The 57,671-nt window shown below is 39.2% G+C and carries 57 protein-coding genes (1 of these 57 only partly in view); 34 read left to right on the forward strand and 23 right to left on the reverse strand.

Translation table 11 applies throughout. From position 1 onward, the window contains the following. Positions 1–1,099 carry the 5' portion of a galactokinase gene (gene galK / locus AN944_RS03645; RefSeq protein ID WP_055023236.1) on the reverse strand. It extends 59 nt beyond the left edge of the window, so 1,099 of the gene's 1,158 nt are visible here — the first part of the coding sequence; it begins with the start codon at positions 1,097–1,099; its stop codon lies off the left edge, out of view. Positions 1,100–1,198: 99 nt separating this feature from the next. Next, positions 1,199–2,233 (reverse strand): UDP-glucose--hexose-1-phosphate uridylyltransferase, encoded by a 1,035-nt coding sequence (locus tag AN944_RS03650; RefSeq protein WP_235530844.1) that lies wholly within the window; start codon positions 2,231–2,233, stop codon positions 1,199–1,201. Positions 2,234–2,433: 200 nt separating this feature from the next. Here AN944_RS03650 and AN944_RS03655 point away from each other — a divergent pair, with 200 nt between their 5' ends. The 7 genes from AN944_RS03655 to AN944_RS03685 all read left to right on the forward strand — a co-directional run bounded on the left by AN944_RS03655 (position 2,434) and on the right by AN944_RS03685 (position 8,313). Continuing rightward, on the forward strand, positions 2,434–3,432 hold the full coding sequence (locus AN944_RS03655) for a LacI family DNA-binding transcriptional regulator (RefSeq protein WP_055023238.1): 999 nt from the start codon (positions 2,434–2,436) through the stop codon (positions 3,430–3,432). A 112-nt stretch (positions 3,433–3,544) separates the two neighbouring features. Beyond that, the gene (locus AN944_RS03660) at positions 3,545–4,210 is read left to right on the forward strand and encodes a tRNA (adenine(22)-N(1))-methyltransferase TrmK (RefSeq protein WP_055023239.1); all 666 of its coding nucleotides are present in this window, start codon (positions 3,545–3,547) and stop codon (positions 4,208–4,210) included. Between the two features lie 168 nt (positions 4,211–4,378). Continuing rightward, positions 4,379–4,915: a GNAT family N-acetyltransferase gene (locus AN944_RS03665; protein WP_055023240.1), complete on the forward strand. Its 537-nt coding sequence runs from the start codon at positions 4,379–4,381 to the stop codon at positions 4,913–4,915. A 464-nt stretch (positions 4,916–5,379) separates the two neighbouring features. Continuing rightward, positions 5,380–5,757, forward strand: a complete 378-nt coding sequence (locus tag AN944_RS03670) for a hypothetical protein (RefSeq protein WP_055023241.1) — start codon at positions 5,380–5,382, stop codon at positions 5,755–5,757. 370 nt (positions 5,758–6,127) lie between these two features. After that, on the forward strand, positions 6,128–6,424 hold the full coding sequence (locus AN944_RS03675; RefSeq protein WP_055023242.1) for a hypothetical protein: 297 nt from the start codon (positions 6,128–6,130) through the stop codon (positions 6,422–6,424). A gap of 10 nt (positions 6,425–6,434) precedes the next feature. Next, positions 6,435–8,060 (forward strand): PepSY domain-containing protein, encoded by a 1,626-nt coding sequence (locus AN944_RS03680; RefSeq protein WP_055023243.1) that lies wholly within the window; start codon positions 6,435–6,437, stop codon positions 8,058–8,060. Between the two features lies 1 nt (position 8,061). Continuing rightward, positions 8,062–8,313: a hypothetical protein gene (locus AN944_RS03685; protein ID WP_055023244.1), complete on the forward strand. Its 252-nt coding sequence runs from the start codon at positions 8,062–8,064 to the stop codon at positions 8,311–8,313. Between the two features lie 98 nt (positions 8,314–8,411). On the opposite strand, the gene AN944_RS03690 is transcribed toward AN944_RS03685, so the two are convergent. Continuing rightward, on the reverse strand, positions 8,412–9,107 hold the full coding sequence (locus tag AN944_RS03690) for an aspartate/glutamate racemase family protein (protein ID WP_055023245.1): 696 nt from the start codon (positions 9,105–9,107) through the stop codon (positions 8,412–8,414). Positions 9,108–9,327: 220 nt separating this feature from the next. Between AN944_RS03690 and AN944_RS03695 the strand changes: the two genes are divergently transcribed. Next, positions 9,328–10,254 (forward strand): LysR family transcriptional regulator, encoded by a 927-nt coding sequence (locus tag AN944_RS03695; protein ID WP_055023246.1) that lies wholly within the window; start codon positions 9,328–9,330, stop codon positions 10,252–10,254. A 41-nt stretch (positions 10,255–10,295) separates the two neighbouring features. On the opposite strand, the gene AN944_RS03700 is transcribed toward AN944_RS03695, so the two are convergent. From AN944_RS03700 to ppsA, 4 genes are all read right to left on the reverse strand, one after another. Further along, on the reverse strand, positions 10,296–11,036 hold the full coding sequence (locus tag AN944_RS03700; RefSeq protein WP_055023247.1) for a sulfite exporter TauE/SafE family protein: 741 nt from the start codon (positions 11,034–11,036) through the stop codon (positions 10,296–10,298). Positions 11,037–11,080: 44 nt separating this feature from the next. Then, entirely contained in the window at positions 11,081–11,371 is a 291-nt protein-coding gene (locus AN944_RS03705; RefSeq protein ID WP_055023248.1) for a putative quinol monooxygenase, read from the reverse strand. 169 nt (positions 11,372–11,540) lie between these two features. Further along, positions 11,541–12,356: a regulatory protein RecX gene (locus AN944_RS03710; protein ID WP_055023249.1), complete on the reverse strand. Its 816-nt coding sequence runs from the start codon at positions 12,354–12,356 to the stop codon at positions 11,541–11,543. A gap of 187 nt (positions 12,357–12,543) precedes the next feature. Continuing rightward, positions 12,544–14,913: a phosphoenolpyruvate synthase gene (ppsA, locus tag AN944_RS03715; protein ID WP_055023250.1), complete on the reverse strand. Its 2,370-nt coding sequence runs from the start codon at positions 14,911–14,913 to the stop codon at positions 12,544–12,546. A gap of 124 nt (positions 14,914–15,037) precedes the next feature. Between ppsA and AN944_RS03720 the strand changes: the two genes are divergently transcribed. After that, positions 15,038–15,850, forward strand: a complete 813-nt coding sequence (locus AN944_RS03720) for a pyruvate, water dikinase regulatory protein (RefSeq protein WP_055023251.1) — start codon at positions 15,038–15,040, stop codon at positions 15,848–15,850. Between the two features lie 213 nt (positions 15,851–16,063). Further along, positions 16,064–17,128, forward strand: coding sequence for a 3-deoxy-7-phosphoheptulonate synthase (locus AN944_RS03725; RefSeq protein WP_055023252.1), 1,065 nt, complete (start codon positions 16,064–16,066; stop codon positions 17,126–17,128). Positions 17,129–17,288: 160 nt separating this feature from the next. Here the strand turns inward: AN944_RS03725 and AN944_RS03730 are convergent, their stop codons facing one another. Further along, positions 17,289–18,542, reverse strand: a complete 1,254-nt coding sequence (locus AN944_RS03730; protein ID WP_055023253.1) for an HD-GYP domain-containing protein — start codon at positions 18,540–18,542, stop codon at positions 17,289–17,291. 207 nt (positions 18,543–18,749) lie between these two features. Here AN944_RS03730 and AN944_RS03735 point away from each other — a divergent pair, with 207 nt between their 5' ends. The 11 genes from AN944_RS03735 (at position 18,750) to AN944_RS03785 (ending at position 29,588) form a co-directional block, all read left to right on the forward strand. After that, positions 18,750–19,829 (forward strand): TonB family protein, encoded by a 1,080-nt coding sequence (locus AN944_RS03735; protein ID WP_055023254.1) that lies wholly within the window; start codon positions 18,750–18,752, stop codon positions 19,827–19,829. A 310-nt stretch (positions 19,830–20,139) separates the two neighbouring features. Continuing rightward, positions 20,140–20,856, forward strand: coding sequence for an SIMPL domain-containing protein (locus tag AN944_RS03740; RefSeq protein WP_408005074.1), 717 nt, complete (start codon positions 20,140–20,142; stop codon positions 20,854–20,856). Between the two features lie 25 nt (positions 20,857–20,881). Further along, positions 20,882–21,460 carry a phosphoglycerate mutase family protein gene (locus AN944_RS03745; RefSeq protein ID WP_055023256.1) on the forward strand — a complete coding sequence of 193 codons (579 nt, stop codon included), beginning with the start codon at positions 20,882–20,884 and terminating at the stop codon, positions 21,458–21,460. A 143-nt stretch (positions 21,461–21,603) separates the two neighbouring features. Next, positions 21,604–22,053: an acyl-CoA thioesterase gene (locus AN944_RS03750; RefSeq protein ID WP_055023257.1), complete on the forward strand. Its 450-nt coding sequence runs from the start codon at positions 21,604–21,606 to the stop codon at positions 22,051–22,053. 285 nt (positions 22,054–22,338) lie between these two features. Next, positions 22,339–23,001, forward strand: coding sequence for a response regulator transcription factor (locus tag AN944_RS03755; protein WP_055023258.1), 663 nt, complete (start codon positions 22,339–22,341; stop codon positions 22,999–23,001). Continuing rightward, complete coding sequence (locus AN944_RS03760) at positions 22,998–23,609, forward strand: DUF938 domain-containing protein (protein WP_327271831.1); 612 nt, start codon at positions 22,998–23,000, stop codon at positions 23,607–23,609. The genes AN944_RS03755 and AN944_RS03760 overlap by 4 nt, the downstream gene beginning before the upstream one ends. A 182-nt stretch (positions 23,610–23,791) precedes the next feature. Then, positions 23,792–24,637, forward strand: a complete 846-nt coding sequence (locus AN944_RS03765; RefSeq protein ID WP_055023260.1) for a D-hexose-6-phosphate mutarotase — start codon at positions 23,792–23,794, stop codon at positions 24,635–24,637. Between the two features lie 278 nt (positions 24,638–24,915). Then, positions 24,916–28,008, forward strand: a complete 3,093-nt coding sequence (locus tag AN944_RS03770; protein ID WP_082419879.1) for a YdbH domain-containing protein — start codon at positions 24,916–24,918, stop codon at positions 28,006–28,008. 36 nt (positions 28,009–28,044) lie between these two features. After that, entirely contained in the window at positions 28,045–28,218 is a 174-nt protein-coding gene (locus AN944_RS03775; RefSeq protein WP_235530847.1) for a YnbE family lipoprotein, read from the forward strand. Between the two features lie 18 nt (positions 28,219–28,236). Next, positions 28,237–28,557 carry a YdbL family protein gene (locus tag AN944_RS03780; RefSeq protein WP_055023263.1) on the forward strand — a complete coding sequence of 107 codons (321 nt, stop codon included), beginning with the start codon at positions 28,237–28,239 and terminating at the stop codon, positions 28,555–28,557. A 260-nt stretch (positions 28,558–28,817) separates the two neighbouring features. Next, positions 28,818–29,588: an ABC transporter substrate-binding protein gene (locus AN944_RS03785; protein WP_082419881.1), complete on the forward strand. Its 771-nt coding sequence runs from the start codon at positions 28,818–28,820 to the stop codon at positions 29,586–29,588. 83 nt (positions 29,589–29,671) lie between these two features. On the opposite strand, the gene AN944_RS03790 is transcribed toward AN944_RS03785, so the two are convergent. The 3 genes from AN944_RS03790 to AN944_RS03800 form a co-directional block, all read right to left on the reverse strand. Next, entirely contained in the window at positions 29,672–30,076 is a 405-nt protein-coding gene (locus tag AN944_RS03790; protein WP_055023265.1) for a hypothetical protein, read from the reverse strand. An 85-nt stretch (positions 30,077–30,161) separates the two neighbouring features. Beyond that, positions 30,162–30,800: a GNAT family N-acetyltransferase gene (locus AN944_RS03795; RefSeq protein WP_055023266.1), complete on the reverse strand. Its 639-nt coding sequence runs from the start codon at positions 30,798–30,800 to the stop codon at positions 30,162–30,164. Between the two features lie 256 nt (positions 30,801–31,056). After that, positions 31,057–32,955 carry a choice-of-anchor I family protein gene (locus AN944_RS03800; RefSeq protein WP_055023267.1) on the reverse strand — a complete coding sequence of 633 codons (1,899 nt, stop codon included), beginning with the start codon at positions 32,953–32,955 and terminating at the stop codon, positions 31,057–31,059. 299 nt (positions 32,956–33,254) lie between these two features. Between AN944_RS03800 and AN944_RS03805 the strand changes: the two genes are divergently transcribed. Continuing rightward, positions 33,255–34,415: a Bcr/CflA family efflux MFS transporter gene (locus AN944_RS03805; RefSeq protein ID WP_055023416.1), complete on the forward strand. Its 1,161-nt coding sequence runs from the start codon at positions 33,255–33,257 to the stop codon at positions 34,413–34,415. A gap of 436 nt (positions 34,416–34,851) precedes the next feature. Here the strand turns inward: AN944_RS03805 and AN944_RS21610 are convergent, their stop codons facing one another. Further along, positions 34,852–34,989, reverse strand: coding sequence for a hypothetical protein (locus AN944_RS21610; protein ID WP_156669076.1), 138 nt, complete (start codon positions 34,987–34,989; stop codon positions 34,852–34,854). Positions 34,990–35,014: 25 nt separating this feature from the next. Between AN944_RS21610 and AN944_RS03810 the strand changes: the two genes are divergently transcribed. The 7 genes from AN944_RS03810 (at position 35,015) to AN944_RS03840 (ending at position 43,127) form a co-directional block, all read left to right on the forward strand. After that, a complete protein-coding gene (locus tag AN944_RS03810; protein WP_160319074.1) occupies positions 35,015–35,992 on the forward strand; it encodes a cytochrome-c peroxidase in 978 nt (325 codons plus the stop codon). Further along, positions 35,983–36,633, forward strand: coding sequence for a hypothetical protein (locus tag AN944_RS03815; RefSeq protein ID WP_055023269.1), 651 nt, complete (start codon positions 35,983–35,985; stop codon positions 36,631–36,633). The genes AN944_RS03810 and AN944_RS03815 overlap by 10 nt, the downstream gene beginning before the upstream one ends. A 6-nt stretch (positions 36,634–36,639) precedes the next feature. Further along, entirely contained in the window at positions 36,640–37,239 is a 600-nt protein-coding gene (locus tag AN944_RS03820; RefSeq protein ID WP_082419883.1) for a cytochrome P460 family protein, read from the forward strand. A gap of 3 nt (positions 37,240–37,242) precedes the next feature. Next, positions 37,243–38,880 carry a GGDEF domain-containing protein gene (locus tag AN944_RS03825; RefSeq protein ID WP_055023271.1) on the forward strand — a complete coding sequence of 546 codons (1,638 nt, stop codon included), beginning with the start codon at positions 37,243–37,245 and terminating at the stop codon, positions 38,878–38,880. A 409-nt stretch (positions 38,881–39,289) separates the two neighbouring features. Continuing rightward, positions 39,290–41,008, forward strand: a complete 1,719-nt coding sequence (locus AN944_RS03830; protein WP_055023272.1) for an acetolactate synthase 3 large subunit — start codon at positions 39,290–39,292, stop codon at positions 41,006–41,008. Then, positions 41,008–41,502, forward strand: a complete 495-nt coding sequence (ilvN, locus tag AN944_RS03835; protein WP_055023273.1) for an acetolactate synthase small subunit — start codon at positions 41,008–41,010, stop codon at positions 41,500–41,502. Before AN944_RS03830 ends, ilvN begins: the two co-directional genes overlap by 1 nt. A gap of 185 nt (positions 41,503–41,687) precedes the next feature. Further along, entirely contained in the window at positions 41,688–43,127 is a 1,440-nt protein-coding gene (locus AN944_RS03840) for a DEAD/DEAH box helicase (RefSeq protein WP_055023274.1), read from the forward strand. Positions 43,128–43,217: 90 nt separating this feature from the next. On the opposite strand, the gene AN944_RS03845 is transcribed toward AN944_RS03840, so the two are convergent. The 3 genes from AN944_RS03845 to AN944_RS03855 all read right to left on the reverse strand — a co-directional run bounded on the left by AN944_RS03845 (position 43,218) and on the right by AN944_RS03855 (position 44,305). Next, the gene (locus AN944_RS03845; protein WP_055023275.1) at positions 43,218–43,613 is read right to left on the reverse strand and encodes a VOC family protein; all 396 of its coding nucleotides are present in this window, start codon (positions 43,611–43,613) and stop codon (positions 43,218–43,220) included. A gap of 20 nt (positions 43,614–43,633) precedes the next feature. After that, positions 43,634–44,047, reverse strand: a complete 414-nt coding sequence (locus tag AN944_RS03850; RefSeq protein WP_055023276.1) for a VOC family protein — start codon at positions 44,045–44,047, stop codon at positions 43,634–43,636. A 66-nt stretch (positions 44,048–44,113) separates the two neighbouring features. Beyond that, the gene (locus AN944_RS03855; RefSeq protein WP_055023277.1) at positions 44,114–44,305 is read right to left on the reverse strand and encodes a hypothetical protein; all 192 of its coding nucleotides are present in this window, start codon (positions 44,303–44,305) and stop codon (positions 44,114–44,116) included. A 210-nt stretch (positions 44,306–44,515) separates the two neighbouring features. On the opposite strand from AN944_RS03855, the gene soxR reads away from it, so the two are divergent. Further along, on the forward strand, positions 44,516–44,971 hold the full coding sequence (gene soxR / locus AN944_RS03860; RefSeq protein WP_055023278.1) for a redox-sensitive transcriptional activator SoxR: 456 nt from the start codon (positions 44,516–44,518) through the stop codon (positions 44,969–44,971). A 139-nt stretch (positions 44,972–45,110) separates the two neighbouring features. Here soxR and AN944_RS03865 read toward each other — a convergent pair whose 3' ends face one another. From AN944_RS03865 to ushA (AN944_RS03880), 4 genes are all read right to left on the reverse strand, one after another. Beyond that, on the reverse strand, positions 45,111–45,569 hold the full coding sequence (locus AN944_RS03865; protein WP_055023279.1) for an Hsp20 family protein: 459 nt from the start codon (positions 45,567–45,569) through the stop codon (positions 45,111–45,113). A gap of 325 nt (positions 45,570–45,894) precedes the next feature. Next, positions 45,895–47,571, reverse strand: coding sequence for a bifunctional UDP-sugar hydrolase/5'-nucleotidase UshA (ushA, locus tag AN944_RS03870; RefSeq protein WP_055023417.1), 1,677 nt, complete (start codon positions 47,569–47,571; stop codon positions 45,895–45,897). A gap of 408 nt (positions 47,572–47,979) precedes the next feature. Then, positions 47,980–48,660 (reverse strand): alpha/beta hydrolase, encoded by a 681-nt coding sequence (locus AN944_RS03875; RefSeq protein WP_055023280.1) that lies wholly within the window; start codon positions 48,658–48,660, stop codon positions 47,980–47,982. Between the two features lie 152 nt (positions 48,661–48,812). Beyond that, positions 48,813–50,525 carry a bifunctional UDP-sugar hydrolase/5'-nucleotidase UshA gene (ushA, locus tag AN944_RS03880; RefSeq protein WP_055023281.1) on the reverse strand — a complete coding sequence of 571 codons (1,713 nt, stop codon included), beginning with the start codon at positions 50,523–50,525 and terminating at the stop codon, positions 48,813–48,815. Between the two features lie 477 nt (positions 50,526–51,002). On the opposite strand from ushA (AN944_RS03880), the gene AN944_RS03885 reads away from it, so the two are divergent. Continuing rightward, a complete protein-coding gene (locus AN944_RS03885) occupies positions 51,003–52,031 on the forward strand; it encodes a glutathione S-transferase family protein (protein WP_055023282.1) in 1,029 nt (342 codons plus the stop codon). A 183-nt stretch (positions 52,032–52,214) separates the two neighbouring features. On the opposite strand, the gene AN944_RS03890 is transcribed toward AN944_RS03885, so the two are convergent. From AN944_RS03890 to AN944_RS03900, 3 genes are all read right to left on the reverse strand, one after another. Further along, positions 52,215–52,442, reverse strand: a complete 228-nt coding sequence (locus AN944_RS03890) for a DUF3389 family protein (RefSeq protein WP_055023283.1) — start codon at positions 52,440–52,442, stop codon at positions 52,215–52,217. A gap of 119 nt (positions 52,443–52,561) precedes the next feature. Then, positions 52,562–53,044 carry a peptidylprolyl isomerase gene (locus AN944_RS03895; protein ID WP_055023284.1) on the reverse strand — a complete coding sequence of 161 codons (483 nt, stop codon included), beginning with the start codon at positions 53,042–53,044 and terminating at the stop codon, positions 52,562–52,564. Between the two features lie 207 nt (positions 53,045–53,251). Further along, a complete protein-coding gene (locus AN944_RS03900) occupies positions 53,252–54,469 on the reverse strand; it encodes a lytic murein transglycosylase (RefSeq protein WP_055023285.1) in 1,218 nt (405 codons plus the stop codon). 218 nt (positions 54,470–54,687) lie between these two features. Between AN944_RS03900 and AN944_RS03905 the strand changes: the two genes are divergently transcribed. Together AN944_RS03905 and AN944_RS03910 are read left to right on the forward strand one after the other, a co-directional pair. Then, positions 54,688–55,047 (forward strand): DUF2750 domain-containing protein, encoded by a 360-nt coding sequence (locus AN944_RS03905; protein ID WP_055023286.1) that lies wholly within the window; start codon positions 54,688–54,690, stop codon positions 55,045–55,047. Between the two features lie 105 nt (positions 55,048–55,152). After that, the gene (locus tag AN944_RS03910; RefSeq protein ID WP_235530845.1) at positions 55,153–55,794 is read left to right on the forward strand and encodes a hypothetical protein; all 642 of its coding nucleotides are present in this window, start codon (positions 55,153–55,155) and stop codon (positions 55,792–55,794) included. Positions 55,795–55,926: 132 nt separating this feature from the next. On the opposite strand, the gene AN944_RS03915 is transcribed toward AN944_RS03910, so the two are convergent. Then, on the reverse strand, positions 55,927–56,871 hold the full coding sequence (locus AN944_RS03915; protein WP_055023288.1) for a chemotaxis protein CheV: 945 nt from the start codon (positions 56,869–56,871) through the stop codon (positions 55,927–55,929). 247 nt (positions 56,872–57,118) lie between these two features. On the opposite strand from AN944_RS03915, the gene AN944_RS03920 reads away from it, so the two are divergent. Continuing rightward, positions 57,119–57,655 carry a lipocalin family protein gene (locus AN944_RS03920; RefSeq protein WP_055023289.1) on the forward strand — a complete coding sequence of 179 codons (537 nt, stop codon included), beginning with the start codon at positions 57,119–57,121 and terminating at the stop codon, positions 57,653–57,655. Positions 57,656–57,671 lie beyond the last annotated feature (16 nt).

The following is a 57,671-nucleotide window of genomic DNA, read 5'->3' on the forward strand; positions in this document are numbered from 1 at the left end:
GGCCTGTTTGCTGCTCGTATTGTGCATTAACCGCTTTAATCACTTGCTCAACCATTTCATCAGGTACGAGTGAAACCACACAACCTCCAAAGCCTCCACCGGTCATTCTTACTCCACCAGACTCTCCTATCTCAGCTTTAATGATCTCCACTAAAATATCGATTTCCGACTCCGTTATTTCAAAATCATCTCGCATAGATGCATGCGATTCTGCCATAAGTCGTTGTAATGTTTTGATGTCATTATTTCTCATTGCCTCAGCAGCATCTATAGTACGTTGATTTTCGGTGATAATATGCCTTGCTCGCTTGGCGATAACTGATGAAAGTTCACTTTGTTGATCATTAAATCTTGCGATATCAACATCACGCAGTGCCTGAACATTAAAATAAGCTGCTGCATCTTCACATTGCTGCCTGCGAGTATTGTACTCACTGTCGACTAAACCACGTTTTTTATTGGAGTTTACAATTAATACGCTGAAACCATCAGGCAGTTTTACTGGCTGAGTTTTTAATGAGCGGCAATCAATTAATAACGCATGGCCTTTTTTGGCCTGCGCCGAAATAAGCTGATCCATAATGCCGCAATTACACCCAACAAACTTATTCTCAGCTTCTTGGCCATTTAGGGCGATTTCTTGTTGCGATATAGCTAAGTCATATAAGGTTTTAAAGGTTTGACCTATTACCACTTCTAATGCCGCAGATGAGCTTAACCCCGCGCCTTGTGGGACATTTCCACTAATAACGATATCGGCGCCATTAAAATGATAACCACGTAATAATAAGTGCTTTACCACACCACGAATGTAATTAGCCCAATCATGCTCTGCATGAGTTATTTCTTCACTTACACTAAACTCATCAACAGCTAAGCCATAATCTAAAGAAATAACTCGTACGACATTGTCATCACGACGACTTGCAGCGACTGCTGCGTTGTAATTAATGGCACATGGCAACACAAAACCATCATTATAATCAGTGTGCTCGCCAATTAAGTTGACTCTGCCTGGCGCCGTAACGACATGACTGGAGGCATAACCAAATTGCGCTTCGAAAGCGTGTTTTACATTCTTTATCAATTGCTCACTCATTATTCAATCCGTTATCTGTGTTATCTCTTTAAATAAAGCGCTTCGATGAGCCAGCTACTGGCTATATTTCGTAGTCCTTATACTTGCCCAAATGGCCGCTTACTCTGATTTATAATGCACATCACTTTGCTGACGAAGCATTGTGGCTGCTTGTTCTGGGGTGAGATCCCGTTGAGATTCGGCCATCATTTCATATCCCACCATAAACTTTCGTACACTGGCAGAACGTAAAAGTGGCGGTAAAAAGCTGGCATGTAATGTCCATTCAGAGTGTTTTTTGCCATCAAATGGCGCACCATGCCACCCCATTGAATACGGGAAAGAACAATTAAAAAGGTTGTCGTATTTAATGGTAATTTTTTTAATAATATCGGCGAGTGTCGACTGTTGTGCACAGCTGAGTTCTGTCATGCGAGTTACACTAAAACGCGGTAAGACTAATGTTTCAAATGGCCAAGCCGCCCAATAAGGCACTACAACGACCCAATCTTCATTAGCCACTACAATGCGTTCTGCATTGTCCAGTTCTCTGCCAACGTAGTCATTTAAAAGGCTTGATTGATGGGCCTCATAATACGAAGACAATGCCAGTTGTTTTTTTTGCACTAACGTTGGTAAATGATTTTGCGCCCAAACTTGGCCATGTGGATGAGGATTTGAGCAGCCCATAACCGCCCCTTTATTCTCAAATACTTGTACCCACTGATATTGCTCGCTTAATTCTCGAGTTTGCTCTTGCCAACAGGCCACGACTTTTGTGATGGCAGCAACAGATAGCTGCGGCAAGCTTTTACTGTGATCAGGCGAAAAACAAATGACACGACTTTCACCTTGCTCTGTTTCTATTTTAAATAAAGGATCGTTTTCACTGTGTTTAGGGGTGTCTGGTTTTAATGCAGCAAAATCATTTTGAAATACAAAAGTATCTTGATACTCAGGATTCACTTCTCCATTAATTCGCGTATTACCCGAGCACAAAAAGCAAGACTCGTCATAACTAGGCTTTACGTCATTATCAATGCTTTCAACTTGGCCTTGCCAAGGCCGCTTTGCTCGATGTGGTGAAACAAGTATCCACTCATTTATCAATGGATTAAATCGGCGATGAGGATGCTCAGTAGGATCAAACGTCATGATGCTTTCCATTTCAATTTTATAAACAATAATGCTAATAACTCGGTGTCACACGTGCTGTTTAAAAACAATACAATGACAAAAGGGTAAACGTTTACCCTCTTTTGTGCAATAGCTATTTTTAATTGGACTATTTGTTTGCTAAACCCGAGTTAGAAAGGTAATTTACTGCTACTAATAACTTTCATTCAGGATATGTTGTGTCAAAAGCAACCATTAAAGATATCGCCAGAGCCGCCAATGTATCTGTGGCTACTGTATCGCGTGTCGTTAATAATGGACCCAAAGTGGGCGCTAAAACCCGAGAACGTATTCAACACCTAATTAGCACTATGGGGTATCAGCCCAATATTAATGCCCGTTCATTGGTCATGAAAAAAGCAGCTACCATTGGTGTGGTTATTCCTGATGTTGCTGACCCATTTTTTGCAGCACTCGCCAATGGAATCGACCAAATTGCGCGAGAAAATAAAGTGCAGCTACTTATCAGTACAGGCCAAGTGAGTGCTGAATCAGAAATGAAAGCGATAACGTCTTTGATGCAACAGCGCTGTGAATCAATCGTGATTCATAGCAAAAAAATACCAGATGAAACATTAATCGCTTTGTTTAACGATAACCCAAAGTTTGTATTAATTGATCGCTATATTGAAGCAATCAGTCACCGCTGTATTTGGCTTGATAACCACATTGGTGGTCAAAAAGCGGCTGACTATTTCTCCGAGTTAAATCATTGCAATATTGCGTGTGTAAACAGTAATCTGGATATTGATGATCCAAAAGAACGTTTGGCGGGATTTCAACGTGGTTTAGCAAGTCATGGCTTAACACTCAATGATAAATTAATCACCTATGCATCACCTAGCCTGCAAGGTGGAGAAAAAGCGGCTCAAGATTTACTTAAACAAAATACTCCCTTCAGTGCCATATTTGTATATAACGACGCTATGGCCATTGGTGTTATTTCTACCCTTGAAGATAAAGGCTTGTCAGTACCTAATGATGTTTCCGTCATCGGCTTTGATGACGTGTTATTATCACGTTATTCAAGACCTAAGCTAACAACCTTACGTTACCCTATTAATTCTATGGCTAAAAATGCGGCCTTATTAGCCCTGTCAGCTAATATTAATCCAACAGCACAATCATCATCTTATTCACCAGAGTTAGTGATAAGAGAGTCTACTCAAGCCTTATAAATTATCGACCATTTTCATTGTAAAAAATTGAAGTACGTTCTGTAAATATTGCAGCAAAAAGCATTAAAACCGACTAAAATAGCGCCTTTTTAGGATCTGGCTAGATAAACTAATGAAACTCAGTAAACGCTTATTACAAATATGTCATATGGTAGAACCAGGGTTTGATCATATTTGGGATTGTTGCTGCGATCATGGTTACCTCGGCGCTGCACTATTAAAACAACAATCTGCTAAGGTCCATTTTGTTGATATTGTGCCAGAATTGATGTCAAATTTAAGCCACAAATTGAACCATTTCTTTGCTGATACCAACACTTGGCAAACCCACTGTATCGATGTTTCCTTATTACCGTTAACTCAATACCAAGGCCATCACTTGGTAATCATTGCAGGCATTGGCGGCGACTTAATGAGTGATTTAGTCACTAACATACTTCATGCTCATCCTGATCAAGTAATAGATATACTCCTGTGTCCAGTTCATCACCAATTTGAACTGCGCCAAAATCTTTCAAATCTACATTTATCGTTAAAAGCGGAAGTATTGATTGAAGAAAATGGCCGCTACTATGAAGTCATTCATGTCACCAATAACGCTGACAAGATGAAACCAATTAGTTTAACTGGTGAGCTTTTTTGGCAAACAGATTGCGAAGAGCAAAAATTGATAAATCAGCAATACCTGCATAAAACGTTAGCGCATTATCAGCGAATTCAAAAAGGACAACCCTTGCTGGTCAAAAACGTCATTAACGCTTATGAACAGTTACTATAAGCTTATGATCGTAAGTACATAAAAGCACAAATTATTGGCATAATTATCTTTGTACGTTCAATTTTATTCAGCCCCTATTAAGCAAATTTGGCTACACTGTTAATCGACATGTAATCAGTTTAATTCTAACGATGTTATTACGTTCTCATTTAAGTAAAAAAGGCACCCATGAAAATCGCACAGTACCAAGCAAGTCAAGCAGAAACCGTTATAGAGCTTTTTGCTAATGTATTTTCCGACTCAGAGGGAGCTGATGAAGGGCAAGTTATTGCAAGGCTTGTCGATGATTTAATCACAACAACTGACTCAAAGGATCTTATTGGTTTTGTTGCCACTGAAAACGAGTTTGTTATTGGTTGCATCTTCTTCAGTCGACTTGTTACTGCGAATAACGCAAACGCATTTATCTTGTCTCCTGTTGCGATTAATACCGAGAACCAAGGTCAGGGAATCGGGCAGAAACTGATTCTTGAAGGTTTGTCTTATCTTAAAGCAACTGGTGTTGAACGTGTGTTTAGTTATGGCGACCCTAACTACTATAATAAGGTTGGTTTTAAGCAGATTAACGATGCCATTATTACTGCCCCCTTCACATTAACGTATCCAGAAGGCTGGATTGCACAAACGCTTAATGAGGTAGAGATTAGCAAACAAGACAGCGTTATAAGCTGTGTTGATGCGCTGAACAAACAAAAATATTGGTAATTTATTGTAAATAATTTCAATTACCCGTTCTTTGAATAAACGCTGATATATGAAATTTAATAAGGATTTAATTGTCCGATTAAGTCTGCTTGCAAGAACTTATGACTTAATTACATAACCTACCCCTGCAAGCTGGCACGACTTCCCTCATGTTTTCATTTCTATTGTAACTATTCTGCGAATTGTTATAAGTACACAACCACATAATTGCTCAATGTTAACTGAAATCAATTCTGGTTAGACAGAAAATATACTTATGCTAATATTAATTCATCAATGTTAATTTAGTTTTAGCTTGTATTATTACCAAGTAATAATACAAGTTACTGAATTATTTATTGATTTAACCAAGGAAAGGATGCAATAGCTCAAGGAAGGAGTGCAATACTACCCCTTTATGCTTCTGAGCAAATGTTTGATTGTATTACCTTTATCTAGACATTAACTATTTTGGGATGTTAAACATGAAAACATATAAATCGATATTAACGACTTTAGGAATCCTATTGAGTTTTAGCGCAGTTGCAAGTGATGACATATCAGCTCCAAACCATAAAGACTACGTTGCAAACGAATTATTAAAAGACCTTTCTGACTGCTATGTAAAATATGATTTTATTGGTAAAGATACTAGTGCTATTGAAAGTGTGCTCAGTCTTTATGATCAAGAACAAGTTCGTGTATCAATTAATAAATACAACAGCCGATTTTACCAAGCCATGGCTTTAGGGGTTAATAGTGTTGAGCGAACACAACTAGCTCGTGGATGTGGAAGAATTAATCAAAGAGCAATCTCAATTAACGAGTATGTTGACAATAAAGTGAGTAAAACTGCTGAATAATTTGTTTATCAGTATATTATAAGTGTGAGAAACGCTTATAATATACTGTTTTAATTCGTATTTTTTAAAAGCATTCGGTATTTATAGTATAAGTCAACAAGTAATCAAAGTTGTGTGACTGAAAAAGCTACCACTGTTTTAATATGCCTAGTTAACTTTCATCCTATAAACTCGTGATACTTTTACTTGCCAACGAATAATTACCTCACAAGAAAACCTCAATTGCTCCCTGACCTTACTCGAATCACAACATCTGATTAAAACCAAATCCGAAATAGATAGGAAGTTCACTTTACACAGGTAACGATAACAATTATCATTAACATTAGGATTTAGATTAAGTTAACTTCGGATTAGACAAATTACTTTTATGGATAAAACTGATAGTTACCAAGGTAATGCCACATTCACACATTTAAAAGCCCGTAGCTTTGCCGCTATTGTGCTGGCATTAATAACAGCGACTATCATGATCCCAGGGATGACAACTTACCTTCCTTTTCATCAAAATGATGCTATTGGTATCCCGATTTTACTGTTTTCTTTTATTTGGACAGCTCTTTTCATCTACAGCTATATGGCGACCTCAGTAAAGTACGTGTATTTAATTATGTTGACGCTGATTATTTCTCACTCTCTTCTAGCCTATTTCTCATTAGTCGGTTAACGGTAAAGTAATGAAAAGTCTAACAATAAAAAAACTATATAAACTCCATTCCTGGGTTGGCATCATTACTGGAATTTTACTGTTCATTATTGCCTTTACAGGTGCCGTTGCTGTTTTTGCAAAACCAGAATTAACTGTATGGGCAAATAACGCAATTCGAGGTCCAATTGAAAGTACCTCTGCACAATTAGCAGAAAAAGTGCATCAGCATGCCGCTGAAGTTGGTCCTGAATATTTAGAAGAAGTTCATATCCAACTACCTGATGCTAAAAACTCGGCCACGGTTCGGCTTATTTATGAAGGTCACTTTATTGATGAAAATGGCAAGGAAGAGCACAAAGGCGTAGTTTATGAGTTAGATCCCAATACACTTAAGATCACTAATAAAACCGATATGGAGAGCTTTTTTAGTCATATTAAACTCAATATGGCCACGTTCATTGCTCATTTTCATGCAGACTTACATTTAGGGCGACCTATTGGGTTAATTCTCACCGGATTATTAGGCTTAACACTAATGGTGTCGATCGCCACCGGGATAGTTATTCATAGAAAAATTTTGGCTCAATTATTTACTTTTAGACTCAGTAAAAGTTTTTCACTTGCATTAAATGATGGCCATAAAGTAATGAGTGTTTGGGCTGTGCTTTTCCACTCTATGATTGCATTTACAGGTGCTTTTTTAGGCTTAGCAACTGTCATTTTAGTGCCTGCAGCAGCTTACGTCAGCTTTAATGGCGACCAAGAAAAATTAATTGAAACCTTTACCGCAATAAAACCACCTATCATGGCCGAAGTCGCAGCAACAACAAAGCTTGCAACAATTTTACAAGCTAGCGAACAACAAAGACCAGACTTAACATTTAATCGTGTAGCAATAATGGGCTATGGCGATAAAAATGCTTTAGTCTACTTATTCGGAACCGGTGGTGAACAGCTCGGCGGTGAGACCTTAATTTATCAAGGTAGCAATGCTGAGTATATTAACACCCAAGCAAATTTCGGTCGGCTTGAAGGCATAACAGGAAAAATCCTAGACGCGATGTTTCCATTACATTTCGGAAATTTTGGCGGCGTTTTCATTAAAGCAATTTGGGCGATATTAGGCCTGAGTACTGCACTGATACCAATATCAGGCATTATGTTATGGATAGAAAGAGGTATGAATGCCAAGCACCCTGCACATAGTCGAGAAACATATATTAGATTCAATAAATTACTTATAGGTAGTTGTGCAGGACTAGTTTTAGCTACCGTAGTGTTGTTCCCAACTCAATTGATTGTCAATAAATGGTATCTAGGTATTGATGCCACCAGCTTATTATTTTTTGTGTTCTTCATAACTTGGTTTCTGGCTTGCTGTATGCCTTTTGTTATGAGTGCCAAAAAGGCCATGCAATGCCTCACCCTTAGCACATCTTGGTTAATGATTCTCATCATGCCAATGGACGCCATCTTAACCAACAGTCACCTTCTTAATGTCTTTGTTACAGGTCATTACGTCTCTGTTGGCGTCGATTTAGTATTATGCATCATGGGTATTGCTTTATTACTAATGTATCAAAAATTAAATAGCACTTTATCGTTGAATGAAACGTATCAAACTTCAACACTGCAACTTAAAGAAGGAATCTAGCATGACATTATTATTCGCGTTAATGACGGCATATTTTGCGACATTATTATTAAATGCGGCAGGTACATTTACTAATAACAACATCCGTAAAGGTTTTTCGGCATTATTGAATATTACTTCTGTGGTGATGTTTATTACCGTATACGGTACCGCGCGTGGCGTTTTTGTATACCTTGCTGTTGTCGCACTATTCGGGATTATATTGAGTTTTTTCAATCGTAATACAACAATTTCAGCCAACGATATAAGCTAACTTGTTAGCATCAATAGTGAATGGGGCAAAAACACCTTTTTCTTGAGTTAACTGTTAATTAATAGCAGTTATTGATAGGTGAGGAATAAGCTAGCCGCTTACTTATGCAAGGCAAATTTCACCGCACTCGCTGCGTGAATCTGTGTCGTATCATAAAGTGGCACCTGAGTATCTTGTTGCTGTAACAATAAGGCAATTTCAGTACAGCCCAAGATGACCGCTTGAGCCCCCTGCTGGTAAAGATCATCGATTATTTCAAGATATTGGTTACGAGATGACTCCTTAATCTCACCAAGACATAACTCTGAATAAATAATGTGATGAATCATCTTTTGTTGTGTTTCGTTCGGGACCATGACATCAATACCATGATGTTCGGCTAACCTTCCCTTATAAAAATCTTGTGACATGGTAAATTGAGTGCCAAGTAAACCCACGGTACTAACACCATCTAGAAGCAGAGTGCTAGCTGTAGCGTCGGCTATATGCAGCAAAGGAATAGAGATAGCTCGCTGTACTTCTTCTGCCACTTTATGCATGGTATTAGTGCAAATAAGTAAACAGTCAGCACCACCCGCTTCAACCGATTTAGCCGCGTTCGATAAAATTTCTGCAGTTTGTTGCCAATCACCTTGGTGCTGTAGTGACTCAATCTCAGCAAAGTTAACACTAAACAGACATATTTGGGCTGAATGTAAGCCACCTAGTGACGCCTTGATTCCTTGATTGATTGCCTTGTAATAGTTGCTGGTTGATTCCCAGCTCATTCCGCCTAACAAGCCTATTGTTTTCATTGTGTCATCCCATCTTACATGCGAAAAACATGATTCATCCAATTCAATTTGTTGTACATACTGCCATTAATACGCCACTCTTTCATACAGTCATTCAATATGCTCATAACCTTATCGAATAAGGCTCAAATTGTTATCGGGTTTCTTTTACAATTGCCTCAAAAATTCATCATTAACAACACTATAATGTGTAAAAGATTTTCAAAATTAAGTTGATATTATGCTAATTCAAGATTTACAAGTGATATTAAAAGTAGCAGAGTTTCGCAGTATAACTGCTGCAGCAAACAGCCTTGATATGCGAGTTGCGACAGCCAGTGCCGCAGTCAAACGCGTCGAGACACATTTAGGGGTTGAACTATTCATAAGAACCACACGACAGCTGAGGTTATCACCAGCGGGAGAGCGTTACCTTCCACACTGTCAACAAGCCGTTCAATTACTCGACAATGCCCAACAAAACGTACGAGATGACTCTGATGTACTGCAAGGAGAAATCCGAATAGCACTATCATCAGATCTAGGTCGAAATGTTGTCATCCCTTGGATTGATGAATTCCTTATTTCTAATCCTGACGTTAGCGTACGTAGCAATATCAGCGATAGTAATATCGATTTTTATCGTGACTCAGTTGATATGGCGCTAAGGTATGGCTCCCCCACTGATGCCAGTACTTATGGGTTTAAAATCTGCGATATTCCACGTGTAGTATGCGCAGCTCCCGAATACCTTAAAAAGCAAGGTAAACCGCAGCATCCGCACGAGTTAAAAAATCACAATGCACTTTTGTATCAACTGCGTGAGGTCGTTCAAGATGAATGGACGTTTACCCAACAGCAGGACACGATTAAAACTAAACTTGTCGGTAACCGAAGTTCCAATGATGGCGATTTAGTGAGACGTTGGTGTGTTTCGGGGCAAGGTATAGCAATAAAATCATGCTTAGATATGGCTGATGATTTACTCAATGAACGCGTCACGCCACTGTTATTAGATTATCAAGCTACCCCGACAGAGCTGTGGTTAATTTGTCCAAGCCGCCAGTCAATCACCCCTACAGTGAGACGATTACGTGATTTGTTTAGGGATAAAGTCGCAGGACTGAAAACTCAACTGGTAAATAAAGGAATAATTGACAATGATTAAAATCAAGTGTTCGCGGACGTGCCCTAACCTCTGTTTTTAGTTTATCCACCAGTGACTCCTGAATAGATCATTTTTATGCCAACTAGAAATAATACCCAATAACTAAAGGTATAAATCAACTGCTGTGAAATGCGATTAACCAGCCAAACACCTGTTCTTACACCTAAAAAGGCTATTGGTACTAACAATAATGAGGTATTCAGGTTTGCTGCATCAAACTGCCCCATATAGGTATATGGAATAAGCTTTATAAAGTTAATCAGAGCAAAAAACACCACACTTGTACCAATTAATTGCGCTTTAGGTAAATTTTTAGGTAATAACGCCATACTCACTGGTGGACCACCAGCATGGGCAATCGTGCTGGCAAAACCTGACGTCAGCATTAACAGGTGATTATTAACTTTTGAAGGAGTCTGGCTTTTTTTACATAGAAATTTTTGTGCTAGAAAAGCCATTGCTAAGCCACCAATTATAAACTCCACGATATGTGCAGGCAGACTTCCCATAAAATAAGCAGCAACAATAATACCTATGATGGCAAAAGGCAGCATTTGCTTTAACTCATGGTAGTTACAATTTTTTCGATGGTAATAAAGGGCAATCAAGTCCATAACGCATAACAGAGGTAATAGTATTGCTGCGGCTTGTATAGGAGAAACAGTTAATGCCATCAGCGGTACTGACAGCATTCCCAAAATACCTCCTACGCCCCCTTTGCCCATGCCATAAAAAAACACTGCGGGTATAGCGGCAAGATAAAAGTTAAAATCTGAAATCATAAAACGCCAAAAAAGCCTTGTTCAAAAAGGCTTTTATTAAATAATTAACCGATATGAGTCATTTCATTCAATACAAACGAGTCGACAGCGCCTTCTGTCGCAGCCATGTAGTCAGCTAAATGTGTATTGTTCATATGTGTTTGCCATAACTCACGTGACTGCCAGTTTTCATAAAATAAAAAATGAGCAGGATTTTCATTATCTTGATGTAAGTCATAATTAATACAACCTTCTTCAACTCGAGTTACATCAATCAATTTTACTAGTTCTGCTTTAACCAATTCGACTTTGTCTGCTTTTGCAATAATGTTGGCAACAATCGTTAATTTACTCATAATTTAGCCCTTAATAATGTATTTGGATCTTTGTGAACCGTGTTGACGAATACATAATATCGCTATTTTTAAACAACAAAAACACGCTAATGATTGAAATATTTTCAAATTTTAATTGATAACTAACATCACAAATAAAGATGTTTGCTAAACACAAATAGTTGTTTTTTTATTCAGGGTCGACAGCTGCAGAGAAGGCTTCTTTAATTTCGTCGCTATTAAAGCCCTTTCGCATTAAGTAGGCATAAGCTTTAGATTTCTCGTTGTAATCACTAAGAACATATCTCTTTTTAGCAAGTTGCTTTTGACAGCTCTCATAAAAATCAACCTCTTGAGACAAGGTTAACTGATAAACCACATTCTCAAAGTCACTGACATCAATTAGACGCTGTGTTAGTTCTTGTAAAATGACTTTCTTACCTTTGCCTTTGTTATATAGTTTTATGATTTCTATCTTTAAATCAGCTTTCTCAGCTTTAATAGAGAGCTTTGAGCGTAAAGTGTCTTTTTGTGGGTGAATTGATAAAGCGTAATCGATTTGCGCACGCGTAAAGCCTTTGGTGGTCATTTGGCTATACACTTTTTCTTTAGTGGTACTTAAAAAGTTATCATACTTATTACTCAATCTAGCTGAAGCAAGAATATTAAGATCAATATTTTGCTCAAACATAACATGCTCAATTGCACGTTCAATATCGGTTAGTTCAACTCCACGTTGTTGTAATCTACCTTTAATCGCTCCATTACCTTGTTCGTTACTATAGGCAAGCTCGCAAAAGCGTACAGCAAACTCGTAATTTGTTTTTAGGTAACCCCTTTCAATTAGGTGTGCCAACACTTTATCAATCCATTCAATCTTGTCTGTTTTTCGCAGCAGCTTTTGACGAATTTCTTCAATAGTGAAATCTTGTTGGCTAAGATGCCAATATGCACTATTGAATACATTATCAATTGTTTTCGCTTGCTTTAACGGAGTCCGATTCATAGTTGAATTTCTTTAATAACCAAAAACCTACTGAGTCTAGCAGATATACGTTATTCAGATGAATAGATTGTCGAGTGAGCACTCAAGTCATTTGTAAATTTAGCGCTAATACTGATCTTAAAGGCAAAAAAAAGCCGCTATTAAGCGGCTTTTTTGTAACGTCATTAAGACGTTTCAAGGCAATCGATTATGCATGATCTTCTGCTAGGTATAACCAAGTGTCGATTACTGTATCAGGGTTAAGTGATACAGTATCGATACCTTGTTCAACTAACCATTGAGCAAAGTCGGCATGGTCAGATGGGCCTTGCCCACAAATTCCAACATATGCACCTTTCGCTTTAGCCGCTTTAATCGCTAACGATAATAATGCTTTAACTGCATCATTACGCTCATCAAATAGATGACTGATGATGCCAGAGTCACGGTCTAGACCTAACGTTAACTGAGTTAAATCATTTGAACCGATTGAGAAGCCATCAAAGTGCTCTAAGAACTGGTCTGCAAGCAATGCATTTGAAGGTAACTCACACATCATGATAACGCGTAAACCGTCTTTACCACGCTCTAGGCCTTGCTCTTTCAATAGTTCAATCACTTGCGCCGCTTCGTCAACTGTACGAACGAATGGGATCATGATTTCAACGTTTTTAAGGCCCATTTCATTGCGCACACGCTTAATTGCTTCACACTCTAGTGCAAAACAGTCACGGAATGACTCAGAAATGTAACGGCTAGCACCACGGAAGCCCAACATTGGGTTTTCTTCTTCTGGCTCATAACGGTCACCACCAACAAGGTTAGCGTATTCGTTAGACTTAAAGTCTGACATACGTACGATAACTTTCTTAGGATAGAACGCACTACCAATCGTTGCGATACCTTCAACTAAGCGAGCAACATAGTATTCAACTGGAGACTCATAACCTGCAATCATCTCATTGATTTCTTGCTGAAGCTCAGCGGGTTGTGAGTTGAATTCAAGTAATGCTTTAGGATGAATACCAATCATACGGTTGATGATGAATTCTAGACGCGCTAGACCAACACCTTCATTTGGTAAACGGGCAAAATCGAATGCACGATCTGGGTTACCCACGTTCATCATGATCTTCATTGGTAATTCAGGTAATGAATCAACACGATTGGTCACAACTTCAAATTCTTGCTTACCATCGTAAATGAAACCAGTGTCACCTTCAGCACAAGAAACCGTCACTGTTTGACCGTTCTTGATATGGTCAGTCACATCACCACAACCTACAACAGCTGGAACACCTAGTTCACGCGCAATAATTGCTGCGTGACAAGTACGGCCACCACGGTTAGTCACAATCGCACTAGCACGCTTCATGATTGGTTCCCAATCTGGGTCAGTCATGTCGGTAACTAATACATCACCAGGCTCGATTTGATCCATATCGTCGATAGAAGCAAGCACTTTAGCCACGCCTGTACCGATTTTATGACCGATTGCACGACCTTCAGAAACTACGTCGCCTTTAGTTTTAAGGTGGTAACGCTCAATCAGCTGTACATCTTCACGGCTGCGAACTGTTTCAGGGCGTGCTTGAACGATATAAAGTTTGCCGTCGTTACCATCTTTAGCCCACTCGATGTCCATTGGACGGCCGTAATGCTGCTCAATGATAACCGCTTGTTTCGCCAGCTCCATGACTTCTTCATCGTTAATTGAGAATACGCCACGTTGCTCAGCTGGGATATCTTCGATTTTAACTTGTTTGCCATGTGAAGCATCATCAGAGTAAACCATCTGAATTAACTTGCTGCCGATATTACGGCGCACAACGGCTTGATGCCCTTGCGCTAAAATTGGTTTGTGCACGTAGAATTCATCAGGGTTAACCGCGCCTTGTACAACCATTTCACCTAAACCAAATGATGAAGTGATGAAGACAACGTCGTTATTACCTGACTCAGTGTCCATAGTGAACATCACACCTGATGATGCTTTATCTGAACGTACCATTCGTTGTACGCCAGCAGATAATGCGACACCTTGATGCTCGTAACCTTGGTGAACACGATAAGAAATTGCACGGTCGTTAAATAGCGAAGCGTATACATGCTTAATCGCAAGTAATACAGCGTCAAAGCCTTTAACGTTTAGGAAAGTTTCTTGTTGACCAGCAAATGAAGCATCTGGCATATCTTCAGCTGTTGCTGATGAACGCACTGCAAATGATGCTTCTTGGGTCTCGCTAGAAAGTTGCTCGTAAGCTTCACGAATCGCATCTTCTAGTTCTGGTTGAAATGGGGTATCGATTACCCATTGTCTGATCTGTGCACCAACTTTCGCTAATTCATTTACGTCATCAACATCCAATGTTGCTAGAATATCGAAAATTTTCTGGTTAACACCACTTTGCTCTAGAAACTCATTAAACGCATGAGAGGTTGTAGCAAATCCACCAGGGACTTGAACACCAGCGTTTGCTAGGTTACTGATCATTTCACCAAGTGACGCATTCTTACCGCCAACCTTGTTTACATCACCCATGCCTAGTTCTTGATACCAGAGTATGTATTGCTGCACAGTTATCTCTCCACAAGTTTATTTCAATGGCCCCTTCACACGAGGGCAGCGGCATTCTACACTCCCACACAAGTGACGTAAATCTATAATTTTATTTGTAATTTTATTACTACAAGAGGTCATAATGGCACCAAAAGTATTTTATATATCAGATGGCACAGCAATCACAGCAGAAGTCTTTGGTCATGCCGTACTCTCACAATTTCCTGTGGAATTTGAGACATTTACAATTCCGTTTGTCGAAACTATTCAAAAAGCAGAGAAGGTTAAGCAACAAATAAATGATTGTTTTATTACAACAGGCGAAAGACCAATACTTTTCCACTCAATCGTTAAACCAGAAATTCGGGACATCATTTATTCCAGCGAAGGGTTAGATTACGATTTTTTAAACACTTTCGTTAGCCCGTTAGAAAAACAATTAGGTATCGAAGCCCAGCCGGTGATGAACCGTACCCATGGCAAAAGTAACTTGGGCTATGACTCTCGGATAGAAGCGATAAATTACACAATGGAGAACGATGATGGCCAAACCATGAAGCATATGGACAAAGCCGACATCATTTTATTGGGTGTTTCACGCTGTGGTAAAACCCCTTCAAGTTTATATTTATCGATGCAATTTGGTATTAAAGCTGCTAACTATCCGTTCACTGAAGATGATATGGATAACTTAAAGTTACCCGAGGCGTTAAAGCGTAATAAATCTAAACTGTTTGGTTTAACCATTGATCCCAACCGCCTGCATGAGATCCGTCAAGGCAGAATGGAAAATAGCCGCTACTCTTCTTTAAGGCAGTGTCGAATCGAAGTGAAAGAAGTCGAAATGCTGTATAAAAAAGAACGTATCCCGTTTGTGAACACCACCTTCCACTCTGTTGAAGAAATTTCAGCAAAAATTCTTGATGTCACAGGCTTAAAACGCCACATGTTTTAAGTTTTATTATGCTATTTAATGCCTTAAATCTAATTTAACGTATTATTCATGTTAGCGAAAATGCTGAACTAACAGCATTTTCAGCTAACTTAGGTCAAATTATCCACTTTTGTTCAATAACTTCGTCGATTTCAACGTGTCTATCGCCTGCTAATTCGTTATAATCCCGAGCAATATGATGTTAATTCATCGCAAACATGCTCGGTAAAATGAATGACAATTAAAACTGACGAACTACGTACCTCTCTTTTATGTAAGGTAATTTCACCTGCGCAACTCGCATCTGAATACCCATTAACCCAAGATGCTGCTGACTATTTAGTTGCGCAACGTCGTGAAGTTGAAGCCATCATAGCAGGCGAAGATCAAAGACTTTTAGTAATTATTGGCCCTTGCTCCATTCACGATACGGAAGCAGCTTTAGATTACGCTCAACGTTTAGCGAAATTACATCACGAGTTAAAAGAAGACTTATGCATTGTTATGCGTGTCTATTTTGAGAAACCTCGTACTATTGTTGGTTGGAAAGGATTAATTTCAGATCCTGATCTAGACGGTAGTTTTAGCCCTAATAAAGGCTTAAGAATGGCTCGCCATTTATTACAGCAAATCACTGAACTTAAATTGCCAATCGCAACTGAATTCTTAGACATGGTCAATGGCCAATACATTGCTGATTTAATCACTTGGGGTGCGATCGGTGCCCGCACAACTGAAAGCCAAATTCACCGTGAAATGGCATCAGCATTATCATGCCCTGTCGGATTTAAAAATGGGACAGATGGCAATATCAACATTGCGGTTGATGCAGTTCGTGCAGCACAAGTGCCACATATTTTTTACTCTCCAGATAAAGATGGAGCAATGGCTGTTTACCGTACCCACGGGAACCCATACGGCCATATCATTTTACGTGGTGGCAAAAAGCCGAACTACTCAGCCGAAGATATCGAATCAGTTCGAGCGCAACTTGAAAAAGTGGATGTAACCCAGCGTATCGTTGTTGATTTCAGTCATGGCAATAGTGAAAAGAAACATAAAAATCAGCTCAACGTTGCCGATAGTATTATGGAACAAATGCGTAACGGTAGCACTGCTGTTGCCGGTATTATGGCCGAGAGTTTTATGGTTGAAGGTAATCAGAAAGTCGTTGACGGCCAGCCATTAACCTATGGCCAAAGCATCACCGATGCCTGTCTGCACTGGGAAGATTCTGAAAAATTACTTAGAAACCTAGCGCAAGCATCGAAAGATCGCCGTGCTCTACTAGCAAAATAACAATAATATTGGGTAGTGCTAAATAGACTATTTACTGCAATGTGGTAGTAATAGTAATGGCTTAAACAATAACATGAGTTATAGTTAAAAATACCAATCATATGATTGGTATTTTTGTTTCTAAAGCCAAATAATTGAGCCTTTTATAAAGTCCGATTAACTAGCTGGGCAGAAATGTAACACTAAGCGGGCTTGTATCTTCATCCAGAGATTGTAGAGATAACTTTTCAAACAATGTATGAATAGCCATAAAACTCTCCACGAGTTTAGGATCAAAGTGCTTACCTTTACCTTCTAAAATTAGTGAAACCGCTTGTTGATGGGTAAAAGGCTTTTTATAACAGCGTGGTGAAGTGAGTGCATCGTAAACATCCACTAAGGCTACAATTCTTGCAGATAAAGGGATCTCAATCCCAGATAGACCTTTTGGGTAGCCACTGCCATCCCACTTTTCATGGTGACCACCGGCAATATCACGACCCATTTTAATATAGCCACACTCAGGAGCAAATTGAGTTATGCTTTCAAGCACTTGGGCTCCAATGACAGGATGCGCTTTAATATGTTCAAACTCATCAGCCGTTAACTTGCCTGGCTTTAATAAAATAGCATCGGCAATGCCAACTTTACCGATATCGTGCAGTACCGAGGATAAGGCTATCTCAGTAATAAACGCTTTAGTCAGCTCTTCTGGTGCATCATTATCTACATAACGTTGTTTGGCTAACATGGATGCATACTGTTGCATTCTCAGTAAATGAGCGCCAGTTTCATTGTCTCTATACTCTGCCAATTTAGCTAACCCAATGACGGTTGCTCGCCTTGATGTTGAAGTGTTTTCTAGTGAACTTGATAACTTACCTAACAAGTAAGCGGTTGAAATGGTAACAATGGCATTGGTCACAATAAAATTGACAACCACAACGGCCCAAATCACCCAATTATAGCCATCAATACTAGGCCATATATGTAAATCAAAATGATATGCAAAACCAAGAATGACCAGTGATACAGCATTGATTACCTGTGCAAGGTTACTGGCTTTTTTTCCCAACAAAATACATGTTAATGGTGGAAAAATGAATAACCAAAAAAAACCTGCACCACTTGGTCCTATCGCCACTAAAAAACCAAGCCCTATGCTAAAAGCTAATAAGCTGCCGATAGAAAACCGAGTCCTATCACTGAGGTTTTTATCGTAAATGATGAACAGTAAAATAGCGTAAACTATGGTATCGAACACAGCCATTGAAAGTAAGTCAGCTTGAATACAAAGATAAACACTAGTGAAATAGACTGGTACACAGGCAATAGCTAACAAGGTAAAAATACGATAAAAGATAACCCGGCGCCAAAATGTAAGCGAATCCCCTTCAGCCGTTTTTTCAATGAGTACGTTATCTGCTAGTGACATATTTCTTCCCTGAAGTAGCATGAGTATTTCTATTACCCCGCTTTCCTTCAAGTAATTATTGTCGAGTTTTTCAATAACGCAACAGACAGCATCTATCATCAGCACATCAATTACTTTGATGAGTAAATTATATTGTTATGAAATAAGGCAAAGGCTACAATCCTCTAATACAACATGGAATGATGAGTAATATTCAAAGGAATTGGAATGAGTCGTAGTACAAATAATGTCAGTTTTACCAGCATACTTTTAAGCACCTTATTACTTTCTTCACAAGTAAATGCAACTCCGGAAGAATTCAAACAAGCTTACGAAGCTTATAATGTCGCATTTAAAGCAGGGAATACCCAACAATCTGCTCACGCGGCCCAACAAGCTTATGACTTAGGTCAACATATCTACGGTGAAACCAGTATCGATACGACCAATCTAGGTTTTAATTTAGCCATAGCGCTTAGCAATAATAAGCAACATGAAGACGCTGCACCATATTATGAACAAACATTAGAGCAGTATAAAAAACATTACGGCGAAGATAGTGTCCAATTGGTTGATCCTCTCTTAACCTATGCTGATAAAACTAAGGATTTGAAACTTGCTAAAGGTTTACTTTCTAAAGCTCGAAAAATTGCTTCAGATAGCGAACAACCAATATTATATGCTCACACCCTTTCAGCATCTTATAGCAAGCTTGTACAAACGAAATATGATAAAAAGCAAGTACGTAAATATATACTGCAAGCGAAAGAAATATACACCGAACTCCTGCCAATGGACTCAACTGTTTTAGTTAACTCAAGATTTGAAAGTTCAGCGGTATATCTTGCTAATAAAAAATATGACCAAGCAGAAATAGAATTACTGGAAGTAATCAAACAATATCAAATGTTGGATTATTCTCACCCATATGAACTAGCAGCCCATGCGAGATTAGTAACACTTTATAGTCAAAAAAATAAAGCTGAACAAGCTACCGAACATTGCCTTGCCATAGGTAGCATGAAACCTTGGAGCCAAGAGCAACAACAAACTCCAATTTACCGTGTCAATCCAAACTACCCAATAAGTAAAGCAAGAAGTGGCGTTGAGGGAATGGTGGTACTAAGCTTTACTGTTAATGAGCAAGGCTTTGTATCTGAACCTGAAATAGTCAACTCAACAGGTGGTAAAGCATTTGAAGATGAAAGCATTAAAGTTCTTGAACAATGGCGCTATGCCCCTAAGTTTGAAGATGGCAAACCCGTTAAGGCTGAAACACGGGTTAGGCTCGATTTCACTTTAGGCTAACAACCCTGATAAATATCTGTTTCTAAAAGCCTTGATGATACGCTACTCAAGGTTTTTTTGTATCAATAGAATTAGCTAAGCCAACCACTGCTTATTACCAGAATAACAAAGTATTGTATCCGATCCTTTCCACCCTACCTCTTCTTTTACAGGTCAATTATCAACGACGCTAGGTTAAAAAGTTGACGAGCACGTCAACTTACGGCTAAGGTCTTAAACAGATAATTGTTGCAGTTCGGTTAATTCACATTTTATTTGCACTGTAACTTTACATTTTAAACCAATACCGACTGCTAAGGAGAACCGCTTGATGACACAATCTAAAACCAGTGCCAGCATTCTTGGCCTTTTATTATTCATCGGTATGGCAGTGCTCGGTGTATTACTAAAACAAGCCATAATTGAATACAAGCTACTAGATAGGAGCGTCACGGTTAAAGGTCTAGCAGAGAACGAATATTCTGCAGATATCGTCATTTGGCCGATACAATTTACCGCAGCCAGTAATCAGCTAGAAGATTTATATGTTGAAGTTGAAAAGCAGAACAAACTTATCAATGATTTTTTAATTTCACACTCAATCAAAACAGACGAAATTACAATATCGGCTCCCATGATTACCGACAAACTTGCTCAGCAGTATGGTGGCAATCAAGCAGTTGAGTTTCGCTATACCGCGTTACAAACAATGACTGTGTACTCTTCAGAGATTGACACCGTTCGACAAGTCATGCCAGAAATATCTCAGCTCGGTAAACAAGGGATTGTATTTTCGCAGAATAACTATGATGCGCAAATCGAGTACATTTTCACTCGATTGAATGATGTGAAACCACAAATGATTGAGCAATCAACCAACAATGCACGTTTAGTTGCTGAAAAATTTGCGACCGACTCACAAAGCCAACTTGGAAAAATCAAACGTGCATCTCAAGGGCAGTTCAGTATTACAAATAGAGACAAAAATAACCCTCACATAAAACGGGTTCGAGTTGTATCAACAATAGAATATTACTTAGCTGACTAATAAAAATAAAAAAGGAAGGCAGATAATGGATAATAACTATAAAAAAGAGCTGAATCGAAGGTATATAACTGGTTTACTCATGACCTTTGGCTTATTGGTCATTTTAACATTAATGGTATTTTCAAGCGGTTTAATTGCAGCTGAAACCACGGTAAATGAGTCAAAAACCAAAACATTGATATTAGTTAGACACGCTGAAAAATTATCAGGTAAAGATCCTCAGTTATCAAAAGCAGGTCAACAACGAGCCCAGCAATTGGCCCATTTACTATCCTCTGTTTCTTTATCCGCAATTTACAGCACAAATTACAAACGTACTCTGCTCACAGCAAAACCAACTGCTGATAGTCAAAAATTACCTATCACTTCTTATGATCCGAAAGAGCTTTCTTCGTTTTCACAGTTACTTACATCATCACATGATAATCATATTTTAATCGTCGGCCACAGTAACACCACGCCTGCGTTAGTCGATTTACTTGGAGGCGAATCAGGTAAAGATATTGATGAAGTGACAGAGTATGATCGTGTTTATATTCTTACTATTGAAAGTCAAGACAACACACATTCAACGAATGTGTCGACATTAGTTCTTCGCTACTAAATCTTTCAGCGACTCAAGATGACTCACTTTTTGCATCACTCTCGTTAAATATTGTTATTGTTAACAAACCTACCTATTTAAATCACTTATCCGTATAATCCTGCCTCCAACTAGATGTACTAAGCAATTAATTAGGTAGTTGTATGCCCTTTACCCAAAAAGAACAAAACGAAGAAACACCACAGTACTCCGCTGATATTTTAGCCAGAATCGAACAATCTGAAGCCAAAGTCATTAAAGCTATTTTCCCTTCAAATACCAATCATCATAATACGCTTTTTGGTGGCGATGCCCTTGCTTGGATGGACGAAACAGCGTTTATTGCTGCTACCCGATTTTGCCGTAAAGCATTAGTCACAGTGAGTTCTGACCGAATTGATTTCAAAAAAGCAATTCCTGCTGGGAGCCTTGCTGAGCTCGTAGCTCGAGTCATTCATGTTGGGAATACATCTTTAAAAGTGGAAGTAAATATCTACGTTGAGGATATGTATCAAGATCTTCGAGAGCACGCTATTAGAGGTGTATTCACATTCGTTGCGGTCGATAATGAACGTCACCCAATTCCAGTTTGGCCAGTCCAACACCCTGCTTAGTCATTTCATTATCCCATAGCAATCATTGGCGAATGTATTCATTTTTCCCAATGATTGCTTACACTGTTTATAATTTCGACTAATCAATTAGCTTAACTTTGACACTGCAACCACCTAAAAGTGGTAGCTTTTCTTACTCAAACACCCTGCTTATTAGACAAAGGTCTAAAGCCAGTTTTAAAATCATTGTTTTCGATATACTGTTTCACTTTATCGTGGATCGATTGCCCAATTATCTGTTACATTAAAATTACCTTCACGTGCAACCAAGACAACTAAAAAGCCATGAAGCTTCAAAACTTAAATATTATTATCGCCGATGACCATCCCTTATTTCGTAATGCCTTACGACAAGCATTAAATAATGCTTTTCAAGGTACTAATTGGTTTGAAGCTGACAGTGCCGATGCCTTACAGCAAGTGCTTGATGACAAAGCAGCAGATCTAGACTTAATCTTACTCGATTTGCAGATGCCTGGCTCACATGGCTACTCGACCCTTATCCATCTTCGAGGTCATTACCCTGATATCCCAGTTGTCGTCATTTCAGCCCATGAAGACGTGCAAACAATCAGCCGTGCTATTCATTATGGAAGCTCAGGGTTTATTCCCAAATCTGCATCTATGGATACACTAAAAGAAGCATTAGATGCTGTGTTATATGGTGATATTTGGCTACCTGAAGGCACGGAAATCCTTGAAGTTGATGACGATCCGACTAGCCAAATGGCAAGCAAGTTATCTGATTTAACGCCGCAGCAATACCGCGTATTACAAATGTTTGCTGAAGGTTTACTGAATAAACAAATTGCCTATGACTTTGGTGTATCTGAAGCCACGATTAAAGCCCATGCTACGGCCATTTTCCGTAAACTCGGTGTCAGAAATCGCACTCAAGCGGTAATAGCACTTCAACAATTAGAAATGGAAAAGGTAGATCTATCATAACCTCACTCTCTCAATTACCGTTTTCTCAAGCCTGTGAGAACAACAAGCATGCAATCATTAAAGAGTTACAACAGATTTTAGCCACTCGCCAACAGGTTTTAGAAATTGGCAGTGGCACTGGGCAACATTGCGTATTCTTTTCTTCTCAATTACCACACTTACAATGGCAAGCGAGCGATCAACCTAGCTACCTGGCTGATTTAAATCGCCGTATTACGCTCGAAGGGTCAGTTAATCTACTACCTGCAATCGCCCTCGATGTAATGCAACCGTGGCCTCAGGCGCTGAATGAAAATGAGATTGATGCAGTCTTTACGGCCAATACATTGCATATTATGAGCCAAGCTATGGTTAACGCCTTTTTTAACCAAATTGGGAAGCATATCTCACAAGATGCAGCGCTAATTATCTATGGTCCTTTTAATTATAAAGGCCGCTACACCAGTGACAGTAATGGGTCATTCGATCAATGGTTAAAAGAAAATAACCCTGAAAGTGGTATTCGCGATATAGAATGGATAGAAACCCTGGCCACTGAACAAGGGTTTAACCTTCAACATGACTTCGCTATGCCCGCAAATAATCGCTTACTGCATTTCAGCCGGTAAATTCAAAAGCAAGTAATTGAGTTACAAACTCAGTTGAAATGGATATTAGAGTTAAGTTAAACGCTAAAAACTTAATCCGTAAAAACAATTAGTGAAATGCTTTTTTTATCGTAAAAACTTTGTAAGCTAACCATTAGAATTTTGAAATTAAATGATCCTCACCAATACAAGGACAGCGCATTATGGGTTCGGTTACCACTAAAAAACACCCTAACGGTTTAGATTATGTCGAAATAAATACCGATTTGTGCCAAGCCAGCATTTTTCTTCAAGGCGCACAAATTGATTTCTTCAAGCCAAAAGACAAAGCACCTCTTCTTTGGGTATCTGGCGCTGATGATTATCAACCTGGTAATGGCATACGCGGCGGGATCCCTGTTTGCTGGCCTTGGTTTGGAGCAAGTGACATCCCCGGATTCCCTCAACATGGCTTTGCTAGAACCAGTCTTTGGTCTCTCGCCTCTGTAAAAATGCGTAATCAAGTTGTCAATTTAGTTTTTACCTTGGCCATCACAGAGGACAATAAACAATACTGGCCTCATGATACGGAAGTTAGCGTATTATTTACCTTAGGTGAAACCCTTTCAGTCAGCATTGTCAATAAAAATAACTGTGACTACGATGTTAATCTAACTCAAGCATTACACACTTATTTTCCTATCGGTGATATTCATCAGCTTAAAGCAACTGGTTTTACTGGGGCTAAATACATCGAATTTGCAAAAGGCCCTTACCTGCAAGAAGGCGATGAAGTTAACTTTACTCGTGAAACCGATCGTGTCTATACCGATTTAGCCCCTGTTCAACATTTACACACACCAGAAGGGACAATTGAAGTAGCAAGAGAGAACAGCCAGTCTGCAGTGCTATGGAACCCATGGATTGACAAGTCTCAGCGATTATCTCGCTTTAACGATGAAGATTACCTCACTATGGTGTGCCATGAAGCGGCTAACGTACTTGAAGACCAAGTCAGACTAGCACCGGGAGCAAGCCATACATTAACAACTCATATCCGCTGGGTTTAACATTACTATCAGTCTTCACGAAGCTACGTTTAGATTTTTGCTTAAAGCTTAAAACCAAGCTTTATTAGTCGCAAATACTTGGCCAACATAGATTTATGCGCTGTGATTGGCCATGTTTTCTTCTCACAAAAGACAACACGGTCAAATAGACAAGACACGAAAAATCAGATTAGCCTTTTTATGTTGTTGATGTATATGACTAACTACAGCCATCAATTTTTAGCTATGCTATTCTTTACCGCACTTCATAAATCAATACCTTAAGACAGAACTTTGACATGACAGTTCGAATTTTCACTGTTAAACGACTTCTCATTATGTGTCTCACATTGGCCACAATATTTGCTGTGTTCATCCAACAAAATTTTCGGACGATTGCACTGAATATCGTGAACTCGTTAGCAGAGCCATACAGTGTAAGAGTTTTGGATGCCAAGGTTAGTATTGATAGTGCTAATCAATGGCATTTCCCTTTCATATTAGTTCGTTATCAAGATAGTGAAATCGCCCTTCATGAAGTTAAAATCCAACTCAACAATGGGTATAATATCTTAAAAAATATGAAGTTATCACTAGAAGATATTAGTGATTTCAGTGTGAATAAAATTGATGTTAACTTGGGAGATAGTTTTTTTCAGCCCCAACAGCAAACAGATAACGCTGGGAGTATAGGATTAAGTTTATCGCACATTCCCGAAATAAAATTAGCAGCAATAAATATCTATTTACCATTTCAAAATAATGATCGTGCAATTATTCAAGCTAAGCACCTGAATTTGCTGACACCTAAACTCAGTCATGCACAACCAAGTCGTTCTATACGTAAAACGTTAAGCGGTGAATTTTTAGTCATGCAACAAGCTGTTGCAAACCTATCTCTAACACTCGATTCCACTCAATGGCAGCTTACTCACTACACAGAACTTAACTCACTCCGTGAAGGGTTGGAACAACTGAGCCTCACCCTAAACGAATATGCCTTACATACTCAGAAAGACGGTATACAGGATAAGGAACGAGCCAGTTCTTCTTTAGAACAATCCTCTTTTTTATCAACATTAGACTCAATACAAAGTGCCATAAGCACGCATATGCTGACAATTAAAGGGCTTTGGAATAGCACAACTTCAATAGATTTAATCACTGGGGCAATCCAAAGCAAGCAAACAATTAATGAGTTAACTATCAGCTCATCAGCAGTTAAAAACGTTGCTTTTAATCCTGCATCGCCAATTCAGCTAGAAATAAACTACAAGCCTGAAGAAGATACGGTTTCGCCAAACCTAAACGTTAAACTTGCCCCAATAAGCTGGCAACAAAGTACAGACAAACGCCAGTTGGAACAATTGATCCAACTACTGCAGCCTTCAATAGTGTTGCCAACAGAGAAACATGAATTAATAAAACAGCTTGAGCACCCTATTCTTTGGCAACTCGCTCTTACCAAACCTCTGACTATACAAACAAGATTGGATGAACAAGCAGCTATTACAGCGAATTATGATGCCGCTATCAACATTTCTCATCCTGTTTTGTCAGCTGATATCACTCTAAAAAATAATCATATCGTAAAAGATAATTCAGATATCAGCTTTGACACAGAAGTATTAAGCCACCTTAAGCAGAAACAACACATCAACCTAACCGCTATGGATTTTATCCCCCATGAGATCAGTTTCGAAAATAGTGAACTAACAACAGATATTTCAATCAAGGCAACAAATAATACTGCCGACATGGTTATTAATAGCGCGTCAATATATTCAGATAAACTCGATGCCACCATTAATCATAAAAACCTAAATACAGAAAATGTATATTGGAAGCTAACAGAGCCGTCAAGTCTTACAGTATCTCAAACGCCTTCTTTAACATCTTCTAATGCTGCTTTGCAGCCATCTAACCTTAATCCCTCGAACTCACCTGTACCATTGCGTTCAGTAATTAAGTTTAACGTAAATGGTTTTGCATTAGGCTTCGATTCCTTTTCATTTACTCAGCCAACACCCTTAGCATTTAATAAGCCAAGTTATGAGGCTCAATTAGGCAAGTTTCGAATTGAAGCTAAACAAAACATTGAATTAACATTGAACGAAACCACGCCTAGCATTGACCTACTATCGCAAGCCTTATCCCAAACCAATCAGTCAACTCTTAGTTGGCAACTGAATAATATTAAGCTTGATAAGCTTATCCCGAGTAAGTCGAGAACACGCCGTTATAAGGCATTAAGATTCGATCAAATAAATTTAGATCAAACACTATCATTAAAACAACAATTACTGACGGGAACTGAGCAATGGCAACTTGACGCCCTTTCGCTATCTAGCTATCACTTATTAAAATTGCCCCAGCAGCACCAGCCTGCCTCACTCGCCGGACAATGGTCATTTGACACTGAACTGGCAGATATTCTTTCGACATTTGAACATACCCAGATGCTGCCTGATAACATGAAAATAGATGGCCGCAGTAAATTAAACGCTGGCTTTGCATTAATCGAGGCCCAAGGTGTGTCACTTTTTGAAATGAAGTTCGAGCAACAGCTGACCAATATCGACGCAAAATACCACGAAAATGTGATGTATGATGCTACAGCTCAAGCTAATTGCCAGTTTAATTGGCAACAAGCACATAGCACACCTGAACGACCCGAAACATTCAGCCAAAGTCGATTGCTATGCCAACAAGCACAAATAGATATTCCCGAGGCATACGCAGGGATAAACCTAGACAACATTAACTTATCAGCCAATTTATCCTTAGGTAAAAACGAACAAGTACCTGCCAAAAATTGGTTACAAGAAATCAGCGGCCTTAGTGATACTGACGTCAATTTGACTGCCAGCGGCGACTTACTTGATGGGGAGTTTCTAATTCCTGAGTTTTATTTAAGGTTACACGATATCTCAGAGGGCTACTTTGTCCTTAATGGGATCAGTCTAGAAGCCTTATTAGCAGCGCAGCCCCAAGTCGGTGTTTATGCAAATGGGATTTTTGATGGTGTACTTCCCGCCACGTTAGTGGATGGCAAAGTCACCATAGCGGGCGGTCATCTTGCCGCGAGAAAACCTGGCGGGTTAATTCAAGTATCTAATAACCCAGCACTTGAACAAATAAGGGCTTCACAACCCCATCTTGATTTTGTGGTGCAAGCTCTAGAACATCTCGAATATAGCCAACTAAGCAGTACATTCGATATGAAAGATAACGGTGATGCGAGTTTGAAAGTGCAAGTAAAAGGTAAAAGCCAAGACATTGAAAGGCCAATACATTTGAACTATTCTCATGAAGAGAATTTATTTCAACTGTATAAAAGTACCCAGATTGGCAATCAACTGCAAAATGACATCGAACGTTCCGTGAAGTAAAAGGACCACTCAGTGAAAACACCTTACGTTGTTAATATTATTTTTATCAGTTTCTGTTGCTTAGCTGCTGTGGCATGCTCGCCTACGGTAAAAATAGCGCCACCAGATAAACCCATCGAAATTAATCTAAACGTGAAAATCGAGCACGAAATTATTATCAAAATAGATAAAGAGCTCGATGTATTGCTCGAAGATGACAAATTATTTTAGTTATAGGGAGCAATACCAATGAAAGTTCAATTAATTGCTTTACTAACCGGACTATTGTTTTCAAGTTCTGCACTTGCATTGACCTTACAGCAGGCTAAGAGTCAGGGCTTACTTGGCGAACAAACTAACGGATACTTAGGGTTAGTCGTCAACAATGAGCAAGCCAAAAAAGTCATGAATGATGTCAATGCAAAACGGAAACTACACTACCAAAAAATAGCTAAAAAGAATAAGTTATCGACTGATGATGTAGCCATGCTCGCAGCAAAAAAAGCCATAGCAGCTGCCAAAAAGGATCATTATATTCAAACGGTTTCTGGTAAGTGGCAACAAAAATAATGGCAGTTAACTCATCTTTGCTTGGTTACTGATCAAGCAAAGATTTCAGCAATAGACCTATTTAGTCTTTAATTAACGTTCTTGCTAGCCCTTAACCCACCATAAGCGCAACCTGTCATTTCCTCTCTGGTATTTTACAAAGTAAAGCTTAAACCATACATTTTTTAATGGTATTTTTTCTAGTTCAAAAGTGTTACATTTGTAACATGTCAATTTTTTGTCTGGTGCCAAATAACCACACATCCAACCGCTAAAATTATATGAATAAGACACTCACTATAATAATTACAATTTGTCTTTTCGTGGCAACCCCACTGCAAGCAAAACCCGTAGTAAACGTCGGGGGCTATTTGTTTGCTCCTTATGTTGATGTATCCGAAGACGGCTTATTTCAAGGTTTTACTATTGATCTCATTGCTGCCTTTAATCAACTACAAACTGAAGTTGAGTTTCAATTTGTTAATACAAGTATTGAGAATCGCTACCAAGCCTATGATATAAGACGGTTTGATATGATGTTTTTTGAAAGTCCTATTTGGGGCTGGAAAAGCTTCACAGCCGAATTTATTCCTCTAGACATTGTTGATGGCGAAGTGTTTATAACACTTAGAGATGGGGTGAAAGATCAGCAGTACTTTGATAGTTTTGGAAATAAATCACTCAGTTTAGTCAGCGGTTATCATTATCAGTTTGCCCAGTGGAATAACAATGAACAAGATCTAATGAGCGATTTTGATATTCAATTTGTTCATACTAACCGAGCATCAATTGAAAGCGTATTAAAAGGCAGAGCTGACATTGCCCCTGTCACCTTATCTTACCTGCAGCATTACATTAAAATGTATCCAAAAATCAGAGATAACCTGCTAATTTCAGAGAAATTAGATCAAACATATTCTCATAGTATTTTGTTAAACCCCAAGGCTGTAATTTCTAAAACGAAATTGCAAAAATGGTTATCTGATTTACAGGAATCAGGTCGACTCAATCGAATAGCAAAAAAATATGATTTAGCGATAAAACCCAGATAAAAAAATAACCCCATTAAATGTTCAATTAATGGGGTTAATGATTAAAAAAACCAAACGTATTTCGTTCGGCTTTATATTTGATATTACATAGTAACCATAGCCCAATACTCTAGGCGTGATTGCGGGTCTAAGACGACTTTTTTACATAGCTCTTTATATTTTCCCATTAAAGGGCCTAAACCACTTGAGCCACCTAAACTTGCAATCTGTTGCTCTTTGGCTTCAGCAACTGCGGTTGTCACAGCATCTGCAGCCATATATTGACCAGCTAATTTTTCAGCTTCTTCACCTGAGGTTTTTAATCGAGAACCCACAGCTTGCATTTGCGGCGCATCCATTCCCATGATCACCCCAGAGGCAATTTCATAATAAGCTGCACATTGAACTAACTCATTACTAAACGCCGCTTCAGCCTTATCTTGCGCACTTGCCTGAAAACTTGCTGTCATCAACACAGCGGCAGATAACATATATCCTTTTTTGCCCATGAAATTTCCTTTACATATTTTATTTCTACAAGACAATCATTACGTTAGATTCACAAGGCTAACGATATTTAATTACTTGTTTTAGTTAGTAGTTTATTTCTGTATTAAGCATCGCATTAGCATATTGCTGACGATAATAATCTAAACGGTGCTTTAAATGCTTTTGAACCGTTGTCCACTCAGTATCAATAATGGAATACACAACCGTATCTCTTACTGTGCCATCTTTAAGAATTTTATGGTTTCTCAGCACACCGTCTTGTTTAGCACCTAAGCGCATAATGGCTTGTCTTGATGCTTGGTTATGCCAGTGTGTTCTAAACTCCACTGCCATGACATCTAACGTATTAAAAGCATAATCCAATAACAATAACTTGCTTTCGGTATTAGCTGACGTTCGTTGGGCACGTTTAGCATACCAAGTGTAGCCAATCTCTAGACGACGATTAGGCTGATCCCAATGACAAATTCGAGTACAGCCAATAATTTCACCTGAAGTTTTATCCCTGACCACAAACGCTAATGACTCACCTTGTTTTTCTTGTTGTAGCGCTTTCTCTACATAAGCTTTCATTTCATCTGGGTGTGGAACCGAGGTAAACCATAACTCCCAAAGGTTGCCATCTGCACTTGCTAAACTAAGAGCAGCAACATGATCGATACTTAGCGGTTCTAAAATGACATGGTCGCCGGTTAGCACACTATGACTGTCTATGTTTGCCATTCTTACTCCCTTACCAAATAGTTAACTTAGTCACACAATGACAGAATACATGATCTGAATCAGAAAAAAATCATCTTTATCAGTAGAGAAACATAATTATTGTTTTCGATTAGTGTGTTAGCGACCTAAAAGGACAAGATTTACTAAGTTGAAACGTAAAAAGGCCAATAAATCAATATTGGCCTTTGAGTAACCTAATGGACGCCTCAATTACGGCATAGTCGTTAACGACTTTAATACCAATGCTTTTAGATACTTATTGCGAAAAAGATAGTTGATAAACACTCGTCGTTCCGCTTACTTCATTGCCAACTATCAATAATGGCAAACCATTTGGACTGTTTTCTGGGCTAACAAATTTCATTCCTTCAGGACCAAGATCGCCTGCTAATTCTGGTTGACCAGAAATGTCGCTGCCGTCTATTTCAAATTCAATGTCAAAATCACGATTAACAACATAATCGACAAATCGAACATCAAAAGGGTTACTGATATCGTAAATCATAAAACCAGACGTACGCTCAAGGCCGATAAATGCATATTGTTTACCTGCAATTTGACCAATAGCTAATGCTTCTGGCTCAGGTCCTTTATCATCGCTTCGGCTGTCACCTTTACTTTCTTCATTATGATTATTGAAGTTGTCAGCTAAAATTGCAGCGGTAATACGCTCAAATTGACTACCACTATCAAAGACTAATTGACCATCATGAGTCCAAATAGAAAATGAACGAGCACCATAAGAAACGATTCTATCCATATCTCCATCGCCATCATCATCCCCCATTGTCGTTGTCACCTTTAGTCGGCCCAATTGCGTTTTATCTTGAGCTGCAGCGACTTGAGGATGATTAGCATCTAAGAGTAAATCTTCCGCTCGTGCCTCTTCAGAAAAGCCATCATAATCACGGGCATCTCCTTCATTAGCACTGACCACAAATGTTTGTTCATTCCATTGATAAGAAGCGATCGTATCTGGTTGATACATACCATAAACACCTTCATAAGCTTGGATATTGATAGCATCATCTTTATCACTTGCATCAATTTCATTTCCTACATCACCATAATGCTTAAGACCTAGGGCATTAATCTGCTCAACAGTATTATCAGTCAAATTAATCACCGCAATGGCATTATTTTCCTGCAAGCTAACATAGGCATATTTATTATCTAATGAAACAGCAATATATTCAGGCTCAAGATCTTGTGATACCGAAGCGCCGGGACCATTTAACTTAATCAAGTCGCTCATTTCATCATGGCGCGTACCACCAGCATCAAAGTCATTAAAATCAATGATTGTCGAAATATCAGCAGGACTATTATCAGCTATTGTAATCACGGCAACTGAACCTTGTGGATCAACACTATAATCACTATTGGGCTCACCTTCGTTCGCTACGATGACGAGAGCGCCGTCATGACTAAATACAAGGTTGTCTGGCAAAGCACCAACGGTAACCGCTTTAATATAACTTGCTTCACCTGTTGCTGATAATCGATAAAAGGCTATAACGCCATTGCCTTGAGTCGCATTCCCTAACTCATCGGCCCTTTCAACTGCAACAGCTAACAAGTCGTCATATATACTGATGCTATTTACATTACCTAAGCCTGTTATTTCGGCATCGGTAGCCACATCTAAACTAAACACCTTAGTTAGATTATCTAAATTAGTCGCTGCTATATCATCAGCTGTCATTACAGTGTTATCACCTTCTGTAGATAGCACTGAAATATCTAACGCATCAACCAGGCCGCTATGTGCATTAACCACAAAAACAAGTCTACTTTGTGTATGGTAATCGACAATTTCAGCAGCACTTTGTCCAAAAATACCAGACTGATAACGTCCAACTAACTCTGCTGATAATGCACCTTGTTGCTCATGACACATGATTTGAGTTTGTGAAGAATCAATTTCGTCAATGTCCAGTATTCCATTACCGTTGACATCCAAGCCAGTCTCAATTTGTTGTCCGCCAAAAGGACATTGTGCATGTCCAGTCAGTAGCTCACTTGCTAGTAATAATGAACTTTGACCATTGATTCCATTACTGCCGTCCTGTCCATTACTGCCATCATCGCCATCACACCCTGATAAAGTCATTACAGACATCATTGCGACTAAAGGTAAAACTGCTGTTTTCATGTTTGTTCCTGTTGCGTACTTGTTATAAAAATTTCAAGTAAGCTACGCAAACTCAATGACAATCAAACGACGAGACTGTTAAGGTATTGTGACAAAAAACTTGGGTTAACCAGTAAATAAATTGATACAAGTTCATAAAAATTATTTCGCTCTATTAGCAAGTTCTCATGATAAAATTTAAACACTTAATTCTTCATCTACTTCATATTTCCCTATTCTTTCAATAAACTGAGGTTAGAGTGAGCCAGTCTTTAAACACGCATCACAATACTACTCCGCCAAATGTGCCGAATTTAGCAATGCTAATTCCAATGCTTGCTGCCATTGTGGCCATTACGCCACTCGCTATCGACATGTATCTACCTGCCATGTCGAATATCGCTCAAACGTACTCAACGCACGTTACCACTGTGCAGCAGTCATTGAGTATCTATCTTGCTGGGTATGCATTAGGCATGCTTACATTCGGCCCGCTTGCTGATCGTTTTGGCCGCAGACCACTAGTCATTTTTGGTCTCAGCGGATTTACCGTTATCAGCTTCTTTATTTCAATATGTAGCTCAATCGAAGTGTTTTTAGCATTGCGTTTTGTGCAAGCATTTATTGGCGCAGCTGCCACAGTGGTGGTTCCGGGTTATATCAAAGAGGTATATGGTGATAACACCGCTAAAGGGATGTCATACGTCAGCTTAATCATGATGCTCGCACCATTATTAGCTCCCTCTTTAGGTAGCTTGATACTGGAGCTGGGTGAATGGCCGTTAATTTTTCTCAGTCAAAGTTGCTATGCAATTGCCTTGCTACTGATTGTCTTGTTCAAGCTAAAAATGCCCAGTGATAAAGCGGCTGATACACGAAGTAAGCAATCTTTCTTTGCTGCCTATAAAACCGTATTAACTCGCCAAGGCGTCAAAGTAAACATCACATGTGGTGTATTAACCTCATTTGCGTTTTTTTGTTATTTAACAGCTTCACCATTTATTTATATGGAAGTATTCGGACTCGATAAAACCTTATTTGCTGTTTTATTTAGTACCAACGTCGGTGCACTCATGCTGGCAAATATAATCAATTCTAGAATCGTAACTCGATATGGTTCAAGCCGTATGTTATTTGTGGCAACAGTTTTTGGCTCATTAGCTGCCACAGGATTATTAATCGTCAATATTGTCGATTTAAGTTATCACTACACTGTTGCAATGCTGATCCCTTTAATGGGCTGTTTAGGTATCATGTCTGTCAATGCTGATGCCATTGTATTGATGAAGTTTAAAAAAGAAACGGGTACCGCCACTGCGGTTATTGGAACATTACGTTTTGGGTTTGGCTCTTTAGCTGGTCCTTTACTTGCGTTCTTTTATACTGGCACCGCTGTTCCATTCTCTGCATTGATGCTGATTTCAGTGGTGATGGTCATGGCCTGTTTGCTATATCAACGCACGCAACCTTATAACCCATAAGCGACTTACGAAAACGACAGTTAATAAGCTAACGACCAAGAATAAAACGTTAGCTCATACTGAGACTCGCTAAACAATCATACGCTTCAATTAACTTCCTCTAGTTTCATTGGAACTGTAGAGGAAGTCATTTCCCTAATTGGCCTTACAAAACCATCATGTTTTACCCCGTCATTTGCCTGTCATCTGCCATGTATTCGTCATTCAAATCGAGCCTAAAGCACTAAAATATCGAGATTTGTCTTGAAGTAAAAAAAAATATCATATCTTTAGCTAATTCACAGAACTCTACTAGACTGACTATTGATATGTTAATGAATGAACAAGAAACGGCAGTGAATTGCACACCATAGAATGGATCACGCTATTGTCAAAATGACAGTCATTTCATAGTGACATTGAAGTGCGAACGCTAGTGCAGAGCTGCTAATAACATTTAAGGATGACACAAAGTAAGCACGTCAGCCCATGATGACATTAACGGAGTAATAACCATCATACATTCGGTACTAAAACGGCTATTAACTGATAGGCTTGAAAGACGTTTGTCAGCTTCAACAATTTGTTTAATCACACTGTCCATGCTGACGAGTGCTAGCGTGATCGCTGAGCCTTTATCAACACCAGATATTGATGATATTGAATACCCAGTCGATATGCCTCCAAGTGCCGAAGAGATCACGCTTGGCAAGTACCTTTTCTTTGACCCACAGTTATCGGGAAACCACACCATTTCATGTGCAACCTGCCATAACCCAGATAACGGATTTGGTGACGGATTAAAATTAAGTGCAGGTCATGACGGCAAACCATTAACGCGACACACCCCTCCCTTATACAATTTAGCTTGGTCAAGCAGCCTATTTTGGGATGGACGAGCATCATCACTTGAACATCAAGTGCTTATGCCAATTTATAACCCTTCAGAAATGAATTTATCAGAGAAAGTTTTATTAAAAAGAATCGCTGAGAGCCAATTCTATCAATCAAAATTTAAACAAGTTTACCAGCAAACTGACATCACTCCTCATTTGATTAGCCAAGCTTTAGCGGCGTTTATGCGCGACATCATTACCAACAACTCTCCATTTGATGAATACCTCGCGGGAGCAGAAAACGCACTAAGTCCTCAAGCAAAAAACGGATTAGCTTTATTTGAAGGAAAAGCGAAATGTATTGAGTGTCATGACGGTGCAAATTTTACCGACGACAGTTTTCATAGTTTAGGTATTGCATTTGAGGATAAAGGCAGAGCCAATGTCATTAAAGATAACTCTCTGGCATACCGATTTAAAACACCGACTCTTCGCAATATCACCTTAACCGCGCCTTATATGCATGATGGATCGTTGCCTGATTTAGAGTCCGTAATGACTTTTTATAATGATGGCGGCGGCTCTGGTCCAAATAAAGACAAGCTAATGGAACCATTAAATCTGTCTCAATCAGAAATTCGTGACTTAATTGCTTTTTTATCAGCCTTAACTGATCCAGTTCTTATCGCGCGTCCGCCAAGCATGACACAGGCTCAGATATCACCCAATGAGATGCATAAGGGAGAAAACATATGGAAATGAACCCTTCAAAAACGGCAAAGACGAAATGCTTGTTAACTATTCTACTCGCCAATATGCTTGCCTTGCCAGCCGCTTTCGCGACTGAAATTACTGGCACAATATCATTTATAAAAAAGCCGCCAATGGTTGGAATTGTGTATGTGCCATCAAGCCAATCAGACCAATATGCGCCGGTAATCGATCAAGTTGATAAACAATTCACTAGCAAGATGGCTGTTGTTAATGCGGGTAACCTAGTGACCTTTAAAAATTCAGATGATGTTGAACACAACGTATTTGCCAATGACACAAGTCAATCCGCAAAATTTGATGTTGGATTAATGTCGCCTGGAGGAGAAAAGAAAATAAAAGTCGATTGGGATAAAAACAGTATCGTGAGAGTTGGCTGTAAAATTCACCCTAAAATGAGAACTTACCTAGCAGCAATAGATACGCCCTTTCATCAAATTCTTGAATTTCAAAAAGGGACACAAGAATATACCTTTAGCATCAAAAATGTGCCAGCAGACTCAAACAAAGTCGTCTTTAGCATTCCCAAATATGACTTACTTACCGTCGAGTTAACATCAGGTTCTATTTGGACAGCTGAGATTACCAAAAAAGGTAAAGTCCGTGGTCTTCTTACCATTAATCAAAAGTAGGCCGCCATGAAATCATATCAATTTATAAAGGTTTCCCTAATATTGTTGGCGCTTACCACTTCTACTTGGGTCGCTTCACAAACTGAAATAGCCAACACTCAAGCTTATCAAGTCGATATATTTAACTTCGATCACCAACTCATTCCTGATTCAGAAAATTATCAACAGCAATGGCGTAGACTGACAGGTTTTGAACACTCAGGTTTGCATTGGGAACAGTTCGTAGTGATTTACACTAATCATGGAGAACGTGCTTATCGCAATAACTTTCTAGAATTCAGTGCCTGGTTTGACGACCCAGAAGATGAAGATAACCAGCCTGAGTATTTCACTTATCCGGTTGGCACCATTTTTATTAAAGAAAATTATCAAATGCTTAATGGCAAACCTGCGGATCCCAAATCTATCACAGTAATGGTTAAGCACCCCCAAGGATACGACGCTGAAGGGGGAAACTGGGAGTACATGCAATTTTCAGTCAATGGGCAACAAATGCTCAAGGGGAGCCGTAAAGATAAAACGGTGAAGCAACAATGTGCTGGTTGTCACCAAAACGTTGCAGATAGAGACTTTATATTTTCAAATTTTTACAGTGGCACAAACTAACCCATGATGAATATGTTAACTCGATTTAGTCTCAAACAAAAAGCCATAGCAGCCACAATTGTTCTTGTCTTAGTGCTACTTTCTATCACGTTAGTTTCACTTGTGAGTTTTTCTTCAACCCAAGAAAGACTCACCAAGGTCACATCGCAATATCAACCTAAAATGCTCAGCGCAATGCAATTAACCTCGCATTTTTACCATAGCTTGAGTGTATTAGGGAATTACCTCATTGAGAAAGATGATTACAACATGAACCTATATAGGGAAAAGGTAAATGACATCAATTCCACATTAACTGAACTGGTTAACTTAACAAACTTAAATCCCGAACTGGATGATTCTGAACAACTATTACGAATTAGGCAGTTAGTAGACAAAATCATAACTCATAATATATCAATGCTAGAGTTAGCTCAAAATAACAATAAAAATATGCCTGCAATTGGGATTGCATCGTCAAAACTTGAGCCTATTGCCATCAATATGAATCAGATCGTTAATGACTTATTACTGGCAACTGCAATTAATGAACAGCAAAGCATCTTACCTTTGATTGAAGACCTTAGGTATAACTGGATAATGCTCGTCAGTGAAGTCAGAAACTACCTTGCCTTTAGGCAATTGCCAACCATAGATGAAATTGCGCTATTTAAAACAGGCGTTAATCAGTCATTTGAAGCATTAGAAATACGTCGCTATGAAATGGATGACGATCAACTCGACCTATTGGATGAATTCGAAGCAAATACCGCGGCGTATCAGGCTGCGCTTGTTCAAGCAATTAACATTCATGCAGGCAATAATTGGCGAGCTGATCGTCAATTAATGAAGCAGAACATCACACCAACACTCAAAGAGCTCACAAAAGAATTAGAGGTTCTCGTCACCAAGCAACAACGTCGAATACATGAAAGTAACCTCGCCTTGTCGAAGCAAATTAGTGAAGCGGAAAATACTATTCGTTTCTCAATACAAGTCGCGTTAGCGATTGCACTTTTGGTGATATTCTTATCTTTTAAAAATAAACGCTTATTGAGTGATATCTTAATTCATAAAGAAAGCGAGCGTAAACTGTTCCATAAAGCGCACCATGATACTTTAACAAAACTGGCCAATCGGGCATTTTTTGATGATCGATTATTTAAAATGTTTTTAGATCAAGAAACCCGTTCTAAACGCCGCTCAAAAAGAGAAAATAACCTTGAAATAAACAGTTACTTTTTTGGTTTACTGTATATCGACCTTGATGGTTTTAAAGCCGTAAACGACAATGTTGGCCATGATGCGGGTGACTTTATTTTAATTGAAGTTGCAAAAAGAATGAAAAATGTGGTGCGTAATTCAGACATTGTTTGTCGCCTTGGTGGTGATGAATTCGCTGTGTTACTTAATGACATTAATCATATTAATAGTATTGAGAAAATCTCTGAAAACTTATGCAAAACAATCAGTCAACCTTACCATTATAAAGAACAAGTATTAAACGTCAGTGCCAGTATTGGTTTTTCATATTCTAGACATCCGCAACTGCCATTACACAAAAAAGTTAAATTTAGGATGGAAGCAATCATTAAACAAGCTGATACGGCCATGTACCACGCTAAAGAGAATGGCAAAAACCAATACGCACAATTTAAATAAAGCCTGCTCTTATGATGTTAAGCTTCAACGAACGAATTTGCTTACGTCAACGGTTCTAGTCGAGGTTACCTCTTCTGGCACTATTCAATAAAATGTAATTTATTGAGGTTATACCTCGTTAATATGACTAAAAAATCAATTTTATTAAATAATCATGAATTTCACTCAAGTTTAGCAAACTATTTTTAAAATCCTCTTGTATCAACGCCAAAAATAAATATGATGAAATTATCTTATTTCATTGAATCTTAGAAAAGTTTCAACCTTAAATAAGTCCATTATCTAATGTGGTTATTGACCACTGAGATAAACGAGTTTGAATTACCGTTCAAACTTCACTTTTAGAACGATTACCGTCGTTGTAACAAGATACTGTTTACCCACAACGGTAACTTAAGAGGATTTAGCAATGGAAAAATTATCCGGCGCAAGTATGATTGTGCGCTCGTTAATCGATGAAGGCGTAAAACACATCTTTGGCTACCCTGGTGGCTCAGTTCTCGATATCTACGATGCACTGCATGAAATTGCAGGTGTCGAACACATCCTTGTAAGACACGAACAAGCCGCTGTACACATGGCTGATGGTTATGCCCGTGCCACGGGTGATGTTGGTGTTGTTCTTGTAACATCTGGTCCGGGGGCAACTAATGCCATTACCGGAATCGCTACTGCCTACATGGACTCCATTCCAATGGTGGTATTATCTGGTCAAGTTCATAGCAACTTGATTGGTAATGATGCATTCCAAGAATGTGACATGATTGGTATCTCACGCCCAATCGTTAAACACAGCTTTTTAGTGAAAGATCCTCAGGAAATCCCTGAGATCATTAAAAAAGCCTTTTATATAGCCTCAACAGGTCGACCAGGTCCTGTGGTGGTCGATTTACCAAAAGACTGCTTAAATCCTGAAATTTTACATGACTATGTTTATCCAGAAAGCATAAACATGCGCTCTTACAGCCCAACAACCGCAGGGCATAAAGGCCAGATCCGCCGAGGCTTACACGCCCTTCTCGCGGCTAAAAAACCCGTATTATATGTTGGCGGCGGCGCAATTATCTCTGAGTGCGACAAGCAAATTCTACAACTTGCTGAACGCCTCAATATTCCTGTTATTAATACCTTAATGGGATTAGGCGCATTTCCTGGAACTCACTCACAATGTTTAGGCATGTTAGGGATGCATGGTCGTTATGAAGCAAACATGGCGATGCATAATAGTGACTTAATATTTGGCATTGGGGTTCGTTTTGATGATCGGACAACCAATAACGTTGAAAAGTATTGCCCTAACGCAAAAATCTTACATATTGATATCGATCCATCATCGATTTCTAAAACGGTGCGTGTCGATATTCCCATTGTTGGTTCTGCTGAAAACATTCTCGACAGTATGCTCAACCTACTTGATGAAACACAAAAATCTAATGACGAAGAAGCCATTAACCAATGGTGGGAAGAAATCAATCAGTGGCGTCAACGAGATAGCTTAGCTTACGACAAGTCATCAGATAGAATTAAGCCTCAACAGGTCATTGAAACATTACATAAATTAACTGATGGCGATGCTTACGTCACATCAGATGTCGGCCAGCATCAAATGTTTGCGGCACTCTACTATCCATTTGATAAACCACGTCGTTGGATTAACTCAGGTGGTCTAGGCACCATGGGCTTTGGTTTACCTGCTGCTATGGGCGTTAAAATGGCGATGCCAGATGAAACCGTAGTTTGTGTCACTGGTGATGGCTCAATCCAAATGAACATTCAAGAGCTTTCAACAGCACTTCAATACGATACACCCGTAAAAATCATCAACCTAAATAACCGCTTTTTAGGTATGGTGAAACAATGGCAAGATATGATTTATTCAGGCCGTCATTCACATTCATACATGGACTCAGTGCCTAACTTCGCCAAGATTGCAGAAGCCTATGGTCATGTAGGTATGACTATTAGCGATCCAAATGAGCTTGAATCAAAATTAGCTGAAGCACTCGCAATGAAAGACAAACTTGTGTTTGTTGATATCAGTGTCGACGAAACAGAGCACGTTTACCCAATGCTAATTCGTGGTGAATCAATGAAAGATATGTGGTTAAGCAAAACGGAGAGAAGCTAATGCGTCGTATTATTTCTGTATTACTTGAAAACCAACCAGGTGCATTGTCTCGTGTGGTTGGCTTATTCTCTCAACGTGGCTACAACATTGAAAGTTTAACCGTGGCGCCGACAGAGGACACCACACTTTCTAGATTGAATATCACAGTCAATGCCGAAGCCAATGTTCATGAGCAAATTGAAAAACAACTGCATAAGCTCATTGATATATTAAAAGTATCCAACATTACTGAAAATGCGCATATTGAACGTGAGTTAGCATTAGTCAAAGTCAAAGCACAAGGTGAGCTGCGTGAAGAAGTGAAACGCACAGCTGATATCTTCCGCGGACAGATTGTTGATGTAACTTCAAGCTTATATACCATTCAAATGGCGGGTACCAGTGAGAAAATTGATGCTTTTATCAGTGCACTTGCCGAAGTCACTAAAGTCATTGAAGTTTCACGCTCAGGCGTTGTGGGTCTGGCACGCGGTGATAAGGCCATGAAAGCTTAATTGGCATTAGCCCAAAAACCAAAGGAGCCTAGTGCTCCTTTTTTATTACACCTATTTTTACACTGACCTCACTTCACTAGCCTAAGTTTTTCGCACTCTGGTATACTTACCGTCTATTCTTTAGTGCAGCAGTCATAAAGTCACTGTTGCGACAGTTAACTGTTGAACATTACCCGAGAAAATACATGCCATTTGCAAAACTGGGATTAAGCGATCCAATCACTAGTGCGTTGAATAAATTAGGCTATACCGAGCCTAGTCCTATTCAAGCTAAAGCCATTCCTGTTGCTCTATCGGGTAAGAATATCATTGCTGCAGCGCAAACAGGCACAGGTAAAACCGCTAGTTTTATTTTACCCATTTTAGAGCGCTTTAAAGCGGGTCAAAAAGTACGAGGGAAACGAGTTAAAGCTTTGGTACTGGCCCCAACGCGTGAACTTGTTGTGCAAGTTGAGCAAAATATCAAACTGTACAGTCAAAATTTATCCATCAATTCGATGGTGATGTATGGTGGCGTAGACAGTAAACAACAAAAGCAGCGTTTAATTGAAGGCATCGACATCTTAGTCGCCACTCCAGGCCGTTTACTTGATATGTATACCCAACGTGCTGTTAATTTTGATGAGTTAGAAGTTTTAGTCCTAGATGAAGCCGACAGAATGCTTGATATGGGCTTTATTGAAGATATTAACCGCATTATCGAACTTTTACCTGATGACCGCCAAAATATGTTGTTTTCGGCAACGCTTTCTAATCAAGTACGCGCTTTAGCGAAATCAGCGATGAAAAAACCAGTGCAAATATCAGTCGAAGCTGACACAGATGCACAGCCAAAAATCGAGCAATGGTTAACCACGGTTGATAAAGATAAAAAATCAGCATTGTTAAGCCATTTAATTAAAGAAAATGATTGGCAACAAGCCTTAATTTTTATCGAAACTAAACATGGTGCAGCAAAGCTTGTCACTCAACTCGAAAAGCGTGGCATTATTGCTGAATCATTCCATAGCGGTCGTAGCCAGCCAATCCGAGAACAAATTTTAGCGGACTTTAAAGCTGGCAAAATCAGCTATTTAATCGCAACGGGGGTCGCATCTCGAGGCATTGATATTGATGAACTACCGTTAGTGATTAACTACGACCTGCCATTTCCTGCTGACGACTATGTTCATCGCATTGGTCGTACGGGACGTGCTGGCGCAAAAGGCTTGGCTGTTTCTTTAGTCTCAAAGGATGACTTTAAAAATTTATGCGCTATTGAACGTCGTTTAGGCCATATCATCGAGCGTAAAGAAGTAGACGGCTTTGCACCTCGTAAAGAAGTGCCTATTTCAATTTTAGATTTTGTCCCTAAAAACCCTAAAATGCCAAACTCTTCCAAACCTAAGTCAGCAAACGCTGGGGCAAAAACAGAGGATGACAAACCACGCTTATCACGGGGTAAATCAGATAAGCCCAAGAACAATCATTACAATAAAAATAAAGCAAAGAAATTTAACCAAGAAGACAATAAAAAACCCTACGAGAATTCAAAAAGTAATGCTCGTAAACAGACAAGAGTTGACTCAGCACCTACATCTTCAGTCCCAAATGGCACTGGCGCAGTTAACCCTTGGAAGCAATAAGCACTTCGTTTGTATAGTGGTGTCAATACGATAAAGCCTGCGTTATATTTCGCAGGCTTTTTAGTTGTTGCGATTAAAGCAGCACTCAGACTACTTTTTTATATTAACTCGCCATGGCGGGTTAAGCCGATTTTCTCCAGCCCAATACAATTTAATTTTATTACCAGATGGGTCAAATAAAATCGCTTCGCGCCATAAATAGCCGGCATCCACAGGTAGCTGATAAAACTCAACCCCTTTCGTCAATAAATCATTAACCCATTCATCTAACGCTTCATGCTCAAAGTAAATGACACTGGAATTTACCGCATCATCCACTAACTGTGGTTTATCTTGCTTAAAAAGCGAAAATGTTGCGTCGCCGTCTGGACACATAAAACGAGCATAATGATTGCTGCTAACAATTTGAATAAAGCCCAGCGTCAGATAAAAATCGCAAGCAAGCGACAAATCATTCACAGGTAAAGTGACTTGGTTTAATCGCATAATGCCTCCATTTATTCGGCTTAGTATTGGTTTCTTTCACTCGGAATATCTGTTGTATATTGAACAAACTCAACTTCATAACCGTTGGGATCGTTATAATAAACACTGTCGTAGTTAGCATCTTTTCCACCAACGATAGCGATTTCAAACCCTGCTTTTTCCATTCTGTTTCGTAAACCTTCGAGATCTGACACCTCATAAGCAAAATGAGCGAGGCCGAGATCGTACCCTTCGATTGGCCTCATTGTTCCTTTACCGTTATCGTTAAGTGACAAATAGTTATTATCATCGCCAAAATGAATCCATTTACGCTGCACTCCATGCCATTCGCCCTCACCGCCACCACGAACAGTCCAATGCGGGAAAGCAGCTTGATAAAAAGCCAGCGTCTCAGTTAAATCATTCACCACTAAATTTAAATGTTCTAATCGCATAGTTTATTCCTTTAATGTTATTAATTAGTTTGTGTAAATTGCTTATTTCACATCGTTCTACTTGGCTTATTTCAGTGCCATTGTGTTGTGAAACAAAACGCGACTTTTGGCTATCACATTAGCAATGTCTCGTTGATTGGCTTTTAATGCTGCAGAGCTATCACCTCTATCCAGCACCTGATTGTTATTAGCTCTTTTATTGGCTTTATTTTTTACAACTTGATCCATCATTTGTTGATTGATTATCACCTGAATCATGCTTGCCTCCTTGTCTTGATATAAGGGCTAACTTGCTTGCTATATAAGATGAAGCTACTATAAAACCTCAACCTAAGTTGAGGTAAAGCGATATTTTGAGTTTTCGAAATATATTTTTGAAATCCACTTTTAATACCTTAAATTTCAGAACCTTAAACATAATAATGAAATTAGTAGCGAAGAGTTTGTAAAAGATATAAGGGATAACAGATGCTCAATGAAATGGATTTAAGTGTTGGTCAAGTAGCTAAGCGTTGTGGTGTTAGGGTATCTAGCCTTCACTTTTACGAAAAAAAAGGTTTGATTAAAAGCCTACGTAATCAAGGAAACCAGCGCCGATACCATCGAGACGTGATTAGAAGGATATCAGTGATTAAAGCAGCACAAAAAATGGGGGTGAGTTTACAAGAAATTAAACATGCATTTAGTTATTTACCCAATGAACGGACACCGAATAAAGATGATTGGGCTAAATTGTCTGAGTCATGGCACAAGCAGTTAACTCAACGGATTCATTATTTGACCGATTTAAGGGACTCTCTAAATGCTTGTATCGGTTGTGGTTGTCTATCTATGAAGTCTTGCCCTATTTACAACCCTGAAGACAATTTGGGTATTGACGGTGTTGGCTCAGTCATTCTTGATAAAGCCTTTAATGATGATTAACAGTCTGTAAATTTAAAACTCGACTTATACGTAAAAAGCCCAACAAGGAAATAGATTCTTGTTGGGCAAAACAATCAGGGAAGATGAAACTTGCGCATAAGTGCAATAGGGGAAAACTTATGCGCTAGGTTGTTGAAGTTTACTCACTATCAATAGTATTGTTTGCTGTGTTGATTTTAATCTTACGCGCTTTTAACGCTTCAGGTATTTCTCTTACTAAATCAATATTCAACAAACCATTTTCTAAATCTGCGCCAACAACATTTACATGATCTGCAAGCTGGAAAGTGCGCTCAAAACCACGCTCTGCAATACCTTGGTGTAAATATTTTCGTTCGTCATTGACGTTAGCAACCTTGTTGCCCTTAACCAATAACTTGTCACCTTCGCTTGTAATATCAAGCTCTTGCATACTAAAACCAGCAACAGCCATCGTGATACGGTAACGGTTTTCACCGAGCAATTCGATGTTGTAAGGAGGGTAACCAGTGTTACCATTTTGCACTGCAGCGTGCTCAGCCATTTTAGCTAAACGATCAAAACCAATCGCACTGCGGTATAGAGGAGTTAAATCGGGAGTTACATTAAATTTACGCATGTTCATATCCTTGTCTAAAGCAATATGTGAAAAAAATATGCCATTATTGGCGTTTATCACTACCCTTGCGGCGTAATGGCAGTTAGTACCTCTATTGAGCGTGCCTAACTTATAACTAGATATGAGAACGTTATTTTTGTTTTCAAGTAAACTTGATAAATTAATTTCATTTTTATTTTATAAATAAAACTTAATCATTAATATTCAACAACTTAAAAATTAATTTGTTTTATAAAAAAAGGCAACCTTACGGTTGCCTTTAACTATATTGAGTACTGCAGCGTCACTTTACAGCCATCAATAGTGGCTTAACTAAAGGTGAGTATTAATAAATACTGCACCCTAAACTGCTCTTAGACTGAACAAACTTAACTTCACCATTTGGCTCATAATCTTCAATATTAATTTGCTGTTGCGCCTTAATATAATCATAAAGCTCAATAGCATCCACGTAGCCTGCTTCTAAAATATTAATCTTAGGATAGTTATCACCGCCTGCGGCGCTAAAGCTTGGGATCGAGAAGGTATAAGTTTCGTTAATATCAAAAGGCTTGTTGTTTATGCTATGGATCTCAACATCTTGATCACGACATTTCACTGTCATATCAATACCATAAAACTGTGCATAAGCGCCGCTAGTGCGCGTATTGGACGCTACTTTTGATAAGTATTTAACCAGCTTTTCACCGGTCATTTCAGCAAAACCTATGGTATTTGAAAAAGGTTGTACCGTTAATACATCACGATATGCGACCTCGCCTGCTTGAATGGATGCCCTTACACCACCTGAATTCATAATGCCAAAATCAGCACGCACTTTTTCACTGTGCACTTTTGCAATCAAACGACCAAGGTTGGTTTGCTGAGAACGTACAACTTTACGCTCACCTTGCAATAAACCATTTACGCGACCAATAACAACATCGAGTTCAGCACTGCCTTTATCTTGGTAAGGTTTAAGCACAGCTTCAACTTCCGCATTTCGTTCAATTGGCTCAGCAACTGGCCAAGCTAACTTTTTACCAAAAGCCATACGCTTAAGGTTAATAGGAATTAATTGATAATCGACTAAATAAAGTTTGTCATTAATGTACTCAAAATCTGCACGGCCTACATAACGTCCCCACTCGTGAGCTTGCATTATATACGTGCCATTTTGCTTATCTGGGCGACATGAGTCCCCCGGCATAAAGCGTTTATCATACTCACTGTTGCGACCACTCATACACACAGGGTTTTGGGAGTGTCCACCGATAATCGCATCAAGCATGCCTTCTTCAAGCTCACGAGCCATAGTGACATCACCTGGTGCATTACTACCAAATTCGCCATTTTCATAATGGCCCATGTGCGTTGCAGCAAACACAAGATCGACTTTTTCATTTGCCTTTATTTGTGGAATAAGCTGCTTCATTTCTGCAATAGGATTAGTGAAGGTCAGCGTTTCGGTATGTAAAGGATTGGTCAACTTGGGGGTATCATCTGTCGTCAGGCCCACAACCGCAATATTCAAATCCCCCAAGGTAAACATCTTGTAAGGCTCAAAATAACGCTCTTGAGTATCTTTATGATAAATATTTGCCGCTAACATTGGAAAGTTAGCCAGCTTTGCTTGCTCATCTAAAACAGATAAAGGGTTATCAAATTCATGGTTACCAACGGCCATGGCATCGTAACCAATCATGTTCATACCAATAAAATCAGGTACTGCTTTTTGTAAATCAGATTCTGGTACACCGGTGTTAATATCACCGCCTGATAACACCAGTGTATGACCACCTTGCGCAGCCACTTCTTTACGAATACCGTCAATCACAGTAAATCGCGCAGCCATTCCTGCTTCGCCCGCTTTATTGTGCCAAAAGCGTCCGTGATTATCATTGGTATGTAGCACAGTAAATTTAGTACAGTTGTTATCGTCACATTGTGGCCGTTGTTCACAGCCCGATAAAGCCACCAACCCACTCGTGGCAATAAGTAACGGCAGTATTGTCTTACTCATTTTGGTTTTCAAAGCGGAAGCCAAAAACGTCGGAATCGTTTTTTTCATTATTTTATCCGTAAAGAGTCAGGTCTTTAGCACTATAAAGCGCAATCGTTTAAACCTTGGTATTAACAGTAAACGTATATTGATTACAAAATTCGCAGAATATAATAACAAATTACCATCAATTCATGTCAGTTTTTTTAAATCAAAACCTTAAATAACAAATATTTAGTTATATATTTTGAAGTAGATTATCTTTATTTAAGAACAACAATTAAAGTGACTATTACCCATTAAAAATAAAAAAAGCTTAAGCTAGCCAACTTATTTAAGTCGCTGCACTTAAGCCTTTTATTTAACGCTATTTATTACTCTAACTGATACTTCCGCTATAACAGAGGCATTATCTTTTTACTGAAACAACTAGTTAATTAATCGCCCTGTGATCCATTGGCCGATTTCAGTTAATTGTTCAGGAATAACACTGTGCGGCATAGGGAACGTTTTCCAAGTCGACGCATAACCGGCTTTATTTAACGCATCATAGGCCATCTTACCTGCAAACAAAGGGACGACCTCATCTTGCTCACCATGGTGTTGTAATAAAGGGGTTTGGCTATTTGATGGATGTAAACCTTCAGGTAACGCCTCGCCAGCAGGCAAATAACAAGACAGCGCCATAATGCCAGCTAATGTATGCTCAAAACGCAAACCAGTAAATAAACTCATCACGCCACCTTGGCTGAAGCCAGCCAAAACAATATTTTCAGCAGCAATACCCGACTCAATTTGTTCATTAATCAGCGCTTTAACCGATTTTTCTGATGCTAATACACCGTTAATATCTGCACGGTCATGTAAGTCCATACTTTTAATGTCATACCATGAGCGCATGATGTAACCACCGTTAATGGTTACGGGTTGTTCCGGAGCATGAGGAAAAACAAATCGAATACTGTGATCTTGTGGTAACCCTAATAAAGGCACCACTGGTGCAAAGCCAGCTCCCGAATCACCTAAGCCATGTAACCAAATGACACAAGCAGTGGCTGCAGTAGTAGGTTCAACAGTAATACGTTCAAGTGCAGTAGTTGCAGACGACATGATTTATTCCCTTTTAATTTTTAGCGGCTATCTTAACTTAAACAATCTAGTCCGTTAACCGGAAACTTAAGAATGAAAAACAAAAAAGGTAGCCTAAGCTACCTTTTTGATTAACTGCGTTTCTTTAAATAAAGGGCTGCTATCAGCACCTATTATTCAGCACAGCTTTTAACTAGCGTACCATCACGGTAAAAGTTTAATTGACCTTCTACTGGCGCATAATCTTCTGCTGATATCTCAGGATTAGCTACAAAGTACTCACGGAATACTGCAGCATCGGTTAACTGAGTATCAATGTAGTTAGGGTGTTGATTGATGATTGGGTAATCATCACCACCAGCAGCACTGAAATGAATCACAGAGAACGTATAGTTTTCTTGTTCATCAAATGCACGGCCACCTAATGAAGCGATATCAACAGTACCTTCAGTACATTGAACATCCATAGCAACATTATTCAATTGTGGGTAACCACCACCGGTTTTAACTGCTACGTTAGCTAAGTAATCTTTTACTTCACTGCCTGTCATTGTCACGTAAGCAACAAAGTTACCAAATGGTTGTACAGTTAATACGTCACGGTAAGAGATATCACCTTCAGCAATTGATGCGCGAATACCACCTGAATTCATCACACCAAAATCAGCTGTAACATTGAAGTTATTCGTCACAAATTCAGAGTAAGCAGTAGTAAGCAAGTTACCTAAGTTAGTTTGCTCAACACGCACCACTTCACGGTCGCCTTCTAACTTACCGTCAGTGTATGAAATCACGACATCAAGTAACTCTTGGCCACGTTCTTGATATGGTTTTAGCATATCGTAAACCGTTTGATCTTTCTCGATTTCTTCAGTGATAAAGACTAACTCACCGTTATCATCTTCTTCTTTCAAGTTAATTGGTATCAATGAGTAGTTGGCTAACGTTAGCTCACCGTCCATATATTCAAAGTCAGCGCGGCCTACGTATTTACCCCACTCATGTGCTTGCATGATGTAAGTGCCGTTTTGCTGATCAGGTTTACATTCATCACCTGGTGCAAAATCTGCGTACTCATCCCCTTCCATACATACTGGATTTTGAGAGTGACCACCGATAATCGCATGCAACTGCCCTTCTTCTACTGAGCGAGCTAGCATCACATCGCCTGGTGCCTCTGTACCGTGGTTGCCATCAGCATAGTGACCCATGTGTGTTACAGCGAACACCATGTCGACTTCTTCGTTAGCTTCAATTTCAGCTAATACTTTTGGCAGCTCAACTTGAGGATCTGTGAACGTTAAATCTTCAACGTTTTCAGGATTCACGATTTTAGGCGTATCTACAGTCGTAAAACCGATAATCGCAACTTTAAGGCCATTGATATCGAATACACGGTAAGGTTCAAAGTAACGCTCATCCGCATTTTTATCGTAAATGTTAGCCGCAAGCATTGGGAAGTTTGCTAAAGTAGATTGCATATCCAAAGTACTTAACGGGTTATCAAACTCATGGTTGCCGACCGCCATTGCGTCATAACCGAGTAAGTTCATCCCTACAAAGTCAGGAATCGCTTCTTGCATATCAGACTCTGGTACACCAGTGTTGATGTCACCACCTGATAATAAAATCGTTTCATCACCACGGCCTTCTACCTCTGCACGAATTTGGTCAATCACCGTTTTACGTGCTGCCATGCCATATTCGCCGTCGCTGTTTTCCCAAAAGCGACCATGGTTGTCGTTGGTATGAATAACCGTAAAGCTAGTACAAGCATCACCCGCTGCTTCACATGCTGTTTGGTCTTTATCGTCGTCGCTACTACAACCTGATAAGGCAGCAATCACTGCTGTTGCCACTAATCCTTTGTATAACGTATTTTTCATGATCTAACCCCTAATCAATATATTGTTATATTTACGAGCTACCCAGCTCTGATTGAATGGTATCAAACACTGACAAAGTAATATGTCATCCACATGACAAAACGTGACATTTAACTCAATAATAACAATATCTTACAAAGGGCACTACATCGAACTTAGCAACAATAACAATGCCGTAAATAAAAACCAGTTCCGAATTAAGAACATTAAAAAAACAAACCCGATAAACTGCTAATTTCATGAAGGTTTATACAAAACATCTGCTTGGTTCAATTATGCATAAACAAAAACGCACGCTTCAATGACCTATTAAACGTCAAAATTAGCAGATTGACATTTCAGTAAATTACGATAGCAATGGAACCGATTAACTTAACCCTTCTACAAAATCGATAGATAGGGTTATATTTTTGCGCTTATGCTCTACTTAATCGACCATTATACTCAATGATTCACTATCAATTTTAGGTGCGTAATATGGGGTTACTACAAAACGGTCAATGGGTCGATCAATGGTATGAAACTAAAGAAAACGGTGGAACATTTGTCAGAGAAGACGCCCAACTTAGAAACTGGATCACTCAAGATGGTTCGGCTGGCCCGACTGGTGAAGCAGGGTTTAAAGCGGAATCAAATCGTTACCATTTATACGTATCCCTTGCCTGTCCGTGGGCTCATCGCACCTTAATTTTTCTGCAATTAAAGCAATTGACAGATCATATCAGCGTTTCAGTGGTCGAGCCTCACATGCTCAGTAACGGATGGGAGTTTAGCGGCAAAAACCAATCACCTATGGCAAAAAGCATTAGCGGTGCAGTTTCTGACCCATTAATGCAAAAAGACTATTTATATCAAGTTTATCAAGAAGCTAAGCCCAATTATAACGGGCGTGTCACAGTGCCGCTGCTTTGGGATAAAAAACATAAAACCATTGTCAGTAATGAATCGTCTGAAATTATTCGTATGTTTAACAGTGCGTTTAATTTGATAACTGGCAATCAAGAAGATTATTACCCGCAGCGATTACGTAGTGAAATCGATACTATTAATGAACTGGTTTATCACAAGATTAACAATGGTGTTTATCGAGCAGGTTTTGCCACGACACAGCAAGCGTATCATGATGCCGTGTTCCCGCTGTTTGATGCTTTAGACACGTTAGAGAAACGCCTTACGACACAACGCTATTTGACTGGTTCAACAATCACCGAAGCCGACTGGCGACTATTTACCACCTTGATCCGTTTTGATAGTGTCTATGTAGGTCATTTTAAAACCAATTTGCGTACTATTGAATCCTACCCACAATTATCAGGATATTTACGAGACTTATACCAACAACCTGGTATTGCAGCAACCGTCAATCAAGAACATATAAAGCAGCACTATTACTATAGCCACCAGCATATTAATCCCACCCAAGTTGTGCCAGCCGGGCCTATCATTGACTATATGACGCCACATTTTCGTGATGAGTTAAATAATACGCTAGAAAATAAGCGATAAAAAATGCAGCAAGCCAGTTGCTGCTTATGGGTTTTTCTCGTCGATTAAATGATTAAAAACCACTTATTCAGAAACAATAGATTCAGGGGGCATTTATTCAAGGGGTTTTTATTCAGGAGCCATTTACTCAGGAGCCATTTACTCAGGAGCCATTTACTCAGAAGCCATTTATTCAGGAGCCATTTATTCAGGAGCTATGCCCAGAACCTCAATGGTTTCGTAAAACTGCTGATTATTATCAAGCTGAATACTCCAGCGCACAGCGCCAGCATCAGCGATAATAAGTAAACGTTCAGCAATGCATTTGATGTCATCAACCATAGCGGTCAATACGACCTTGCTGACATTTAAACGACATTGTATTTCAAATGGGGTGACGACTAATTTACCTTGAGAAAACTCAATAATCATTTATACAATCCAATCTCTACCAGCAAAATACTGGAAATAAAAATCCCAAGTGATTAACTCACTTGGGATTGGCATTAATGCTCTATTAAAGCATTAGCTCGGCGTTGATATTGTGTAGATTAGTGCTGATGACCGCCTTCACCATGTGAATGGCCATGAGCAATCTCTTCATCGGTGGCTTCACGGATATCAACCACTTCAATGTCAAAAGTTAATTCACGGCCTGATAGAGGATGATTGGTATCAATCGTCGCCATAAACTTACCCACTTTAACAACTGTGACTTGGCGTTGACCTTGCTCAGTGTTTACAATCGCAGGCATGCCCGCTTTCCAGACTTTCGCACCTTGTAAATGCTTAACCGACACTCGCTGCTCAGCCGATTCCATACGTTCACCATAGGTATCTGCTGCAGGCGGTGTCACGCTGAATTTCGCGCCAGCTTCTTTGCCAGCAATGGCATCTTCAATACCCGGCATCATGTTGTCATGGCCATGTAAATAAGCGATTGGCGAACCACCTTCGTTGGTTTCAATTACTTCGCCTTGTTCATCGCGTAATGTGTAGTTAAAGCGCACTACCATATTATCTTGAGCTGTCATCGAATATCCTTAATTCACTTCGATTTCAATAGTTGCCGCAGCTTAACAAATCGACTAACAAGCTGCCAGCAAAAAGCCGATGTTAATCGGCTTTGGTAGTGATTTAGCGATTATCTGGTAATCAAACAACACGACTCATGACTTTTTGATACCTATCTTGCTTATCGCTCACTTCGCTGCGTTACTGACCGTTATATGGACTCTGGGTTATTGGTTACCAATATCCATTCCCAATGCGGCAAAGGTTTTCTCATCAGGAAAACCATCAGCAATTAAATTTTTGCTGCGCTGAAATGCCTGTACACCAGCAATTGAATTACGCCCCAGCACACCGTCTGGTTTACCCACATCAAAACCAAGTTCATTTAATTTGGCTTGCATTACTTTAATATCACTACGATTGAACATACCATGCTCTGGCGCACTAACATGTAAAGGGGCAGCGCCATTGATACGATCTGCCAAATGACCGACTGCAATGGCATAAAACTCTGAACGATTCCAACGCATAATCACATCAAAATTGTCATAGCCTAAAAACGCAGGCCCTGTATGACCAGATGGAACATACAAAGAGGCTTTCATGTCAGGAGTTGATAACGGCTTGCCGCTAGTTTGGGTGATATTCAATGCAGCCCACTGGGTTAAAGGCTGTGAGTGTTTTCGTCCAAGATATTGATAATCATAATTCTCGGGCAAGGTCACTTCTCGACCCCAGCGCTCGTTAGCTTTCCAACCTAATTGCTGTAAAAAGTTCGCCGCTGACGTTAATGCATCTGCGGTGCTGTTCCATAAATCCACTTTACCATCGCCATCGCCATCTACAGCATATTTGGCATAGTTTGTCGGCATAAATTGGGTATGCCCCATAGCGCCAGCCCATGAGCCAACCATGGTCGCATCGTCAAAGTTATACTTTTCTTTTAATTTTAATGCTTGCATTAATTCATTAGTAAAGTAGTCACTGCGTCGTGGATCGCACGCTAATGTTGCTAGCGAATTGAGCACCGACATTTTACCTTTATAGCCGCCAAAGTTAGTTTCTAACCCCCAGAACGAAATAATGTATTGCCCAGGAACGCCATACTCTTTAGTTAACTTGTTAAGTAATTCACGGTTTTCAGCCAGTAACCGACGACCTTCTTTTACACGCCAATCAGTTACGCGTTTATTAAAGTAATTACCAAAGGTTTGACTAAATTCTGGTTGCTGGTTATCAAGCTCAATAACACGAGGAATAAACTTCAGGTTAGCCACGCTAGTATTGATAGTTTGCTCAGACAAACCCTCACTGCGTGCTGTTACTTTGAGTTTATCGACACATTGGGAAAAATCGTCAACAGCTGCAATAGATTGAAGACTAACAAAACAGCTAGAAAAGAATAACGCTGACTTTAAAACGGAAGAATACTGTGAACTCACCATAAATGAATACTTCTACAAATAATGACTGTCCACATCGTGACTGATAGCGATACAGGAAACAAGAGCCTATACGGCTTAAATATCGAAATTATGTGTTTATCTGGTTAATTAAGCTTCATGTTTCATCAGCTTTTGTCACATTAGATTAATAGTGTTTTGTATTGAATAGAGTTACCGTATAATCGACACGTTAATTGAATTCATCAAAGAGACTAATCATGATTGAACAAACCCCTGCTGTTGCAAGCTTTATTGAGAACGTTAAAGAACACCAAGTCCTTTGGGGCTTAGCCGATGAAACGGGCGAAGGTTGGGTTGTCTGTGACTCTTCTGAATTTGAAGAAACTGATGTGATGCCATTATGGTCAACTGAAGCACAAGCTGCTGGCCACTGTACTGAAGAATGGGCAGACTATAAAGCGGTACAAATCAGTTTAAATGAGTTTTTAGAGTATTGGGTTGGCGACTTAAATGAAGACGGCGTATTAGTCGGTATTGATTGGGTTGCTAACGAAGATTGTGTAGAAGTTGACCCTATCGTCCTTGCTAAAGAGCTTGTAGACGTAGAAGCGGAATAAGCACTGCGCTGTTAACAGCCACATAATACAAAGCTGCTAGATGTCATCGCAAACCTGTGATGCTTGGCAGCTTTTTTATATAACGTCATGTCATATAGGCCAGTAGTGAATCATTTACCTCCTTTAGTCGACATTCCTTTTGATCTCAGACATCAATGTTGGTTTTGTGCAGAGCCATGCAATGATGTGTTCAGCTATTATGCAAAACCAAGCACGCCACATCCTTCGCTAACGCTACCCGCATGCACTGAATGCAGTCGGCTTGCTAAAAAGCAGCTCTTAACGTCGATCTGGGATTGCCGTGATGCCGTTAAAGACGATTTAATGAAGATTTACCACAAAGACTTGGCCATTGGTATTAATTGGACTGAAGAAGAGCTAGCAGAGTCTGGGTTTGACTGCCGTATTTTATCAGGCTTTAAAGAAAGTGCGTGGATGATGTATCAAATAGCCAAAGGACGCATCAACGCCAAAGGTTGGCCGTTAGTACTTAATGGTATTGATATTGAGCAAGGCTACCAACCCCAGTTTGAATTTGACGGACTTAGTTTTAATTCATTAAATAAAGCCATTACTCATTACTGCGACACACTGTCATTGAATAAGCATTTACTTTGCGAACTCCTCAACATTGTCGGCAAAGAGAAATTTGCTTACGCTATCAGGTTATGCCGCATGAACATTGGTATTACCCGTGAGCATCAAAAGCTATTGTTACAACAAGTTAAAGAAGAGTTTGAACAATAATCTTGCTTGAATCCAGTGGCAAAAATAAAGGCTAATCAACAATGATTAGCCTTTATTTTTTGACATTTTTAATAGTTTGCGTTTTAAATCGTTAACTCTCTCATTGTTACTTTAATTATCTAATTCCGATAATCATTTACTCAATAAGGTCTTTAATCGTTTTTGCACAACATCAACTAATAAATCAGGTTGGAATTTTGAAATAAACTCATCACAGCCCACTTTTTCAACCATTGCATGGTTAAAGCTACCACTGAGAGAAGTGTTTAAAGTGATATATAAGGCGCTCATTTTCTCATCAGCGCGAATTTCTGAGGTAAGCTTATAACCGTCCATTTCAGGCATTTCCGCATCAGTTATTATCATCAAAAACTCAGTAGTGACATCAATGCCTTCTGCAGTTAACTTTTGTAAATAGTGTAACGCTTGCAAGCCATCCGACGCTTCAATAATTTCAATACCTAACTGACTTAATGTGTCTCTGACTTGTTTTCTTGCCGTAGAGGAATCATCAACAATAAGCACTTTTTTACCCGGCATATGCTCTGCAAGTTGTTCATCTAATACGCCATCTGACAAACTAATATCGTAATCAATAATTTCAGCAAGCACCTTTTCGACATCAATGATAGACACCAATCGCTCAACATCATTCTCGGTTAACTTGGTTATTGCAGTGAGGTAGTTGTTCGCGCCCGCTGACTTTGGCGGCGGCATAATGTCGCTCCAGGTCATATTAACGATATGCTCAACTTTGCCTACTAAAAAGCCCTGCACACTGCGATTATATTCGGTAATAATTAGGTTACAATCTTCAGATACAGGCATCGGGCTAAACCCAATCGCTCCTCGCAGATTTATCACAGGTATCGACATACCACGTATGTTGGCTACGCCACTAATATTGCTATTACTACCTGGTAAGGCACTGAGCGTTGGTAACTTAACGACTTCTTTGACTTTAAAGACATTAATTGCGAATAATTGAGTTGCGCTTATTTTGAACAGTAGTAATTCCAACCGGTTCTCACCCACTAGCTGGGTGCGTTGATCTACAGTATCAAGAACTTTCTTCATTATTATTTCTCAGTTAACTCAACATCGGCTTCACGTAAATTATAAAATGATTTACATCAAAAAACTGCTGACTTCATCGTAATTACTCAGTGTTTTGCAGAAAAACATACCAATTTGCATGTAAATTAAACAATCACATTTTGAATAAGATCTTATCGGCCAAAATCGACGTATCATTAGTTTAAATTACTGAAGTCTTTGGCTGACATCAGAAAAAGCCCCTTGCTACAGACATAAAGGAAATATGATGCGTAAACAATTCATTAAAACTATCGCCTCTGCTGTATTACTTTTATCTACCAGTGCTTGCACCATGCTCGACACTAAAGTCGACGTTGTGGATGATTTTCAGCTAACCAATTACTTAGGTACATGGCACGAAATAGCTAGACTCGATCACTCCTTTGAGCGAGGTATGAACCAAGTCACCGCTAATTACAGTGTAGAAGGCGACAAAGTCATAGTGATCAATAAAGGGTACTTAACAGACGCACAAAAATGGAAAGAAGCAGAAGGTAAAGCCTACTTCATTGAATCTGACAAAATAGGTCGCTTAAAAGTCTCTTTCTTCGGCCCGTTTTATGGTGCATATCAAATCCACGATTTAGTTAAAGACGATAACGGAGACTATCAAGCATCGTTAGTCATTGGTCCCAATAACGAATATGCGTGGATTTTAGCCCGTGACACCGTGATTTCTGATGATGTTAAGCAGCGTTTTGTGTCCAAAATGCGCACATTGGGCATTAACGAGCAAGACCTTATTTGGGTAAGCCAAAACTAACCAATAAATAATGATC

The sequence above is a fragment of the Shewanella sp. P1-14-1 genome (assembly GCF_001401775.1).
Taxonomy (GTDB): domain Bacteria; phylum Pseudomonadota; class Gammaproteobacteria; order Enterobacterales; family Shewanellaceae; genus Shewanella; species Shewanella japonica.

Excerpts from the sequence above, each read along its gene's own strand:
- AN944_RS03740 (WP_408005074.1), top strand. The coding sequence starts at position 20,140 with ATGACACAATCTAAAACCAGTGCCAGCATTCTTGGCCTTTTATTATTC.
- AN944_RS03680 (WP_055023243.1), top strand. The coding sequence starts at position 6,435 with ATGAAAAGTCTAACAATAAAAAAACTATATAAACTCCATTCCTGGGTT.
- AN944_RS03695 (WP_055023246.1), top strand. The coding sequence starts at position 9,328 with ATGCTAATTCAAGATTTACAAGTGATATTAAAAGTAGCAGAGTTTCGC.
- AN944_RS03755 (WP_055023258.1), top strand. The coding sequence starts at position 22,339 with ATGAAGCTTCAAAACTTAAATATTATTATCGCCGATGACCATCCCTTA.
- AN944_RS03685 (WP_055023244.1), top strand. The coding sequence starts at position 8,062 with ATGACATTATTATTCGCGTTAATGACGGCATATTTTGCGACATTATTA.
- ushA (WP_055023417.1), bottom strand. The coding sequence starts at position 47,571 with ATGAGTAAGACAATACTGCCGTTACTTATTGCCACGAGTGGGTTGGTG.
- AN944_RS03900 (WP_055023285.1), bottom strand. The coding sequence starts at position 54,469 with ATGGTGAGTTCACAGTATTCTTCCGTTTTAAAGTCAGCGTTATTCTTT.
- AN944_RS03780 (WP_055023263.1), top strand. The coding sequence starts at position 28,237 with ATGAAAGTTCAATTAATTGCTTTACTAACCGGACTATTGTTTTCAAGT.
- AN944_RS03745 (WP_055023256.1), top strand. The coding sequence starts at position 20,882 with ATGGATAATAACTATAAAAAAGAGCTGAATCGAAGGTATATAACTGGT.
- AN944_RS03875 (WP_055023280.1), bottom strand. The coding sequence starts at position 48,660 with ATGTCGTCTGCAACTACTGCACTTGAACGTATTACTGTTGAACCTACT.
- AN944_RS03650 (WP_235530844.1), bottom strand. The coding sequence starts at position 2,233 with ATGACGTTTGATCCTACTGAGCATCCTCATCGCCGATTTAATCCATTG.
- AN944_RS03700 (WP_055023247.1), bottom strand. The coding sequence starts at position 11,036 with ATGATTTCAGATTTTAACTTTTATCTTGCCGCTATACCCGCAGTGTTT.
- AN944_RS03690 (WP_055023245.1), bottom strand. The coding sequence starts at position 9,107 with ATGAAAACAATAGGCTTGTTAGGCGGAATGAGCTGGGAATCAACCAGC.
- AN944_RS03920 (WP_055023289.1), top strand. The coding sequence starts at position 57,119 with ATGCGTAAACAATTCATTAAAACTATCGCCTCTGCTGTATTACTTTTA.
- AN944_RS03795 (WP_055023266.1), bottom strand. The coding sequence starts at position 30,800 with ATGGCAAACATAGACAGTCATAGTGTGCTAACCGGCGACCATGTCATT.
- AN944_RS03885 (WP_055023282.1), top strand. The coding sequence starts at position 51,003 with ATGGGGTTACTACAAAACGGTCAATGGGTCGATCAATGGTATGAAACT.
- ilvN (WP_055023273.1), top strand. The coding sequence starts at position 41,008 with ATGCGTCGTATTATTTCTGTATTACTTGAAAACCAACCAGGTGCATTG.
- AN944_RS03895 (WP_055023284.1), bottom strand. The coding sequence starts at position 53,044 with ATGACAGCTCAAGATAATATGGTAGTGCGCTTTAACTACACATTACGC.
- AN944_RS03805 (WP_055023416.1), top strand. The coding sequence starts at position 33,255 with ATGCTAATTCCAATGCTTGCTGCCATTGTGGCCATTACGCCACTCGCT.
- AN944_RS03915 (WP_055023288.1), bottom strand. The coding sequence starts at position 56,871 with ATGAAGAAAGTTCTTGATACTGTAGATCAACGCACCCAGCTAGTGGGT.
- AN944_RS03890 (WP_055023283.1), bottom strand. The coding sequence starts at position 52,442 with ATGATTATTGAGTTTTCTCAAGGTAAATTAGTCGTCACCCCATTTGAA.
- AN944_RS03845 (WP_055023275.1), bottom strand. The coding sequence starts at position 43,613 with ATGCGATTAAACCAAGTCACTTTACCTGTGAATGATTTGTCGCTTGCT.
- AN944_RS03670 (WP_055023241.1), top strand. The coding sequence starts at position 5,380 with ATGAAAACATATAAATCGATATTAACGACTTTAGGAATCCTATTGAGT.
- AN944_RS03710 (WP_055023249.1), bottom strand. The coding sequence starts at position 12,356 with ATGAATCGGACTCCGTTAAAGCAAGCGAAAACAATTGATAATGTATTC.
- AN944_RS03815 (WP_055023269.1), top strand. The coding sequence starts at position 35,983 with ATGGAAATGAACCCTTCAAAAACGGCAAAGACGAAATGCTTGTTAACT.
- AN944_RS03725 (WP_055023252.1), top strand. The coding sequence starts at position 16,064 with ATGACAATTAAAACTGACGAACTACGTACCTCTCTTTTATGTAAGGTA.
- AN944_RS03855 (WP_055023277.1), bottom strand. The coding sequence starts at position 44,305 with ATGATTCAGGTGATAATCAATCAACAAATGATGGATCAAGTTGTAAAA.
- AN944_RS03825 (WP_055023271.1), top strand. The coding sequence starts at position 37,243 with ATGATGAATATGTTAACTCGATTTAGTCTCAAACAAAAAGCCATAGCA.
- AN944_RS03785 (WP_082419881.1), top strand. The coding sequence starts at position 28,818 with ATGAATAAGACACTCACTATAATAATTACAATTTGTCTTTTCGTGGCA.
- AN944_RS03850 (WP_055023276.1), bottom strand. The coding sequence starts at position 44,047 with ATGCGATTAGAACATTTAAATTTAGTGGTGAATGATTTAACTGAGACG.
- AN944_RS03800 (WP_055023267.1), bottom strand. The coding sequence starts at position 32,955 with ATGAAAACAGCAGTTTTACCTTTAGTCGCAATGATGTCTGTAATGACT.
- AN944_RS03830 (WP_055023272.1), top strand. The coding sequence starts at position 39,290 with ATGGAAAAATTATCCGGCGCAAGTATGATTGTGCGCTCGTTAATCGAT.
- AN944_RS03905 (WP_055023286.1), top strand. The coding sequence starts at position 54,688 with ATGATTGAACAAACCCCTGCTGTTGCAAGCTTTATTGAGAACGTTAAA.
- AN944_RS03705 (WP_055023248.1), bottom strand. The coding sequence starts at position 11,371 with ATGAGTAAATTAACGATTGTTGCCAACATTATTGCAAAAGCAGACAAA.
- AN944_RS03665 (WP_055023240.1), top strand. The coding sequence starts at position 4,379 with ATGAAAATCGCACAGTACCAAGCAAGTCAAGCAGAAACCGTTATAGAG.
- AN944_RS03865 (WP_055023279.1), bottom strand. The coding sequence starts at position 45,569 with ATGCGTAAATTTAATGTAACTCCCGATTTAACTCCTCTATACCGCAGT.
- AN944_RS03675 (WP_055023242.1), top strand. The coding sequence starts at position 6,128 with ATGGATAAAACTGATAGTTACCAAGGTAATGCCACATTCACACATTTA.
- AN944_RS03770 (WP_082419879.1), top strand. The coding sequence starts at position 24,916 with ATGACAGTTCGAATTTTCACTGTTAAACGACTTCTCATTATGTGTCTC.
- AN944_RS03765 (WP_055023260.1), top strand. The coding sequence starts at position 23,792 with ATGGGTTCGGTTACCACTAAAAAACACCCTAACGGTTTAGATTATGTC.
- AN944_RS03820 (WP_082419883.1), top strand. The coding sequence starts at position 36,640 with ATGAAATCATATCAATTTATAAAGGTTTCCCTAATATTGTTGGCGCTT.
- ushA (WP_055023281.1), bottom strand. The coding sequence starts at position 50,525 with ATGAAAAATACGTTATACAAAGGATTAGTGGCAACAGCAGTGATTGCT.
- AN944_RS03735 (WP_055023254.1), top strand. The coding sequence starts at position 18,750 with ATGAGTCGTAGTACAAATAATGTCAGTTTTACCAGCATACTTTTAAGC.
- AN944_RS03840 (WP_055023274.1), top strand. The coding sequence starts at position 41,688 with ATGCCATTTGCAAAACTGGGATTAAGCGATCCAATCACTAGTGCGTTG.
- AN944_RS03790 (WP_055023265.1), bottom strand. The coding sequence starts at position 30,076 with ATGGGCAAAAAAGGATATATGTTATCTGCCGCTGTGTTGATGACAGCA.
- AN944_RS03660 (WP_055023239.1), top strand. The coding sequence starts at position 3,545 with ATGAAACTCAGTAAACGCTTATTACAAATATGTCATATGGTAGAACCA.
- soxR (WP_055023278.1), top strand. The coding sequence starts at position 44,516 with ATGCTCAATGAAATGGATTTAAGTGTTGGTCAAGTAGCTAAGCGTTGT.
- AN944_RS03750 (WP_055023257.1), top strand. The coding sequence starts at position 21,604 with ATGCCCTTTACCCAAAAAGAACAAAACGAAGAAACACCACAGTACTCC.
- AN944_RS03730 (WP_055023253.1), bottom strand. The coding sequence starts at position 18,542 with ATGTCACTAGCAGATAACGTACTCATTGAAAAAACGGCTGAAGGGGAT.
- AN944_RS03720 (WP_055023251.1), top strand. The coding sequence starts at position 15,038 with ATGGCACCAAAAGTATTTTATATATCAGATGGCACAGCAATCACAGCA.